The 43,958-nt window shown below is 72.9% G+C and carries 29 protein-coding genes and 1 pseudogene; 13 read left to right on the plus strand and 17 right to left on the minus strand.

Features of this window, described 5'->3' with window-relative positions; genetic code table 11:
* Positions 1-103 precede the first annotated feature (103 nt).
* The 5 genes from AB0F62_RS33565 to AB0F62_RS33585 form a co-directional block, all read right to left on the minus strand.
* Entirely contained in the window at positions 104-1,750 is a 1,647-nt protein-coding gene (locus AB0F62_RS33565) for an alkaline phosphatase D family protein (protein WP_361808160.1), read from the minus strand.
* 866 nt (positions 1,751-2,616) lie between these two features.
* Complete coding sequence (locus tag AB0F62_RS33570) at positions 2,617-4,845, minus strand: hypothetical protein (protein WP_361808163.1); 2,229 nt, start codon at positions 4,843-4,845, stop codon at positions 2,617-2,619.
* Positions 4,846-5,007: 162 nt separating this feature from the next.
* A complete protein-coding gene (locus AB0F62_RS33575) occupies positions 5,008-5,724 on the minus strand; it encodes an NAD(P)-binding domain-containing protein (RefSeq protein WP_361808166.1) in 717 nt (238 codons plus the stop codon).
* Between the two features lie 22 nt (positions 5,725-5,746).
* Entirely contained in the window at positions 5,747-6,775 is a 1,029-nt protein-coding gene (locus tag AB0F62_RS33580) for an LLM class flavin-dependent oxidoreductase (protein ID WP_361808169.1), read from the minus strand.
* The gene (locus AB0F62_RS33585) at positions 6,768-7,817 is read right to left on the minus strand and encodes an LLM class flavin-dependent oxidoreductase (protein WP_361808172.1); all 1,050 of its coding nucleotides are present in this window, start codon (positions 7,815-7,817) and stop codon (positions 6,768-6,770) included. The genes AB0F62_RS33580 and AB0F62_RS33585 overlap by 8 nt, the downstream gene beginning before the upstream one ends.
* A 106-nt stretch (positions 7,818-7,923) precedes the next feature.
* Here AB0F62_RS33585 and AB0F62_RS33590 point away from each other — a divergent pair, with 106 nt between their 5' ends.
* The 4 genes and pseudogenes from AB0F62_RS33590 to AB0F62_RS33605 form a co-directional block, all read left to right on the plus strand.
* Entirely contained in the window at positions 7,924-8,397 is a 474-nt protein-coding gene (locus AB0F62_RS33590; RefSeq protein WP_361808175.1) for a MarR family transcriptional regulator, read from the plus strand.
* A gap of 470 nt (positions 8,398-8,867) precedes the next feature.
* Positions 8,868-10,052: a low temperature requirement protein A gene (locus AB0F62_RS33595; RefSeq protein WP_361808178.1), complete on the plus strand. Its 1,185-nt coding sequence runs from the start codon at positions 8,868-8,870 to the stop codon at positions 10,050-10,052.
* A 281-nt stretch (positions 10,053-10,333) separates the two neighbouring features.
* Positions 10,334-11,623, plus strand: coding sequence for a TDT family transporter (locus AB0F62_RS33600; protein ID WP_361808181.1), 1,290 nt, complete (start codon positions 10,334-10,336; stop codon positions 11,621-11,623).
* A gap of 518 nt (positions 11,624-12,141) precedes the next feature.
* Positions 12,142-14,868 (plus strand): annotated as a pseudogene (locus AB0F62_RS33605) (multifunctional oxoglutarate decarboxylase/oxoglutarate dehydrogenase thiamine pyrophosphate-binding subunit/dihydrolipoyllysine-residue succinyltransferase subunit); the annotation flags it as partial.
* Between the two features lie 288 nt (positions 14,869-15,156).
* Here the strand turns inward: AB0F62_RS33605 and AB0F62_RS33610 are convergent.
* On the minus strand, positions 15,157-16,176 hold the full coding sequence (locus AB0F62_RS33610; RefSeq protein ID WP_361808184.1) for a DJ-1/PfpI family protein: 1,020 nt from the start codon (positions 16,174-16,176) through the stop codon (positions 15,157-15,159).
* 332 nt (positions 16,177-16,508) lie between these two features.
* On the opposite strand from AB0F62_RS33610, the gene AB0F62_RS33615 reads away from it, so the two are divergent.
* Positions 16,509-17,654 carry a hypothetical protein gene (locus AB0F62_RS33615; protein ID WP_361808187.1) on the plus strand — a complete coding sequence of 382 codons (1,146 nt, stop codon included), beginning with the start codon at positions 16,509-16,511 and terminating at the stop codon, positions 17,652-17,654.
* Between the two features lie 85 nt (positions 17,655-17,739).
* Here AB0F62_RS33615 and AB0F62_RS33620 read toward each other — a convergent pair whose 3' ends face one another.
* The 4 genes from AB0F62_RS33620 to AB0F62_RS33635 form a co-directional block, all read right to left on the minus strand.
* Positions 17,740-18,549 carry an SDR family NAD(P)-dependent oxidoreductase gene (locus AB0F62_RS33620; RefSeq protein ID WP_361808190.1) on the minus strand — a complete coding sequence of 270 codons (810 nt, stop codon included), beginning with the start codon at positions 18,547-18,549 and terminating at the stop codon, positions 17,740-17,742.
* A 177-nt stretch (positions 18,550-18,726) separates the two neighbouring features.
* Positions 18,727-19,752 carry an ADP-ribosylglycohydrolase family protein gene (locus AB0F62_RS33625; protein ID WP_361808193.1) on the minus strand — a complete coding sequence of 342 codons (1,026 nt, stop codon included), beginning with the start codon at positions 19,750-19,752 and terminating at the stop codon, positions 18,727-18,729.
* Between the two features lie 408 nt (positions 19,753-20,160).
* Positions 20,161-22,689, minus strand: coding sequence for an ABC transporter permease (locus AB0F62_RS33630; protein ID WP_361808196.1), 2,529 nt, complete (start codon positions 22,687-22,689; stop codon positions 20,161-20,163).
* 38 nt (positions 22,690-22,727) lie between these two features.
* On the minus strand, positions 22,728-23,516 hold the full coding sequence (locus AB0F62_RS33635; RefSeq protein ID WP_361808199.1) for an ABC transporter ATP-binding protein: 789 nt from the start codon (positions 23,514-23,516) through the stop codon (positions 22,728-22,730).
* Between the two features lie 235 nt (positions 23,517-23,751).
* Between AB0F62_RS33635 and AB0F62_RS33640 the strand changes: the two genes are divergently transcribed.
* Positions 23,752-24,948, plus strand: a complete 1,197-nt coding sequence (locus AB0F62_RS33640) for an ATP-binding protein (protein ID WP_361808202.1) — start codon at positions 23,752-23,754, stop codon at positions 24,946-24,948.
* Positions 24,949-24,980: 32 nt separating this feature from the next.
* On the plus strand, positions 24,981-25,703 hold the full coding sequence (locus AB0F62_RS33645) for a response regulator transcription factor (RefSeq protein WP_361808205.1): 723 nt from the start codon (positions 24,981-24,983) through the stop codon (positions 25,701-25,703).
* A gap of 33 nt (positions 25,704-25,736) precedes the next feature.
* On the opposite strand, the gene AB0F62_RS33650 is transcribed toward AB0F62_RS33645, so the two are convergent.
* Positions 25,737-26,672 carry an alpha/beta hydrolase gene (locus AB0F62_RS33650; protein ID WP_361808208.1) on the minus strand — a complete coding sequence of 312 codons (936 nt, stop codon included), beginning with the start codon at positions 26,670-26,672 and terminating at the stop codon, positions 25,737-25,739.
* A 177-nt stretch (positions 26,673-26,849) separates the two neighbouring features.
* Here AB0F62_RS33650 and AB0F62_RS33655 point away from each other — a divergent pair, with 177 nt between their 5' ends.
* Positions 26,850-27,728: a helix-turn-helix transcriptional regulator gene (locus AB0F62_RS33655; RefSeq protein ID WP_361808211.1), complete on the plus strand. Its 879-nt coding sequence runs from the start codon at positions 26,850-26,852 to the stop codon at positions 27,726-27,728.
* A gap of 240 nt (positions 27,729-27,968) precedes the next feature.
* On the opposite strand, the gene AB0F62_RS33660 is transcribed toward AB0F62_RS33655, so the two are convergent.
* The 3 genes from AB0F62_RS33660 to AB0F62_RS33670 all read right to left on the minus strand — a co-directional run bounded on the left by AB0F62_RS33660 (position 27,969) and on the right by AB0F62_RS33670 (position 33,902).
* Positions 27,969-28,997 carry an endonuclease/exonuclease/phosphatase family protein gene (locus tag AB0F62_RS33660; RefSeq protein WP_361808214.1) on the minus strand — a complete coding sequence of 343 codons (1,029 nt, stop codon included), beginning with the start codon at positions 28,995-28,997 and terminating at the stop codon, positions 27,969-27,971.
* A gap of 205 nt (positions 28,998-29,202) precedes the next feature.
* Positions 29,203-31,365 (minus strand): family 16 glycoside hydrolase, encoded by a 2,163-nt coding sequence (locus AB0F62_RS33665; RefSeq protein WP_361808241.1) that lies wholly within the window; start codon positions 31,363-31,365, stop codon positions 29,203-29,205.
* 47 nt (positions 31,366-31,412) lie between these two features.
* Positions 31,413-33,902 (minus strand): ThuA domain-containing protein, encoded by a 2,490-nt coding sequence (locus tag AB0F62_RS33670; RefSeq protein WP_361808217.1) that lies wholly within the window; start codon positions 33,900-33,902, stop codon positions 31,413-31,415.
* A 200-nt stretch (positions 33,903-34,102) separates the two neighbouring features.
* Between AB0F62_RS33670 and AB0F62_RS33675 the strand changes: the two genes are divergently transcribed.
* On the plus strand, positions 34,103-35,158 hold the full coding sequence (locus AB0F62_RS33675) for a multicopper oxidase domain-containing protein (protein ID WP_361808244.1): 1,056 nt from the start codon (positions 34,103-34,105) through the stop codon (positions 35,156-35,158).
* A 206-nt stretch (positions 35,159-35,364) separates the two neighbouring features.
* On the opposite strand, the gene AB0F62_RS33680 is transcribed toward AB0F62_RS33675, so the two are convergent.
* Positions 35,365-35,604, minus strand: coding sequence for a hypothetical protein (locus AB0F62_RS33680; RefSeq protein ID WP_361808220.1), 240 nt, complete (start codon positions 35,602-35,604; stop codon positions 35,365-35,367).
* Positions 35,605-35,765: 161 nt separating this feature from the next.
* Here AB0F62_RS33680 and AB0F62_RS33685 point away from each other — a divergent pair, with 161 nt between their 5' ends.
* A complete protein-coding gene (locus AB0F62_RS33685) occupies positions 35,766-36,278 on the plus strand; it encodes a quercetin 2,3-dioxygenase (RefSeq protein WP_361808223.1) in 513 nt (170 codons plus the stop codon).
* 46 nt (positions 36,279-36,324) lie between these two features.
* On the opposite strand, the gene AB0F62_RS33690 is transcribed toward AB0F62_RS33685, so the two are convergent.
* Both AB0F62_RS33690 and AB0F62_RS33695 read right to left on the minus strand, forming a co-directional pair.
* Positions 36,325-36,891, minus strand: coding sequence for a hypothetical protein (locus tag AB0F62_RS33690; protein WP_361808226.1), 567 nt, complete (start codon positions 36,889-36,891; stop codon positions 36,325-36,327).
* A 191-nt stretch (positions 36,892-37,082) separates the two neighbouring features.
* Positions 37,083-37,877: a lysophospholipid acyltransferase family protein gene (locus tag AB0F62_RS33695; RefSeq protein WP_361808229.1), complete on the minus strand. Its 795-nt coding sequence runs from the start codon at positions 37,875-37,877 to the stop codon at positions 37,083-37,085.
* A 627-nt stretch (positions 37,878-38,504) separates the two neighbouring features.
* Here AB0F62_RS33695 and AB0F62_RS33700 point away from each other — a divergent pair.
* From AB0F62_RS33700 to AB0F62_RS33710, 3 genes are all read left to right on the plus strand, one after another.
* A complete protein-coding gene (locus tag AB0F62_RS33700; RefSeq protein ID WP_361808232.1) occupies positions 38,505-42,251 on the plus strand; it encodes a S8 family serine peptidase in 3,747 nt (1,248 codons plus the stop codon).
* Positions 42,252-42,525: 274 nt separating this feature from the next.
* Entirely contained in the window at positions 42,526-43,014 is a 489-nt protein-coding gene (locus AB0F62_RS33705) for a hypothetical protein (protein ID WP_361808235.1), read from the plus strand.
* Between the two features lie 618 nt (positions 43,015-43,632).
* Positions 43,633-43,958 (plus strand): serine hydrolase (locus AB0F62_RS33710; protein WP_361808238.1); only part of this gene is annotated, 326 nt, incomplete at its 3' end.

Consider the following 43,958-nt stretch of genomic DNA (forward strand, 5'->3'; position numbering starts at 1 on the left):
GTCCCCATCAGGCCCGCGGCCGCGCGGTGGCGGGGGCGGGTCGCGCCCGGGCGGCCGGTCCCCGGCCGGCGCCCGCCCCCCCCCGCCCCGCGGGGTCAGGGGATCAGGCGGGTGTGAGCCCCGGGTTGCCGGCCTCGGTGACGAAGGAGGCGGCCGTGGTGATGGGGGCGCCGGGCGTGGTCACCGCGGACACCGTCTTGAAGTCGGTGCGCGCCGCGTCCTGCGTGAGGGTGACCGTCGCATAGCCGCGGCGGCCGTTGTAGAACTTGAGGTGCGGGTTGGCCTGCATGTACGCGGCCCAGTTGGACGGCTTGTCGGAGCCGTCCTTGCCGCTGGTGATCGAGGTGGTGACGATCTCGGTGCCGAGGGTCTTCGAGGCCGGGTCGTCGAAGTCCTTCTTGATGTCGAAGCCGTAGTGGACGTGGACGTCGCCGGTGAGGACGACGAGGTTGTCCCGGCCGGCGGCCTCCCAGCCGTCGAGGATGCGCTGCCGGGAGGCGGGGTAGCCGTCCCAGGAGTCCATGGACACCTTGAAGTCCGCGGTCGAGCGGTCCTTGCGCTGGGCGAAGGTGACCTGCTGGGGGACGACGTTCCAGGTCGCCCGCGAGGCGCGCCAGCCGTTGACGAGCCAGCGCTCCTGGGTGGCGCCGGTCATCGTGCGGGCCGGGTCCTGGGACTCCGGTCCGGGGACCTGCCAGCCGTCGCCGTACGCCTGGTTCGAGCGGTACTGGCGGGTGTCGAGGACGTCGAACTGGGCGAGCCGCCCGAACTCCAGGCGCCGGTAGAGCTGGGCGTCGGGGCCGTGCGGGAGCTGCCTGCGGCGCAGGGGCTGGTTCTCCCAGTACGCCCGGTAGGCGGAGGCCCGGCGCAGCAGGAACTCCTCCGGGGGCACGTCGTTCTCGGGGATGTCGTCCGCGTAGTTGTTCTCGGTCTCGTGGTCGTCCCAGGTGACGACGAAGGGGTGCGCCGCGTGCGCCGCCATCAGATCGGGGTCGGTCTTGTAGAGGGCGTACCGGAGCCGGTAGTCCTCCAGCGTGACGGTCTCGCGGTTGAAGACCTCCGGCAGCTGCCGGTCGGTGTAGGCGCGGGCGCCGCCGGTCGCGGTCACGGCGTACTCGTAGAGGTAGTCGCCGAGGTGGAAGACCGCGTCGAGGTCCTCGTCCGCGAGGTGGCGGTAGGCGGTGAAGTAGCCGTCGTGGTACGCCTGGCAGGACACCGCCGCGAGGCGCATGCCGGTGATCCGGGCGCCGTGCGCGGGGGCGGTGCGGGTGCGGCCCACGGGGCTGACCCACTGGCCCACGCGGAACCGGTAGTAGTGGACGCGGTCGGAGTCGAGGCCGTCGACCTCGACGTGCACGGCGTGGTTGAACTCCGGGTGGGCGTCCACGGTGCCGCGCCGGGTGACGTGGGCGAAACGCTCGTCGCGGGCCACTTCCCAGCGGACCGTGAAGCGCGCCTGGGGCAGGCCGCTGCCGCTCTCGTACGGGCGGGGGGCGAGGCGGGTCCACAGCAGCACGGAATGGGGCAGCGGGTCGCCGGAGGCGACGCCCAGGGTGAACGGGTTCTCGGCTATCTTCACGGCGCTCGCCTCGGCCGCCGCGGCGGTGCCGCCGAGCGGGACGTTCGCGGCGAAGGCCAGCGCGGCCGCGGCCCCGGTGACGGTCAGGAAGCGGCGTCGGTCGAGGTGGCGTGCGGCGGCGCGCAGCTCGGCGGCGTGCCCGGACGGAGAGGATGAGGCGGAAGGCTGCATGTGCGTGCCCACTCCCTGACATGCGAAGTACGGCCGTGGGGCCCGGACTTTGGTGTTGCCAGGGCATTGCAGTGGTGCAGGGCGGCGGGGAGTTGCCGGATGGTTGGCGTGTGCATGGATGCGAGATGGCCATTGGCCGACCTCGCGGACTTCACCGGACTTCACGGGAGTTCACCGGGCTCCCTGCATCCCGCTTGTCGGTGTTGCGTTGTGGATGCGTCACTCTCGCGGGAATGTCCGTTCGCGGCGGCGTCGGCGACGCGACGGCGCGGACCCCCAGCGGGGGCCCAAGAGCCCGGGTGCGGCAGGGTGGTGATGGTTCCTCAGCATTGCGGCACGCACCGGCCGACGGGACGTTGCGAAGCCTCGTCACGACTGCGGGCCGGACCTGTGGGAAAGCGTCCGGTCCGGGCCCGTGCCGGGGCATGGGACCGTCGCGTCAGGTGCTCTTGCCGATGTCGTCGTGGCGGGAGACGAAGCGTGCCCTGCCGTCCTCCACGTGGTACAGGAACCACCCCCCGTCTTGGACGGACTCCAGGTACTGGGACTGGCTCTCGTAGCTGAGCCGGCGGGTGATGCCCTGCCAGGGCGCGCGCAGGAGTTCCGCCCGCAGGGACGCGCGCCCGTCGACGCCCGGCGAGGCGAGGCCGTGGGCGGCGAAGCGGACCGCGTCGTAGGCCTCCGCGGCCCACGGGCCCGGTGCGCTGCGGTGGCGGGCCCGGTAGGCGGTGGCGAACGCCCGGGCCCGGTGACACTTCGACGGGATCGTGTCGCGCCGTCCCGGACCTGGCCGCGGACGCGTACGGCACGTCGCCGGGGAGCCGCGCGTCCGGTCGGCAGGGTGGGCCGAACCGGACGCGTGGTGGTCAGCGGCTCAGGCCGGCCAGGACCTCTCGGGCGGCGACGCGGAACTCCTCGTCGTTGCGGATGATCTCGGTCTGGTTGCCCGACCCCACGATGCGGCGCTCCCCGTCGGCGAGCAGCCGCACGTGTTCCCGCTGGACCGGGGTGTACGCCGCGGTGCCGAGGGCGGCGAGGGCGGCGAGGGCCTCGAGCGCGGCCAGCGCGGAGTGGAGATGCGCGCCCGGCCCCGCCGCCGGGAGGACACGGTCGACGAGGTCGGTGAGGCCGACACCGGCGGGGCGGTCGCTGCCGGGGAACGCGGCCACCAGTGCCCGCGCGGCGGTCGCCGCCGTGCCCGGGCGGTCGATCATGGGCAGCAGGTGCGGGACCGCCGGCCGCGCGGCGGGGCCGAGGAGCACGGCGACCCGGGCCGCGTGGTTCGCGGCCTGATCGCCCCGGGGTCTGCCGGCCCAGGTCAGGCCCTCCAGGACCATGGGCAGCACGCACTCCTGGTCGTGCGTCAGCTCCCAGACCGCGGCGGCCGCCGTCAGCCCCGCCCGCACCGCCGAAACGGTGCCCCGGGTCTCGGCCGGTTCGGCCAGCAGCGCCAGGAGGCGGGGGAGCAGCGGGCGCGCCTGCCCGCCCAGCGAGGCGGCGGCCTCGACGCAACGGTCGCGTGCCCCGTTCGGCTCACCGAGTGCCGGACCCAGGACGGTGACCAGGGCGGTGGCGTCGCCCGTCAAGGTGTGGAGCGCCGCCGCGGCGGCCTGATGGTCCGGCAGGGAGCCGTCCCCGGCGCGGGCCCGCAGCGCCACGACGGCCTCGGGGTCGCGCTCGGCGTCGGCGACGGCGGCGAGCGCCCGGCCGATCGGGAGGGGGTGATGGGGGAGCGCGGCCAGCAGTTCGGGCAGCGCGGCCCGGGCCGCGGGCCCCCAGGCGGCCAGGAGACCGGTGAGATGGACCGGCCTGTTGGCGGCCGCGAGACCGCCCGGCGCCATCAGGGACCGGCGCTCGCGCGGCGCGGCGGTGTCGGCCGCCAGCCCCGCGCGGACCGCGTCGAGCAGTGCCGGGGTGCACGGGAGGGGCGCCGGCCGCCGTCGCGTGGTGCGCCGGAAGGCGGCGTCCAGGGCGAGAGGCCGGTCCTCCAGGTTCCGTGCGAGGAGATCCGCGGCCTCGGGCGCCCCCAGCGTCACGAGGGCGGCCAGGGCCCGGTCGGCGGACTCACCCTCCCCTTGGGCGAGGCGGACCAGTGGCGCGACCGCGCGCGGAGCGGGCTCGGCCCAGTCGCGCAGCGCGGTGATGACATCGTCGGCGGTGTCCGGGGCGTCGAGCAGCGGCAGCATCGCCGGCAGCAGTCTGCCCGGGGCGGTCCTGGAGCGCAGCGCGAGCGACTCGGCGGCCCAGGTCGCCTCCGCGGCCGACGCCTTGGCATCCGCACCGGCGCGCACGGCCGCCGCCGCGCGGTCCAGCGCCGCGACGACGACCTCGACCGTCGCCTCGGCGTCACCGCGCCCGTGCAGGCCCACCGCAAGGGCCTGCAGCGGTTGGCTCTGCCACTGGCCGCCTTCCGTGTGCCGCGCCAGGGGCGCCAACTCCGCCACGACGGCGGCGAGCTCGCCGGTCCACGGGCGACCGGTGTCCACGGCGGCCAGCAGCGCCGCCACCCGTACGCGCGGGGACTCCGCCGTGCGCAGTGCGGCCGCGCACAGTTCGCCGGCCGCCTCCCGGTCGATCAGGACGCGCGCGGTGAGCACGTCCGCCCGTACCATCGGATCGGTCTCCGACTCCCAGCGCCGCCACAACGCCGCCCGGGCGGCCGAGCCGGCCTCCCGCCCGCACTGGGCCACCGCCCATGCCGCGCACTGCCGTACCTCGGGGACGGCGTCCGCCAGCAGGGGCAGCATCAGCGGCAGCTGCCCGACGACCGCCGTGCGTGCCGCGCCCGGCCGTTCCAGGCCGTGCTCGTCCGTGCTCCCGGCGATGGCGCCCAACACGCCGAGCAGGTTCACCCGGCGCACACCCGCCGCCGCGAGGCGGGCGAGAAAGGGCACGGCCGGCAGCGTGGCCTCGTAGACCGTGCCCTGGTGCACGATGCTGCTCCACAGCTCCTGTTCCGCCTCCTCCGCGACCTCCTCGTCCGCGGCGGTCAACGCGCGCAGCAGGGCGGGGACATCCTCGGCGGGGCCGTAGGCATGGCGCAGTTCCGGCCAGGCGACCCGGTCCAGATCCGCGAACGCGGCGGTGAGATCCATGCCGCGGATCCTGGCACACGGGTCCGACGGGGCCCGGGGCTTCATGGGGAGGAGGCGGCCGGCCCACGGCCGACCGCCTCCTCCCCACCGGCCCGGGGCGACTCCGGACCGTGCTCCCCCGCGGGCTCGGTGGGCGTCACCGTGCCGGCGTGGCCCGCGCGCTCAACCGCCCGTCCGCACTCGCGAGTCCCGCGCCGCCCGTGCTTCTGCGACGACCCGCCCGCGCTCGGTGTCCGGGAAGCGGGCGAGCATGGCGGCCAGTTCACGGCTGTCGACGTTGGCGCCGAACGGCTCGGTCCCCGGTTCGAGGCGGACGCCCTCGGCGAGCGGGCCCGCGACGACGGGGTCGAAGCCCAGGGCGTCCACCAGACCGGCGACCTCCGCGAGGCCGGCGGGATCGTCACCGGCGACGGCGATCGCCTTGCGCCCGTCCGCTCCGGCGGGCCGGGCCCCGTCCTCGAGGTCGTGGTACCCCATGTGGTTGAACGCCTTCACCACGCGCGAATCCGGCAGGAAGGCCTGGACGGTCTCACTGGAGGACGTGCGCGGGTCGGTCAGGTCGTCGCGGACGCCGTCGACCTCCCACCAGTAGTTCATCGCGTCGATCACCAGCTTGCCGCGCAGCGCCTCGGCGGGGATGCCGCGGTACTTGCCCAGCGGCAGCGCGAGGATCGCGATGTCGGACCGGGCCGCGGCCTCGGCGGCGGTGACCGCGACCGCGCCCGGGGTGAGGACCTCCACCGTGAGCGCGATGACGGAGGGGTCGCCCGAGCCCGCCACCAGCACGCGGTGCCCGGCGGCCAGGGCCAGCCGCGCCAGTACCGTCCCGACCTTCCCGGCGCCCAGGATGCCGATGGTGCGCACGCCCTCGGGGTTCATGTCGTCTCCGTTCCTTCGGGCTTCAGCCGGCGAGGATGTCGCGGACCATGGGGATCACCTTGGTGCCGTAGAGCTCGACGGCACGCATGCGGGCGCCGACCGGCTGGGGGCCCACGGTGTAGATGAGGTCGAACCGGCCGACGCCGAGGTCGCCGACGGCTCGGGCGATCTTGCGGGCGACCGTCTCGGGCGATCCGACGTAGAGGGAGCCGTGCTCGATCTCGGCGTCGAACTCCTCGCGGCGGACCGGGGGCCAGCCGCGGAGCTTGCCGATCCGGTCGCGCATCACCTTGTAGCCCGGCCAGAAGCCCTCGCGGGCCTCCTCGTCGGTGTCGGCGATGAACCCGGGGGAGTGCATCCCCACCGGGTGGGCGGTCGTGCCGAACTGCTCCGCCGCGCGCCGGTACAGGTCGATGTACGGCTCGAAGCGCGTGGGGGAGCCGCCGATGATGGCGAGCATGAGCGGGAGGCCGTAGCGCGCGGTGCGGACGACCGACTGCGGCGAGCCGCCGACGCCGACCCAGGTGGTCAGGCCGGACTCGGTCTTCGGGAAGACGTCCGCGTCCTTCAGCGCCGCCCGCGTGGTGCCGCTCCAGGTCACCGGCTTCTCGTCGAGGAGCTTCGCGAAGAGCTCGATCTTCTCCTCGAAGAGCACGTCGTAGTCGCTGAGGTCGTAGCCGAACAGCGGGAAGGACTCGGTGAAGGACCCCCGCCCGAGGATCACCTCGGCGCGGCCGTTGGAGAGCGCGTCGACGGTCGCGAAGCGCTGGAAGACGCGGACGGGGTCGTCGGAGCTGAGGACGGTCACGCCGGAGCCGAGCCGGATCCGCTCGGTGCGGGTGGCGATGCCGGCGAGCACGGTCTCCGGGGTCGACACCGAGTACTCGGGGCGGTGGTGCTCGCCGAGGGCGATGGCGTCGACGCCGATCTGGTCCGCGAGGACGGCCTCGTCGAGGACCTGCCGGATCGAGGCCGCGTGGGAGACGGTGGCGCCGGAGTCGTCCTGTGGGACGTCGCCGAACGTGTCGAGGCCGAAAACGAGATCAGACATCAGCGGGTTCCTTCGTGAGCAGTTCGCGCACCAGCGGCGCCACTTCGCGACCCAGCAGCTCGATGGTGCGGGCGCGGGCCTGGCGGGGCAGGTGCATGATGTCGTACTTGAGGTCGAAGCGGCTCAGGTGCAGGTCGCGGGCCGTTCGGGCGATCTTGCGGGCCACGGTCTCGGGAGAGCCGACGAACAGCGCGCCGTCGCGGATCTCCTCCTCGTAGCGCTTGCGTGTGGGTTTGTAGAAGCCGCGCTCCCGGGCGAGTGCGGTCATCACCGGCTCCCAGTACCGCCACCAGGTGTCGGCCGCCTCCTCGTCGGTGTCCGCGACCAGGCCCAGTGAGTGCTGGCCGATGGGCTGGGCCAGGTGCCCGAACTGCTCGAGGCCCCGCCGGTAGAGGTCCACGTGCCCGGCGAAGCGCGTCGGGCGGCCGCCGATGATGGCCAGCATCAGCGGCAGGCCGTACCGGGCGGCGCGGATCGTGGAGTTGGGGCTGCCGCCCACGCCGATCCAGGTGGGGATGCCGCCCTCGCGCATCCGGGGACGCAGGCGCTGGTCGGCCAGCGGGGTCCGGACGGTGCCGGACCAGGTCACCCGCTCCTCCCGCTGCAGGCGCATGAAGAGGTCGAGCTTCTCGTCGAAGAGCCGGTCGTAGTCGGCGACGTCGTGGCCGAACAGCGCGAAGGACTCGGTGACCGACGCCCGTCCGACGACGAGTTGGGCCCGTCCGTTCGACACCGCGTCCAGCGTGGAGAACGAGTGGTAGAGCCGTACCGGGTCGTTGGTGCTGAGGACGGTCACCGAGGTGCCGAGTTTGATGCGCTCGGTGGCGGTGGCCATCGCGGAGAGCAGGACGGGGGTGGCGGTGTCCATGTGCCCTTCCCGGTAGTGCTCGCCGACGCTGAAGACGTCGAGCCCCGCGGCCTCGGCCAGTGCGGCCTCCTCGACGAGCAGCCGGACGGTCTCGGCGTCGCCGAGCACGCGGCCGTCGTCCGTCGCGATCTCTCCGAACGAGTTCAGGCCCAGTTCGAAGTCCGTGGGTGTCATGGCCCCCTCCTCCCACCTCCGGAACGGCCGACCGTCCTGGCGGTAATGTGATTGACGCGTCAAGCATGCATCGGTATGATTGACGTGTCAAATAGAGGGGGCGGTCATGGAACGCCGGCACGGGCTGCTGCCCACCACTGAAGAACTGCAGATCTGGCGTGACTTCATCGAGACCACGGAGCGGCTCCGCTCGCAGCTGGCATCGCGCCTTCAGGGTGACTCCTCGCTGTCACCGGGTGACTACGCCGTGCTCCTCGCGCTGCAGGAGGCGGAGGGGCACCGCTTGCGGTCCTCGGAACTCGCGGCCGCCGTCGGCTGGGAGCGCAGCCGTCTGTCGCACCACCTCGGACGCATGGAACGGCGCGGGCTGATCCGGCGCGTGGAGTGCGCCACCGACAACCGCGGCGCCGAGGTCCTGCTCACCGACGACGGCGCGCAGTCCTTCCGGCGGGCCACGCTTCCCCACCTGAGCGCCGTCAGGGAACTGTTCGTCGATCCCCTCACGGCCGAGCAGATGGCCGCCGCGGGCGAGATCGCCGCGGCCCTGCGCACCCGGCTGGACGCCTGCGACGCCTCCTGAGGCGTCCCCGCGCCGCGCCCGCCCCGCCGCCGACCGTCCCGTTCGGTGGCGGCCGGGCGGACGAAAGGCAGATTCCTCGTATTTCCGGCATGGCATCGGGTGGCGTGTCACACAAACGCCGGATGCCCGGTCTCAGGGAGAGAAGCAGGGCCCTGTACCGAGGAATTCGAGGAAATGTGTCATGAGCGGACCGATGCTCGACCCTGTCGCGAGGGCGACGGCGGAGGCGGCTGCCCACCCTGTTCCGCCACGAGCCCGCCCCGGAGCGGGCGCGGGACGCGGTACGTACCTCGGTTCATGAGGCGCGCCCCCACGCGTGCCGGGGCATGGGTTCCTCGCGCAGCGGCGGCGGGCCGGGAGCGGTTCGCCACGCCCCTGCCGGTTCGCCCCCGTTCCGGGCGCCGGCCGTGCGCGGCGCCACACCGGCCTCCTCGCAACGCCTCCCACCGCATCGCAGGGACCACACCAACATGAACGAGTCGCAGTCCACCGCCACGGCATGGCGACGGCGGATGGTCGCCCGGGTCGCCGACGAGAGGCACCGCACCGCCACAGCGCTGGAACTCTTCTTCGACCTCTGCTTCGTCGTGGCCGTCGCCCAGACCTCCGCCGCCTTCGAACACGAACTGGCGGGAGGACACGTCGGTCGCGGCATCCTCGGCTATGGGTTCGTGTTCTTCGCGATCTGGTGGGCCTGGATGAACTTCACCTGGTTCGCCTCCGCCTACGACACGGACGACATCCCGTACCGGCTGCTCACCGTCGTGCAGATCACCGGCGCCCTCGTCATGTCCGCGGGTACGGCCGCGGCTCTGCAGCACGGCGACTACACCATCATCACCTGGGGATACGTCCTCATGCGGCTGGCCATGGTCAGCCAGTGGCTGCGGGCGGCCCGCGCCGATCCCGAGCGACGCCGAACCTGTCTGCGGTACGCCTTTGGGATCCTCGCGGTGCAGATCGGCTGGCTGGCGAATCTCGCGCTGCCCGAGGACGTCCGGTTCGGGGCACACTTGGTCCTCGTGCTGGGCGAGCTCTGCGTTCCCGTCTGGGCGGAACGGGCGACCCGCACCACCTGGCACCCCCGGCACATCGCCGAACGCTACGGCCTGTTCACCCTCATCGTCCTGGGCGAGTCCATCACGGCGGCCGCCGGCGCCGTACGCGCCGCTCTGGACACCGATGCGACGTTCGGCGACATCGCCACCCTGGTCCTGGGCGGCACCCTCACGGTCTTCGCCCTGTGGTGGCTGTACTTCGCGCAGAACGCCTCCCGCCGCCTCAACAGCTTCACCACGGCCATGCTGTGGAGCTACGGCCACTACGCGGTGTTCGCCTCCGCCGCCGCGGTGGGGGCCGGGCTCGCCGTCAACGTCGCCCACACCACCGGACACGGCCATCTGACGGACCACGCCGCTGCCGCCACCTACACGATCCCGGTCGCCGCCTTCATCATGTGCGTGTGGCTCCTGCACCGCCGGGCCGTCGAACGGCTCTCCGCGTTCGACGTGGTCCACGCGCTCGCGGTGCTGGCGATCCTCGCCGCCGTGTTCACTCCGGCCCCGGTCCTCGTGTCGGGCGTCGTCGCCGCGCTCCTGATCGCGGCGACGGTCGTCCTGGGCGACCGCGGCCCCGCCGGGGCGCCGGCGCGGTGAGCGGCCCGGGCCGCGCGGCACCCCCTCACTCCCAGCCCCGATGTCCGCGTGGCCGCCCTCCCCGCGGAGCGGGGTACGGCACGGCATGCTCGTCCTGGTCACGGCAAGGGCAGTTGCCCTCGTGCGGTGGGGTGGACGGGGCGTCCCGGTGGCGGTCGCGGTCGGCCGGGTCGGTGCCTCGCGGCCGTCACCGCGGGCGGGTTGCTCGATGTGTGCCAAGGGCCCCTCGCATCAGGACATGATCGACAGTGCCGCCCGAACCCGACCATAGGGTTTGGGACATGAACTCCACCTTGTCCGTCCGCCCTTCGCCGCCCGCGGTGAAAAGGAAAACGCCTCCGTCGCTCGGCCCCAGCTGGTTCGCGGCCGTGATGGGCACCGGGATCGTCGCCAACGCGGCGGTCACCCTGCCCCGGAGCTTCCCCGGGCTGCGGACCGCCGCCTTGGCGGTATGGCTGGGCGCCGTGGTCCTGCTGGTGCTGCTGGCGGTCCGCTACCTCCGGCAGCGGGCGCTGCGCCTGCACGCGGCGGACCCGGTGGTGGCGCAGTTCTTCGGTGCGCCGCCGATGGCGCTGCTCACGGTGGGCGCCGGGGCGCTGCTGCTCGGCCGTCGGCTGATCGGGCTCGAGGCGGCGCTGGCGGTGGACTGGGTGCTCTGGTCGGTCGGCACCGTGCTCGGCCTCGTCACGGCCTGCTCGGTGCCGTACCTGATGGTGACCCGGCACCGCTTCGCGCCGGACGCGGCGTTCGGCGGCTGGCTGATGCCCGTGGTTCCGCCCATGGTCTCCGCCGCGACGGGCGCGCTGCTCGTACCGCACACGCCGGCCGGACAGCCGCGGCTGGCCCTGCTGCTGGGCTGCTACGCGATGCTCGGGCTCGGCCTCATCGCGGCGCTGCTGGTGATCGCCATGATCTACGGCCGTCTGGTGCACCACGAGGCGCCCACCGGAACGGTCGTGCCGACGGTGTGGATCGGCCTGGGGGCACTGGGGCAGGCGGTGACGGCGCTGGGCGCGCTGGCCGTGGTGGCGCCGGGCGTGCTGCCCGCGTCGTACGCGCGGGGCACGGCGGTCTTCGCGCTGCTGGCGGGTCTCGTGGTGTGGGGCTTCGCCATGCTGTGGATGGCGCTGGCCATAGGGCTGACCGTGCGGACGATCCGGGCCGGGCTGCCGTTCGCGCCGACCTGGTGGTCCTTCATCTTCCCGGTCGGCGCCTGCGTGACCGCCACCGGCGCCCTCGCGGTGCGGACCGGATCCGAGCCGTTCATCTGGACCACCGTCGTGCTCTACGCGCTGCTCGTCGCGGCCTGGGTCGTGGTGGCCGGCCGCTCGCTGCGCCACGGCGTCGTGCACCTGTGCCGCCGGTCCGCCGCCGCGCACGCCCGCTCCGGGCCCGCGCAGCCGGACCCCAGGACCGGCGAGGCGACCGTACCGGACGCCGCCGACCGCCCCGATTCCGCGGCCGATGTGCCTCTCGCCGCCCCGTCGGCGGACGCCGTCGGCACCTCACCCGCCCTCCAGGACACCGCCACGCCCGCACCGGTCGCGGGAGCGACCGCCGGACCGTCGTAGCGCCACCTGCCGGCCCCACCGGCCAGGACGACGCCGAGCCGGCGCGGGCCCCGCGCGGGTCCCGTGGATGCACCGGTGCGGCGGACTCCGCCGGGTCGCGGACGAGGCGCCTGCGATGGCCGGGGCCGCAGAGGATCCGGGCCGTGCCGGCGCCGGCCCTCGATTCGGGACGGCCGCCCTCGATTCGGGACGGCTGGCACGGTGACCAGGCGCGACCGCGGCGGCTGCGGGGGTCCGGCGGAGGCGTCGCCCGGCGTGATGTCCTGATGTGACGCATCCATGGCATATCGACCTCTCTTCCCCACTTCTCACGATGTCATAGCGTCGAGGGTGCGACACGGCCGGACAGGTTCGCCTCCACGACGGATGCGAACGGAAAGCGCCTCGGGTACGACGCGGTACGCCGGGCTCTCCGGCCGCGATCCCTCCAATGGTCGTTCTGAATGAGGAAGAAGGCGATCCACATCGTGGCGTCGCGATCACGCACCGGGGTGCCGGTGCTCCAGGGGCTGGAATTCGGCCTCAACGAGTGGCTCGTGGACGAGCAGTACGAGCGATACCTGCGGGACCCCGGCTCGGTCGACCAGAGATGGCGGGATCTCTTCGCCACCCCGGCCCCCGCGGCCGGACGGCAGGCGCGCAACGGCACGGGGACCGCGCAGGGCGGTCCGGACGACGCGGCGGTCAAGGCGGTCCGCGTCGCCGCGCTCATCGACGCGTATCGCGTGCGCGGCCACCTGGTGGCCGACACCGACCCGCTCACGAGGGAGCCGGAGACCGCGCACCCGGAGCTCGACATCACGGCTTTCGGGCTCCATGACGACGACCTGGACCGGGAGTTCGTGGTCGACGGGTTCGCCGGGCGGGCCACCATGACGCTCCGCGAGGTGCTGCACTCCCTGCGGGAGTTCTACTGCCGCACGGTCGGCACCGAGTACATGCACATCCAGACCTCCGGGGAACGCCGCTGGCTCCAGCAGCGCGTCGAAACGCCCCGGCCCCGCCCCGACCGCGCCGAACAACTGCAGATCCTCTACCGGCTGGGCGCGGCCGAGGCCTTCGAGACCTTCCTGCAGACCAAGTACGTCGGCCAGAAGCGCTATTCGCTCGAAGGCGGCGAGTCGGCGATCGTGCTCCTCGACGCCCTGCTGCACCGCTCCATCAGGCAAGGGGTGCCGGAAGCCGTCATCGGCATGGCACACCGGGGCCGGCTCAACGTCCTGGCCAACATCATCGGCAAGTCCTACGCGGAGATCTTCGACGAGTTCGAGGACGCGGTCGACATCCGATCCGCCCAGGGATCCGGCGACGTGAAGTACCACCTCGGCGCGGACGGGACCTACCGCGCCCTGGACGGCGGCACGATCGCCGTCTCCGTCGTGGCCAACCCCTCGCACCTGGAGATCGTCGGACCGGTGGCCCAGGGAGTGGTGCGTGCCAGGCAGGAACTGGCCGCGGACGGGGCCGCGGACGGGGACGGGGAAGGGGACGGGCACCCCGTGCTGCCGATCGTCGTCCACGGCGACGCCGCGTTCGCCGGTCAGGGCGTCGTCTCCGAGACGCTCAACATGTCGCAGCTGCCCGGCTACCGCACCGGCGGGACGGTCCACATCGTCATCGACAACCAGCTCGGCTTCACGACCGCGCCCGCCAGCGGCCGTTCGAGCACCTACGCCACCGATGTGGCGAGGTCGGTCGAGGCGCCGATCTTCCACGTGAACGGCGACGACCCCGAGGCCGTCGTCCGGGTCGCGCGCCTGGCCTTCGACTATCGCCGGACGTTTCACAAGGACGTCGTCATCGACCTGATCTGCTACCGGCGCCACGGGCACAGCGAGGTCGACGACCCCTCCATCACACAGCCGGCGATGTACGACCGTATCGACGCCACTCCCTCGGTGCGCAAGCTGTACGCGCAGGCGCTGGTCCGCCGGGGCGACATCGACGAGCGGCAGGTGGAAGGCGCGCTGCGGGACTACCAGGGGCACCTCGAGCGGGCCTTCACCGAGACCCGGGCGCTGCCGGCCGCGGACGCCGCACGGCACGCCGACCTGGTCGCCGTCGACGCCGAGGACGGGACGGCAGCCCCGGCGGTGCCGACCGCGATCACGGAGGCGACCGCCCGGCGCGTCATCGCCACCCAGACGGGTCTGCCGGAGGGCTTCACCGTGCACTCCCGCGTTCTGCCGCAACTCCAAAGGCGCGCCGCGATGCCGGACGCCGGGTCGATCGACTGGGCCACCGCGGAAACCCTGGCCATCGGCTCCCTGCTGCTGGACGGGACTCCGGTGCGGCTGGCCGGACAGGATTCCCGTCGCGGCACGTTCGGCCAGCGTCACGCCGTGCTGACCGACCGGCGCACGGGCACCGAGCACACACCGCTGAGCTCCCTCGGGCCGCGGGCCGGGAGTTTCGCCCCCTACGACTCGATGCTCTCCGAACTGGCCGCGCTGGCCTTCGAGTACGGCTACTCCCTGGCCCGGCCCGACGCCCTGGTGCTGTGGGAGGCCCAGTTCGGCGACTTCGCCAACGGTGCCCAGACCGTCGTCGACGAGTACATCGCGTCGTCCGAACAGAAGTGGGGCCAGCGCTCCGGGGTGACGCTGCTGCTGCCGCACGGTCTGGAGGGGCAGGGGCCGGACCACTCCTCCGCGAGGATCGAGCGCTTCCTCCAGTTGTGCGCGCAGGGGAACATGACCGTCGCCGTGCCCTCCGTGCCGGCCAACTACTTCCACCTGCTCAGGCAGCAGGCGTTCGGCGAGCACAAGAGGCCGCTGGTCGTCTTCACCCCGAAGTCGATGCTGCGGCTCAAGGCGGCCACCTCCGGACTGTCGGAGTTCACCACGGGTACCTTCCGTTCGGTCATACCGGACGAGTCGGCGGACACCGCCGGGATCAGCCGCGTGCTGGTCTGCTCCGGCAAGGTCTTCTACGACCTCGACGCCCAGCGGCGGAACGCGGGCGTCACGGACACCGCGATCGTCCGGCTGGAGCGCCTCTATCCCTTCCCCGAGGAGGAACTGAGCGCGGAACTCGGGCGCTTCCCCGCGGACGCCCAGGTGCGATGGGTGCAGGAGGAGCCGGAGAACCAAGGGGCCTGGTCCTTCGTGGGGCCGCGTCTGCAGCGCGTGGCGGGCCGCCCCGTCGACCTGGTCAGCCGGCCGCAGGCCCCCGCCCCCGCCGTGGGCTCGGCCCGGCGGCACGCAGGCGAGCAGAAGGACCTCGTGGCGTCGGCCTTCCGCTGACCGCGTCCCGGCGTGCCGTCGGCCGCCCCGGACACCCCTCGGACCCGGTCCGAGGGGTGTCCGGTCGTTTCGGGACCGTACGCCGGCGACGGGGGTCACCCGGTTGGTGTACGGGACCCGGGCCGTCGGCCCGGAGCCGGGTGGAGGGCTGCCGCGACCGCGCGGCAAGGGGATTCCGCGGCTCGTCTCCGGTGTGCCGGTTCGACGAGGCGCGGTGCTGCGGGCGTGCCGCGGGCAGCGATGCGGGCAGGGATGCGTGCGTGTGGCCGCGTGGCCCCGTGGCCCCGGCTACGGCGAGACGGTCCGGGACTCCGCGCTTTCCGCGCCGACGCCGGTCGTCCGGAAACTGGCCCGGAACGCACCGGGCGTCACACCGAGGTGCCGCACGAACGCCCTGCGGAGGGACTCGGGGGAACCGAACCCCGAGCGTCGCGCGACGACCGGCATGGGGTCGTCGCCCGTCTCCAGCAGCACCTGGGCGGCCTCCAGCCTGACCTGTTCGACATAACGGGCCGGGGTGGTTCCCACCTCGTCGTAGAAGAGCCGGGTCACGTGCCGGACGCTGACGCCCGCCCTGCGGGCCATGGCCGAGAGCGTGTGGTTCGCCCCGGGGTCCTCGGCGACCGCCTCCAGGACCCGGCGGAGCATCAACTGGCGGGTGTGCGGGGCGCGGGCGTGCACGCTGAACTGGGACTGGCCTCCCGGTCGCTGCATGAAGACGACCATGTCCTTGGCGATCGCCCGGGCAACCTCGGCACCGTAGTGCTCCTCGACGAGTGCCAAGGACAGGTCGATGCCCGCGGTGACCCCGGCCGAGGTCATCATCCGCCCGTCGCGCACGAAGATGGCGTCGGGTTCGACCCTCACGGACGGGAAGCGCTGGGCCAGTTGCGAGGAGTGCCGCCAGTGCGTGGCGGCGCGACGGCCGTCCAGAAGTCCGGCCGCGGCCAGCAGGAAGGCTCCCGTGCACACCGATGCGGTGCAGCGGGCCTTCTCGTTGAGCTGCCGGACGACGTCGAGGAGCCCGTCGTCCTTGATCAGCGTCTCCCATTCGGGACCGCCCGGGATCACCAGGACGTCGCACGGTTCCTCGATGTCGTCGACGGAGACGTCGGCGCTGAGGCGGGTCCCCGCCGCGGTGACCACGTCCGCTCCGTTCTCGGAGGCGATGCGTATCCGGTAGCGTCCGCCGAACTCGTTCGCCGAGGCGAAGACCTCGATGGGTCCGGTCACATCGAGCAGCCGCACTCCCGGAAAGACGAGGACCGTCACGGCGAGCGGGCCCGTTCCAGGGCACTGGTGGTTCATCGGATGCCTCCGGGCCGTGCCCGGTGCGGACACCGGGCTCGATGGCGTGCCGGCGACAGCGGGTCCACCGGCGCGCCGCCGCGTTCCGCGCCGGGCTCGAGCCGACCGCCCGACGGACACCGGACCTGGGGACGGTTCACGGCCGACGAGGGACCGCCGTTCGTCGCATTGTCTCGTGTTCATCATGCGACCGTGACCAGCGCCGATGCCACGACCGCTTGGCTCCCTTGTGAGAGGCGCAGCCTCCCAGCCCGCTCGTCGGGAGCGGCGCGAACCCGCATGCGGATTCGTTGCCCTGCGGTCCACTCGCCACCGGCCCTACGCTTCGTCCGGTGACAGCGATACATCCCGCCGCGAGCGGCGCGGCCTGGGCCAGATTGACTTCGGCGACCGACATCGCGCGGCGCGTGGGTCTCGCGTGGCACTACATGCTCGGCTTCAATCGTGCGGCACCCGCCGAGGTACTCATCGAGCTCCTGGAGGCCGGTGAGACCGGCTTCCTGGAGCGCGACGACCTGCCGGAGGGCGTCGTGGACGCCGCGGTCGTCCACCGGTCACGGCAGGTGCGCGCCGGTGCCGCGGAAGCCGGCCGGCTCTCCGCGGCCCAATGGGACCGGCTCATCGCCGCCTCGCCCGAGCCGGACCTGCGTGAGCAGTTGACGGAGCTCGCCGAGGAACGACTGGCTGCCCGGCGGCTCTCGCGCGGCGGCCGGGGCGTCGGGCGCGCGCCCCACCCCGATGCCGTGCCGCCGACGACACCGGAGGAGCTCGCCGTGATGGTCTCCGAGGTTCCCGACATCGACCCGGAGGACATGACGACGGGCCTGTGGTGGGTCGGCGCGTTGCACGCGGACCCCGATGCCATGCGCCGGCTCGCGCGTTCCCCCAAACTGCTGGTCCGCCGCAGTGTCGCGAGGGCACCCCGCCTGCCCGCGGACGTGGTGGAGCTCCTCGCTCGCGACGAGGACCGCGTGGTGCGTCTCTTCCTCGCGGAGTCCTGCGACGACGCCCCGCCCGAGATGCTCCTCGAGGTGGCGGGGTGGTGGGACGGGAGCTTCTCGTTCCCCGGCCGGCCGCGCAACCACCCCAACTTCCCCCGTGAGGGCCTGCTGCGCTTCGCGACCGACCCCAATCCGCGCCTGCGGGCCCTCGCGCTCGACGACCCCGCTTCCACCGGCGCGCTCGCCGAGCGGTTCGGCCACGATCCCCACGAGATCGTCCGCAGGGCCGCCGCCGAGGACCGCCGGCTCGCACCCGAGGCCGTGGTCCGTCTTGCGGCCGACGCCGACATGGGGGTGCGTTGGCGTGCGTGGCTGAACCCGGCCATGCCGCCCGAGGAGCTGGTGGGTCTCCTGCTCGATGCGCAGAGCGCGGAGACGGCCGTCCGCAACCCCCTCATCCCCGTCCCCGTCATGCACCACATGATCGCGGTCGGCACTCGGTTGCGGGACGCTCCGCGGCGACGGCAGCGGGGGTGAAGGCCCGTCAGGCATGACGCGCACCCTGATCCGCGCACCTTCGTGGGCGGGCGGGTGGCGGGCGCCTGCCCGCCGGAAGTGCCGGTCAGCCGTCGGCGGGCCGGTGGTAGCGCTCGGCGATGACGCCGCGGAGCCCCGCGGCGTCCCGCAGCCTTTGCTGGCGGGCGGCCGAGTCCTCCCACGCCGCGGTGTCGGGAAGGGTCGGGATGCAGACGAGTTCGCCCAGGTCCAGGCCGGTGAGCGCGGCGCGGACGAAGGCGTCCGCCTCGACGAAGGACTCCTGTGGGAACACCGAGTCGTCCATGCCCGAGGCCTCGAAGAACTCGGTGCGCACGGGGCCGGGCAGTACGACCTGGACGCGGATGCCGCTGCCTTCGACGTCGCGCTGCAGGGCACGGGAGAAGTGCAGGTCGTACGCCTTGGAGGCGCCGTAGGCCGAGCCGTCGGGCGGGGCGTGGAACGCGCCGATGGAGGAGATGTTGATCAGGGTGCCGGAGCCGCGCTCGCCGAAGGCGAGCAGTGCGGCACGGGACAGGCGGGTCAGGGCGAGGACGTTCACCGCCACGAGGCGGTTCAGGTCCGCGGGTTCCACCCGTGTGAGGGGACCCAGAGCGCCCAGCCCTGCCGCGTTCACGACGACGGCGAGGCTGTCGTGGCCGAGGACGGCCTGTTCGACCCGGGCGAGGCCGCCTTCCTCGGCGAGGTCGGCGGCGAGGACCGTGGCTTCGAGGCCGGTGTCGCGGTGGATGGCCTCGGCGAGTTCGGCCAGCCGGTCCGCGCGGCGGGCGACGAGGACCGGTGCGTATCCGCGCAGGGCCAGTTGCTCGGCGTAGGAGCGCCCGATCCCGGAGGACGCTCCGGTGATCAGTGCGGCGGGTGCGTGGTCGGTGGTCATGGGAACCCTCCGAGGGCGGGCCGGTCCCATCCTGGTGAACGGGCCCGGTATCCCCATGGTGGTGGCCCGTCGCCGGCGGCGCTCCGCGAGGCTCGCCGGCCGGGGTCCGGACGTGGCCGGCGCCGGCCAGCCCCGCGGCCCCCTCCCCGCCCGGCGGGGTGGGGGAGCCGCCGTGGGTCAGCCGTCGGTGTCGCCCGTGCCGCCCCGGGCGGTGAGCACGGCCAGCCGGACCAGATCGGGCCCGGTCAGGCCCGGCCAGCCGTGCACGGCCTGCCGCCATTCCCGCGGGATGGCGGAGCAGCCCCAGCGGGCGCCCAGCAGGGCGCCCGCGATCGCCGCGACGGTGTCGGTGTCCGTTCCGGCGCGTACCGCCGCCTCCAGGGCGAGGCGCAGATGCCGGGCGGGGACGGCGCCCTCGACCGGGTCCGGCTCGGGGACCGCCGTACTGGTGACGGCCGACCAGGCCGCCTGCAGCGCTTCGACGACCCAGCGGTTGCCGGAGAAGTGCCGCGGCGGGTGGGCCTCGGCCTCGTCCAGCCGCTTCACCCATCTGTCCCGTCGCTCCGCGGGCAGGAGGTCCAGGCCGGCGCGGACACCGTCGAAGGTGCCGTGCAGCACCGCGGTGCGGATGCCGGAGCACCACAGCACGCAGGCGTCGGCGCACTCGGGGTCGGGGTGGGTGAGCGCGCTGACGGCGGTGGCGGCCGCGGCCATGGCGTCGGCGTCGCCGAGGTGGGCGAGGGCCACGATCCCGGTCCGCATCAACGAGCCGTTCCCCGCGGTGAGCCGGTGCCCGGCGGTGTACTGGCGGGCGGCCTCCAGCAGCGCCTCACCCGGGGATCCGGGCATGCGGCCGGCGGCGTACAGCACGGTGCGGGTCTGGGCGCCGATGTCGCTGGCGCCTTCGCTCCGCCAGCGCCGGAAGTTGACGGCGATCGCGTCCAGCGCCTCCGGAGCGCGCAGATCCGCCCCGGTCGCCGCCACTTCGGCGATGCAGACCTGCATCTGGGTGTCGTCGGAGTACTCGCCCGGCTTGTACGGCCCGAGCCCTCCGCCGGTCATCCGCGGCTGCTGATCCTCGCGGAGCGTCGCCTTGAACTCATACGGCACCCCGAGCGCGTCGCCGACGGCGGCGCCGAGCAGGACCCCGGCGGCCCGGTCGGTGCCCCGGGCGTCCAGGTGCGGGTTCGGTGTGCGCGTCATGGGCGTCTCCCTGTGATGCGGTGGCCTGCGGGCGGGCCGGAAGGGCGGTGTGGTGCGGGCGGTGGCCGTCCCGGGCGGAAGCGATCGCGATGGTGCGGGCGTGGGGGAGAAGGCGATCGGAGGATCTTGGGACGCCGCGTCAGCCTGGCATGGCACGCACTTATCGTCAAGGAGACGTTATGGGGTGGTTGGGCGATCCCGCACGGATACGGACGGCCTGCGGCAGCGGCCGGCGAACTCGGCTCCGCGGAAGCCGATCGGTGCCCCAACCGCGGCCCCGGGCAGCCGGCCTGAGCCCGGCGCACCCCGCGGCGCGCCGGGCTCCGCGCTCGGATCACCGCCTGCCGGGCGGGTGTCCACGCGGCCTCTCGCGGACGACGGCGCCGGTGGCCGCCCCTCGTGGCCCCGTCATGAGGCGTCGGAACCGATGGCCCTCAGCATCGGGATCCGCGCGGCTTGGCGGCCCGGCCAGAGGGAGGCCAGGGCGCCGATCGCGGCGGTGACGAGGAAGAAGAGCGTCGCCCTGCCCCACGGGACGACCAGGGGGACGCCCTCCTGGCCGAGGACGGCTGCCGCACCGATCGCGGTGCCGGCGACGAGACCCAGTGCGGAGCCGAGGAGGCAGATGGTCACGGATTCGATCCGCAGCAGGGAGCCGATGCCCCGCCGGTCCATGCCGAGGGCCCGCAGCACGCCGATCTCCCGCACGCGCTCGAAGACGGCCATGCCCATGGTGTTGACCACTCCGAGGGCCCCGATCAGCACGGTGACGCTGAGCATGGCGTACATGATGTTCAGGAACGGGCGGGTCCTTGCGGACGCGGCCGCCCGGGCGTCGTCGCGGTCCTGGACGAGGAGTGCGGGGTTGTCCAGGGTGCGCCGGATCTCTCGCTGCAGCGCGGCCGTTCGGCCCGGGGCGGCGTCGACCAGCACGGATTCGACGGTCGGCCGCCGTGCGGCGCCGCCGGTGTGCGCCAGTGCCCTGTCGGAGAGGAGGACGGGGGCCAGCGTGTCCGTGCCGTCGTGGATCGCCACGACGGGGAGGCTGATCCTGGTGCCCGTATCGGTGAGGGTGCCCGTGACGCGGGAGCCGAGCCGCCAGTGCCGGCGTTCGGCCGTCCGCCGGGTGACGGCCACGCCGTGGTCGAGCCGGTCCAGCGATCCCTCGCGCACGGAAAGCGGCGCCAGACGCCGTACGGTGGCGGGGTCGACGCCGTTCACCGCCACGGAGTCGCCGCCGGACAGGTCGAGATAGGTGCCGATGACCGGGGTGACGGCCTCGGCGTCCGCGAGCCGTGCGACGCGGGCGGCGGTGTCGTCGCCGATCTCGCCGAAGTCGACGGCGGTGATGCGCAGATCCGAGGTCATGAGGCGGTCGGCGTCCTGCTCGTCCATCCGGATCACCGAGACCACGGCCACGGTGACGGCGGTGATCACCGTGAGACCGACCATGAGGGTGGTCGCGGTGGCCGCCGTACGGCGGGGGTTGCGGCGGGCGTTCTCCACGGCGAGCCTGCCGCGGACGCCCGCCAGCCGGGTGAGCGGGGCGCGCAGCACTCCGGTGACGCCCAGGGCGATCAGGGGGGTGAGGACGATCAGCCCGATCAGGAGGACGGGTGCGGCGCCGAAGAGGAGGTCCTGGCTGCCGACGGCGGCCGCGACCAGCAGGGCACCGAACGCGGTGACCACCAGGCCGACGACGTTGCGGCGGCGCAGCGAGGCGGCTGCGGGCGGTTCACCGCTGCGCAGCGCGGCCACGGGCGGCACGGCCGCCGCCCGGCGGGCCGGGAGGAAGGCCGACAGCACCGTGACGCCGATGCCGACCGCGAACGCCGCGACGAGCGGCGCGACGGACAGGACGCGCAACGGGGCGCCGGTTCCCTCGGTGACGCCGAACAGCGCGTTCAGCAGCGCCGCGACACCGATGCCCAGGCCGTACCCGCCGACCGAGGCGGCCGTTCCGACCAGGGCGGCTTCGGCCAGGACCATCCGCAGCACATGCCGCCGGGTGGCGCCGAGTGCGCGCAGCAAGGCGTGCTCGCGGGCGCGGGCCGCACTGAGCATGGTGAAGGTGTTGGCGACCAGGAGCGTGGAGACGAACAGGGCGATGCCGGCGAAGGTCAGCAGGAGTCGGGTGAGCTTCTGATCGCCGCTGACGGAGGCCGCCACCTCGGCGTCCAGGTCCGCTCGCGTCACGGCCCGCAATCCGGTGGGCAGCAACGGCCGGGCCTCCGCGGCGAGCCGGGCCTGCGACGTGCCGTCGGCCGCGGTCAGGGTGATCGCCGAGTAGCCGCCCCCGGCGGGGGCGAACCGCTCCCGCGCGGTGCGGGTGTCGAAGGCGATGAGCGTGCCGCCGGCCGCCGACCGGGTGTCCCGGGCGGTGAAGACGCCCACCAACCGGGCGGAGCGGGCGGTGCCGTCGACGACGACGCGCACCCGGTCGCCCACCTGGTACCCGGCCCGCTCGGCGGCCCGCCTCTCGACGGCGACCTCCGCGGCGGTCCGGGGGCCGCGGCCCGCGGTGAGCGGGTAGCGCGGGTCCTCGCCCGTACGGCCGCGGACGAAGTTGACGCCCGCGGAGTGGTAGAGATCGCCGGCCAGCGTGCCGTCGGCGCCGGCGAGGAAAGCGCGGCCCTCCACAGTGCCGCGGACCGCGGCCGCGCCGGGCAGCGCGCGCAGCCGCCGGAGCAGCGCGTCGTCGAGCCGGGGGGCACCCGCGGCGGAGCCGGCCGGCGGCGGAGGGGCGGAAGGATCCGCCGCGACCTCGACGGACACATCGGGTTGGGAGTTGGCCCGCGCGCCGGCCAGCGCCGTGGCGACGGAATCGCCGTAGATCAGCGATCCGGTCACGAAGGCCACGCCGAGGAGCACGGCGAGGGCGGGCATCGCGAATCGCAGGCGGTGGGAGCGCAGGGTGCGGACAGCGGCACGGAACATCGACGGCCTCCGGGAGCGGATCGGCGGGTGGTGGGTCGTCACGGTCGGCCGACTCGCCGCGCGACGTCGAACGCCTTCATCTGCTCCAGCACTCCGGCCGCGGTCGGGTCCGGCATCTCGTGGACGAGGCGTCCGTCGGCCAGGAACAGGGCGCGGTCGGCATGGGCGGCGGCGACCGGATCGTGGGTGACCATCACGATCGTCTGGCCCAGTTCGCGGGCGGAGGAGCGCAGGAAGGACAGGATCCCCGCTGCCGAGCGGGAGTCGAGGTTGCCGGTGGGCTCGTCGGCGAAGACGATCGCCGGACGGGTGGCCAGGGCCCGGGCACAGGCCACCCGTTGCTGCTGGCCGCCGGACAGTTGGGCGGGGCGGTGACCGAGCCGGTCCGACAGCCCGAGGAGCCCGACGAGTTCGGTCAGCCACGCCCGGTCGGGGGCGAGCCCGGCGAGGTCGCCCGGCAGGGTGATGTTCTCCCAGGCGGTGAGGGTGGGCAGCAGATTGAAGGCCTGGAAGACAAAGCCGACGCGCTCGCGCCGCATCCGGGTCAGCTGGACGTCGTTCAGCGAACCCAGGTCGGTCTCGCCGATGCGCGCCGTGCCGGAGGTGGGGGTGTCCAGTCCGGCCAGGCAGTGCATGAAGGTGGACTTGCCGGAGCCGGAGGGCCCCATGATCGCGGTGAACTCGCCCCGCAGGAAACGGGCCGTCACCCCGTCCACCGCCGTGACGCGGGTCGCGCCCTCGCCGTGGACCTTGGTCAGACCGTCGGCGGCGGCGACCACCGTGCCCGGCCTGCCGGGGGCCGGGAGGGTGTCCGTCCTCTGGTTCATCGTCTCGCTCCTGCGCGGGTGCTCGTGGAATGGCGGATCGCCCCGCGGGATCGACCGCATGGGATCGACCGCACGGCGGGGAGGACGCGGCCGGCGGTCTCCGGGGCGTCCGTGGCGGTCCGATCCTTCGATGTGGCGGGGGCGCGGCGGATCCACCGGAATGCCGAACCGGCGCCGCCCGCCTCGGTCGAATGGCCGAGGCGGCGGGTGCGGCACGGGCGTAGCGTGACCTGCCATGATCTCCGCATTCCGCGCCTGGTCCCGTATCCGGCAGGCCGTCCTCTGCCTTGTCGGCACCGCACTGGTGGTCCTCGTGACGCTGGAGGGAGCGAACGCGCCCTACGCACCGGTGGCCGTGGCGACGGTGGTCTCCGGGATACTCTGCCTGGCCGCGCTGGTCGTGCCGGAGCACCGTTTCGCGCGGCAGGCCGCCCTCGCCACGGCCGCCTCGTGCGTCCTGACCGCGGTGGAGACGCAGTTGCCCCAGCGCCCGGAGAACACCCCGGGCATGGTGGAGTTGTGCGCGTTGCTGCTGCTGATCACCCGCGCGGTGCGGCGCCGTCCGGCGTCGAGGGCGCTCCTCCACACGGCGGGAGCGGCTCCGGCCGCCGTGGCGCTTCCCCTGCGGATCGCCGAGTGGGACGCCAACCTCGGCACCCTGATCGGCCTGATCGCGGTGTTCGCGGTGCCGTTCGCCGTGGTGCTCGGGCTCTGCCTGCGGTGGTACGACGCGCTGCGCGCTCGGGAACGCGAGGCCATCCGGCAGGCCCAGCGCCTGGAACACGCCCGCGAACTCCACGACTTCGTGGCACACCACGTCACGGCGATCGTCGCCCGGACCAAGGCCGCGCGCTTCGCGGCCGCGGCCGGCCACACCCAGACCCCGGAGGAAATCGACCGGATGCTCGCGGAGATCGAGGGAGTCGGATCGCAGGCGATGGGGTCGATGCGCGCCATGGTCTCCGTCCTGCGGGACGCCGCCGCGCCCGCCGCCACGCGTCCCACGGCCGATCTGAGCACGCTGCGGGACCTCACGGACGAGTTCTCCGTCCTGGGACCGCCCGCCGCCCTGACCATCGATCCGCGGCTCGCCGACCACGGCCTCGCGCCCGAGATCACCACCGCCGTCCACCGCGTCGTACAGGAGTCACTGACCAATGTGCGCAAGCACGCCGCGGCAGCCGGCCGCGTCGAGGTGCGGGTCGCCCTGCTGTCCGGCGCCCCGGACCGGCTGGAGGTGTCCGTGACCGACGACGGCCGAGGGGGTACCGCGGGGGTACGTGAGACGGCGGACGGGCGCGGTTACGGTCTGGTCGGCCTGGCCGAACGCGTCGAGGCGATCGGCGGGCACGCCACGGCCGGTCCGCGGGACGGCGGCGGCTGGTTCGTGCGCGCCGCCCTCCCGCTGAACGCTGCTTCCCCCGCCGGCTGACGGCCGGTGCACCGCCTGCGATCATGTCCGGCATGACGATCCGGGTGCTCATCGCCGACGACCAGGAGATGGTCCGCGCCGCCTTCCGCATGATCCTGGACTCCCAGCCGGACATGCGGGTCGTCGCCGAAGCGGCGGACGGCGCGGCGGCCGTGGAACAGGCCCGACGGATACGGCCCGACGTCTGCCTCCTGGACATCCGCATGCCGGAACTGGACGGGCTGGAAGCCACCCGCCTCCTGGCCGGACCCGGCGTCCCGGACCCCGTGAACGTCCTGATCGCCACCACTTTCGACCTGGACGAGTACGTCTACCGCGCACTGCGCAACGGCGCTTGCGGCTTCCTCCTCAAAGACGGCGCCCCGGGCCTGCTCACCGAAGCGGTACGCGCCGCGGCGGCGGGAAACGCCCTCATCTCCCCTTCGGTGACCGTCCGTCTGCTCGCCCACATGGCGCCCCGCGACCAGCTCCAGCCCCGCGACCGGCGTGCGGCCGCCTCCGAGGCCCGACCGCTCCGGTCCGCGAAAGCCGGTTCCGGCGGAATGGCCGAACCCCTGACGCAGCGTGAGCTCGACGTCGTACGCCTGGTCGCACGCGGCCGTACCAACGAGGAGCTCGCCGCCGAGCTGTACGTCACCCTGTCCACGGTCAAGACCCACCTCGGCAACGTCCAGCGCAAGCTCGCGGCCCGCAACCGGGTCGAGATCGCCGCCTGGGCCTGGGAGAACGGCATCTGCACCGGCGACCGGGGCTGACCGCGGGCGGGGCGGAGCGCGCCGCGGCCCTTGTCAGGCCGCGGCACCCAGGTTCCCGGTGAAGAACCCGGCGAGCTTGTCGACGGCGGGGTCCACGTACTGCTTCCGGTCGTAGAGGTCGACGTGACTGGCGCCGTCGATCCAGTGGATCTCCTTGGGCCCCGTGGCGCGCTGGAACGCCTCGACGCTCATCCAGGAGGTGACGGCGCGGGCGCCGACGATCATCAGCAGCGGCCGCGGGCCGATCAGCGGGACGGCGGCGAAGGCGTCGAAGGCCGCGATCCTGTCGACACTGGCCCACGTGAGGAAGCTCCCCGAGCGGGGGTGCCGGGCGCGCGGGGTGCGGTAGTACTCGAAGCCTTCGACACCGTGGTCCCCGCCGAGCGTACGCGCCTGTTCGGCGGTGTCGGGGAAGAGGGTGAGCACCGCGGGCTCCTCGCCGTGCGCCTCGGCGGTGCGTGCCCGGGCGGCGGCGCCGAGCATGTCCTGGAAGACGGCCGGGTCCTGGGCTCCGTCGGCCCCCAGGCGGAACTGGCGGGCGATGTCCGCGGCGCTCACGGTGCCGACGGCCCTGATGCGCTGATCACCGGCGGCCGCGGCCAGGACATAGCCGCCGGAGGCACAGATCCCGAGGGCTCCGATCCGGCCGCTGTCGACCTCGCCGCGTGTGGTGAGGAAGGACACGGCGGCCTTGACGTCCTCGACGCGTTGGGCCGGATCCTCCAGGCCGCGGGGCTCGCCGCCGCTCGCGCCCTGGTAGGCCGCGTCGAAGGCGAGCGTGACGAAGCCCCGCTCGGCCAGGTGTCGCGCGTACAGCCCGGCGGCCTGTTCCTTCACCCCGCTCCCGGGGTGCCCGACGACGATCGCCGGACGGGGCCCTGCCGCCGGGGCGTCGGGGGTGTGGAGGTGGCCGGCGAGCGTGATGCCGGCGCTGTCGAAGGTGACGGAGGTGACGGAGGTCTCGGCCATGGATCTTTCCGTTCCGTGGTCTTCCCGCAGCCGCTCATCAGGGGCTCCGGGTCCCGGCACCATGCCGGGCATGCATCCACCATCGCCGCAGCTCAGAGGGGGTGGAAGAGGCAGATTCCTGCCTGGGAAAGATCCTGCCCCCTCACTCGGGCCGGTGGGCGGGTCACAATGGAGGGCATGGCTCCGGCATCCGATCCCCGCGCCCTCGGGGCCTTCCTGAAGGCCCGCCGCGCACAGCTGGCACCGGGCGAATGCGGTCTGCCGGAGACGGACGCTCCCCGCAAGGTGGCGGGGCTGCGCCGCGAGGAGGTCGCCCGGCTCGCGGCGATCAGCGTCGACTACTACACGCGACTGGAACAGGGCCGTGTCAGGGCGTCCGCATCCGCGCTCGCCACCCTGGCGGGCGCACTGCGTCTCGACGACGACCAGCAGCGGTACCTCTATGAGCTCGCCGGCAGGACCGACGCGCGCCCCGGCCGTCGACGGCCGGCGCAGCGCGTACGGCCCGCCGTGCGGCGGCTGCTCGACCAGCTCACCGCGACCCCCGCCCTGGTGCTCGGCACCCGCATGGACGTCCTGGCCTGGAACACCGCGGCGGCAGCCCTGTACACCGACTTCTCCTCGATCCCGCCGGGCCGGCGCAACTACGTGTACCTGCTGTTCACGGACCCCGCCGTCCGGGGTCTGCACCGGCAGTGGGAACACGACGCCCGCGACGCCGTCGCCGCGCTGCGGATGGAGGCGGCCGCGGACCCCCACGACCCCGAACTCGCCCGGCTCGTCGGCGAGCTGGCCGTACAGGACGCCGACTTCCGCACCTGGTGGGCCGAACACCGCGTCATCAGCTCCGGTTACGGCACCAAGCACTACCGGCACCGTCTGGTGGGCGACCTCACGCTGGACTGCGACACCTGGAGCAGCCCCGACGGATCGGGGCAGCGCCTCATGGTCCTGACCGCCGAACCCGGCAGCCCGTCGCACGACGCACTGCGGATCCTCACCTCATGGACGGCCGGGCAACCGGGCGCGGCCCGGACGGAAGGACACGGCGAGTAACCGGCCGCGATGCCGGAGGGGACGGAGACGTCGCTCGTCGGAGGCGTCCGCGCGTGCTCATGACCGGGCGGCGATCCGCCCGAACTCCGGGCGGTGGCCGCGGTGTCGGGAGCCTGACGACGGCAGCGGCGCGGCGGCCCGCGACGAGGGCGGACACGGCGGCCACATCACCCCCTTGGCTACCCGGGGCCCGGCGCGCCATCCGGCGCTCCGGGCCCCGTGGTTCGCGCCGCGCTCCGGTCAGCGGGCGCGGCCGCCGCCCGGCAGCAGCGCCAGTCCGGCGACGACGGCGCGGTGGTCCGTGCCCGGGAGGGTCCGCTCGTGGACGGAGGTCGCCGCGATGCCGGATCCGTGCAGGACGTGGTCGAGTGGGATCACCGGCGGGACGAGGGAGTGTCCGACCGGCCAGGTGCGGGCCCCTCCGCGGCCGAGTTCGGCGTGGGTGTCGGTGAGGCCGGCCGCCAGCAGCCTGCGCATCGGGGTGTGGTCGAGGGTGGCGTTGAAGTCGCCGAGGAAGACGGTGTCCGGGCCGGCGTTCCGGGCGAGGGCGGTGAGTGCCGTCATGTCCCGTGTCCAGCGGCGCGCGTCCCCGAGGGGGTAGTAGGTGTGCACGGCCACGAGCCGTACCGTGCGTCCGCCGATGGCGACTTCTGCGGTGGTCTGGGGCCAGGCGGTGTCCAGTCGCGTCGTGCCGGCGTGGGACAGCGGGCGCCGCGAGTAGATCGAGGAGTCGTACTCCGGGTGGAGTTCCCGGTACGGCATCAGCTCGTCCAGCCCCGCCCTGTCGAGCGCGTCCAGCCCGCCCGAGGGGGTCTGTTCCACCGCCAGCACATCGATCCGCTCGGTGCGGACCAGTTCCACCACGGCCCCCGGATCGACGCCCCCGCCCTCCGTGTTGAGGGTGGCGACCCGCAACTCGTGCACGTCCGCGGGGATTTCCCGGCCGTCCGGCACGAACCGCGGCAGCAGCAGCGCCACATGGGCGGCCACGAGAAGTGCGGCGAAGGCCACGGCCCATCGCGACCGCAGGGCGGGAACCGCGACCATCACGCTCAGGGTCAGCACGGCGAGGACGGCCGCATAGGGGAAGAGCACCATCGGTACGGCCAGCGGGGTTCCCGCGTCGAGACCCGTCAGCCGGACGACGAGCAGGGCGGCGGGCACGGCGAGTACGACGCCGCAGCCCACCAGGGCGCCCCTCCGCCCGCGGCGACCGCGTGTCCGCCGCCGGTCCGCGGCACGCTCGGCGCCGGCAACTGTGCCCGTCATCCGTCCCCACCCTGGAGTCCCGCCCGGCGAAGTCGGTGATCACCGGTTTCCGGTACGGGGACGTCGGCGGGGGCACGTACGGTTCCGGCCGACTTCACCAGTGCGCACGGGGCGCGTCCGGCGGACGGCAGTGTGGGCCCTCACCACAGCCGCGGTGAGGGCCCACACTCGCTCCCGGCGCGCCCCGCACGGGGCGCCGCCCGGGCTACAGCTCCTTGATGCGGATGTCGCGGTAGGAGATCACGTCCGTCGTGCTGTGCACCTGGAGGCCGATGTAGCCGGTGGCGTAGCGCCGGCCGTCGGTGCCCGGGTCCCCGGCGCGCGGCGGGGTGAAGACCTGCCCGCCCACGTTGTCGAAGTCATTGATCACGACACCGTTGCGCAGGATGGTGAAATGCTGCCCCTCCGCGCGGATCTCGTAGTCGTTCCAGGTGCCCTTCGGGGTCACCCCCGCAGCGCCCAGGCCCACCCGGTCGAAGCCGTAGACCGAGCCTGTCTTGTACATGTCGCCGTCCGGGCGGTCGAGGATCTGCAGCTCGTGCCCGTAGTTGATGGCGACCCACTCGGGGCGGGACTCCTCGGGGTGGTCGTGGACGTTCGGGAAGCGGATGAAGACCCCGCCGTTGGCGTTGCCCGTGCCCGGGGCGTCGTCGCGGAACCGGAGCTTCAGCGAGAAGTCGCCGTACTTGCGTTCCGGGAACCACAGCATGCCCATGCCCGGCACCGTCGTGCTGCTGGTGATGGCGCCCTCGCCGGAGAGCGTGAACCGGCCGCCGCCGACCTGCTCCCACTTGGCCAGGGACGCCTCCGTGCCATCGAACAGATCGCGGTAGCCCTCCGTCTGGCCGGGCTTGCCGATCTTCGACTGCTTGGCCGCCTTGGTGATCTTGTTGAACTCGCGCTGGTCGATGACGTTGTCCGCGAGCAGCTTGTCGAGGACGCCGTCGACGTGCTTGAGGAACAGCGCGTGCGAGGACCAGTCCTTCTCGTCCTCGATCAGCTCGTTGATCGTGCAGCGGCTGCGGGTGAGCCGGTTCGGCACGCCCGAGTCGACCGCGCCCACGATGACCGTCAGCCGCTCGTCGTACTCGGGGCAGTCGGGCGCCGGAACACCGCCGCCCTGCGCGATGGTGAAGGCCACCTGCCGGGCCGCGGAGGTGTTGCCCGCCATGTCCGTCGCCCGGTACGCCAGCGTGTGGTAGCCGATCCGGTCGACGATGACGGGAGTGGTGTACGCGAGGTACGGGCCGCCGTCCAGGGAGTACTCGGTACGGTCCACACCGGAGCCCTCGTCGGTCGCGGTGAGGGTGACCTTGGCGCTCGTGACGTACGCGCCGCCCGAGTTCTTGGTGCCGGTCACCGTCGCCGAGGTCTCCGGCGCGGTGGTGTCCTGCGTGGGCGGTGCCACGACGGTGAAGGCGACGGACTTCTCGGCCGCCGCGTTCCCCGCCTTGTCGGTCGCGCGGTAGCGGACGGTGTGGTCACCGAGCTGGTGCACCATCACCGGCGCGGTGTACGGCTGCCAGGCGCCGCTCGCCCCGATCGCGTACTCGATGGTGTTGACGCCCGAGCCGGTGTCCGAGGCGGTGACGGTGACCGTGGCCATCGTCAGGTAGTCGCCCGCCTCGTCCTTCTCGCCGCTCACCGTCGCCGAGGTCTCCGGCGGGGTCGTGTCGTCGGTCGGCGGCGCGACCACCTCGAAGGCGACGGTCTTCTCCGCCGCGGTGTTGCCCGCCTGGTCGGCGGCGCGATAGCGGATGGTGTGGGAGCCGACCCGGTCGACGACGACCGGGGTGGTGTAGGCCTGCCAGGGGCCGTCCGCGCCGACCGCGTACTCGACGGTCTTGACGCCGGAGCCGTCGTCGGCGGCCGTCACCGTGACCGTGGCGGAGCCGACGTAGGCGCCGTCGGCGTTCTTCTGACCCGTCACCTCGGCCGCCGTGGTGGGCGCGGTGGTGTCCTGGTTCCCGGGCTCGGTCACCGTCAGGATCCCCTGCATCTGGCCGTGGCCGGGGATGCTGCAGAAGAAGCGGTAGCGGCCCGGGGTGAGGGTCACGTCGACGCTGTGCCTGCCGCCGCTGTCGTCATTGGGGTTGGCCAGGATGTTGATCGGCACGTCGTGGTTGTACTCGGGGTCCGACACGTCGAAGGTCAGCGTGTGCGGCATGCCGATGTCATTGCCGGTCGCCGCGCTGTTCTCGAAGACGAGTGTCGCCGGGCCGGCCACCGCCGTCGTCGGGAAGCCGGTGTACCGGTCGGTGCGCGAGCTCGCCGTCCAGGTGAGCACCTGGGCCGCGGCCGCGGTGCCGTCGGCCGCACGGTCGTCGGAACGCCCGTACGCCGCCGTCGAGGTGAGCCCGAGCACCATCAGGAGCGCGCCCAGCAGGGCGGACCACAGGCGTGGGGGTCGCTGTCTCACTGTTCCGCCTTCCTGGCCAGATCCGTCGCGGCGGGAGTGGCCTCGCCGCCCTTGTACGTCACACGCCACAGCGAGGACTGGGAGTCGGAGGTGAAGAAGCCGCGCCCGTAGTCGAGGACGTAGAGCGAGCCGTCCGGCGCGAACTTCCAGTCCATGAGGTTGCGGATGCCGCCCTGGCCGACCGGGATGATCTTCTTCAGCGACTCGGCCGTGACGGGCAGTCCGCCCTTGCCGACGGTCTTGGGGTCGGTCAGCACCGCGTGGCGCGGGTTGTCCGCGTCGTAGAAGTCGCCGACGAACCACTTGCCGTCCCAGTACCGCGGCCACGCCTCGGCGCCGGCGGTCGCCGCGTCGTAGCGGTAGACCGGGCCGTCCATGGTCGCCTGGCCGCCGCCCTTGAGCCACGGCAGGAGGTATCGGGCCTCCTCGTTCTTGTAGCTGGGAATCCCGTTGGCATCCCGGGGGAAGTCGGGTGCGCCGCCCTGCGGGGAGTACCAGATGGTGTTGCCGGTGATGGGCGGGAGGTTCACCAGGCCGTCGTTGTTGGGCGACTCGTTCTTGGGGGCGTCGCAGTCGTACCAGCCCAGCGGCTTGCCCGGGTCCGGCAGGTTGCGGTCGCGGTAGGGCTGCTTGTTGCCCATGCAGAACGGCCAGCCGTGGTTGCCGGCCTTGGTGATCGCGGCGAACGTGTCGTACTTCGCCGGTCCCCAGGTCGTGCTCGGCGAGCCCGCGTCGGGTCCGACCCAGCCCGCGTAGAGGATGTCGGTCTTCTTGTCGACGGAGATGCGGGCCGGGTTGCGCACGCCCATGACGTAGATCTCGCCGCGGGTCTTGTCGCCGCCCTCGTCCTGCTCCTGGCCCGTGAAGAGGTTGCCCGCGGGCAGGGTGTACGTGCCGTCGGGTTCCGGGTGGATGCGCAGGATCTTGCCGTTGAGGTTGTTGGTGTTGCCGGCCGTACGGCGGGCGTCCGCGAAGGACAGGCCCTTGAAGGCGGGCTCCGGGTTGTTGCCCGAGTAACCGCCGCTGAAGCCGGACGAGTTGTTGTCACCGGTGGCGATGTAGAGATTGCCCTTGGAGTCCCAGGCCATCCCGCCGCCGGCGTGGCAGCAGCTGTGCACCTGGACGGGCCAGGTGAGCAGGACCTTCTCGGAGGCCGGGTCCAGCGTGTTCGAGGCGAGGTCCAGCGTGAAGCGGGAGACGCGCCGCTGCGCGACGTGCTTGTCGCGGTCGAGGCCGGAGTGCGGGGTGTAGTGGAGGTACACCCAGCCGTTGGTCTCGAAGGCGGGGTCCAGTTCGATGCCGAGCAGCCCCTCCTCGACCTTGGTGAGTTCGTCGCCGCCGCCCTTGTTGCCGAAGACGGTCAGCGCGCCCGCGAGCGTCACCTTCTTGGTCGCCGGATCGTAGACGTGGATCTGGCCGAGGCCCTTGCCCATGTCGGGGCTGTTCCAGTCGGTCACGACGGGCGCGCCGTTCGCGCCGCCGCCCCGGCCGATGTACAGCACGCGCCCGTCGGGGGCCACGACCAGGCCGTGCGGCTCGCCGATCTGGTCCTGCTGCCCGGGCTGGTTGGGCTGGGTGACCTTCACCGCGCTGTAGTTGGCGTCGATGGTCGCCTTGCAGTCGGCGCGCGAGAGCCGGGTCGTCCACTGGAGGGCGCCGCGCAGATGGTCGCGGAAGTCGGTCTCGGCGAACGACTCCGCGGTACCGCCCATCCCGGTGTAGAAGGACCGGCCGCCGTCGTAGTCACGGCACCAGGAGACGGGGTGGTCGGCGCCGTTGGCGCCGGCCCCCGGTTGGTAGCTGCTCTCCCGGACCCTGGCGACGGTGTGCACCTTGCCGGTCGGGTTGCTCGACCAGTTGAGCCACTTGTCGGGGCGCTTCCACTCCACCGGCAGATTCCGGGTGGCCGGATTGACCCGGTCGGGGACCTCGACGGTGGCGCGCTGCACCCCGGCCGGGCTGGTCGCCGCGGGCCGCGCGCCGATCAGGCCGGTGAACCAGTCGGAGTACGGTTCGGTCCTGGCCGCGTCGTGGATGCCGAGGAAGCCGCCGCCGGCCTCCAGATACGACTCGAGGCCGGCCTCCTGCTCGGGGTCGAGCACGTCGCCGCCGCCGGTCAGGAAGACGACGGCGTTGAAGGTGCCCAGCCGCTTCGCGTTGGTGAAGACCCCGGCGTCGTCCGTCGCCACGGTCTTGAACCGCTGCGCGGCGGGACCGGACAGGCCGATCGCCTCGATCGCCTCGATACCGGCGTCGACGGTCGGCGACTCCTCGGTCGCGGATGCGTGGAACACCAGGACCTTGACGTTCTTGCCGCCCGGTGGGGACGGTAAGGATAACGTTGTCGGCGCCGTCGACTCCGGCTCCGGATACGGTCTGGCCGAGGCGGCGTTCCCGCCCAGCAGGGATGCCGCCATGGTCCCGGCCACCAGGACCGCGGCCGCGCCTCTCCGGGATCTCGACCGGTGATGTGGTGCGCTCTGCATGGTTCACCCACCCTCGTAGGTCACAGCAACAGCGCCTGAAGCTAGACGGCTTTTGACGGTCCGCCAATAGCTATGGACGGAATCTCACCAACTTTGTCCCGAGTGTGGATAAACAGGGGGTGCTGGTCTACCGTGTGGCCGTCCCCGGGGACTCTCGCGCCCCACCGTCTCCTCACGGCACTGGAGAGACCGGTATGGCATTGGACAGAAGGAGCTTCAACCGGCGGCTGCTGGCGGGTGGCGTGGTAGCCGCCGCCGGGACGACATCGTTGTCGATGGCGTCCGCCCCCGCGGCCTCGTCCGCGGAGCCCTCGCCGCCCACCGCACCCGCCGGCGGCCAGGTCCGCCACCTCAAGCTCTACGCCGAGACCCTGCCGAACGGTCGGATGGGGTACGGCCTGGAGAAGGGCAAGGCCACCGTGCCGGGCCCGCTGATCGAACTGATCGAAGGCGACACGCTGCACATCGAGTTCGAGAACACCGCGGACGTGGACGCCAGCCTCCATGTCCACGGCGTGGACTACGACATCGCCAGCGACGGCACCCGGATGAGCCGCAGCCATGTGGAGCCGGGCGGCACACGGACGTACACCTGGCGCACCCACGCCCCCGGCCGGCGCAAGGACGGCACCTGGCGGGCGGGGAGCGCGGGGTACTGGCACTACCACGACCACGTCGTCGGCACGGACCACGGGACGGGCGGCATCCGCAAGGGCCTCTACGGGCCGGTCGTCGTGCGCAGGAAGGGCGACATCCTGCCGGACAAGCAGTTCACCATCGTCTTCAACGACATGACGATCAACAACAGACCCTCCGCCGACACCCCGAACTTCGAGGCGACGGTGGGCGACCGGGTCGAGATCATCATGATCACGCACGGCGAGTACTACCACACCTTCCACATGCACGGTCATCGCTGGGCCGACAACCGGACGGGCCTGCTGACCGGGCCCGACGACCCCAGCCGGGTGATCGACAACAAGATCACCGGACCGGCGGACTCCTTCGGCTTCCAGATCATCGCGGGCGAACACGTGGGCGCGGGCGCGTGGATGTACCACTGCCACGTCCAGAGCCATTCCGACATGGGAATGGCCGGTCTGTTCCTGGTGGCCAAGCCGGACGGCACGATCCCGGGCCACGAGCCGCACCACCCGGACCACCCGGCGGGCGCGGCGAAGCCCGCCGAGGGCAAGAAGGGCGCGAAGAGCGCGGAGAGCGGCTCCGCGGGGGAGCACGCCCATCACGGAGGCTGACGCCCGACTCGCGGGGGGCGCGGGGCGGGGCCGCCCGCGGGACGGCCTGCCGCGGCCACCCGCGAGCCGACGGGATGCCACGGCCGGCCGGCGTGTTCGCCGGGCACGCCGGCCGACGGCACGCGCACCGCAGGGGTGGTGGCGCGGCCGCTCCCGGGGCTCCGCGGCGGCGGGGCCCCGGGAGTGCCGGTGCGGCCCCCGGGGCGTCACCGGTGGAGGGCGTCGACGATCCCCGCGTACATCTCGGCCATCCGCGAGCGCCGCGTCTTGATCGTCGGCGTCAACTCGTCGCTGTCGGCGACCCGGTCGGCGTCCAGCACCCGCCGGCACCGGACCTGCTCCACCCGGGACGGCCGCTCGTCGGCCGTGGCCACCTCCGCTGCGACGGCCCGCACCAGGTCCTCGTGGCCGACGACCGCCCGGTGGGCGCCGTACTGAGCCGGCACCGCCGCCGGGGGACCGGTCCCCGGTCCACGCCCGCCGGGGGACGCCGGACCTGAGTCCCGGAGTCCTCGTCCGGCACCTTATATGCTTGACTGGTCAAGTATCGAGTTCCGGACGGAGCGCCACGCGGCGTCGCGGCGTCGTACAACGCACTGGAGGCAAGATGAGTTTTCTGCTGAACGACGTAGCCCCCGACGATCCGGCCTGGAACAAGCGCGGCGCGCTCTTCGTGCCGTCCGGCCAGGGCCCGACCGTCTGGGCCGCCGACGACGTCTACACGGTCAAGGCCACGGGCGCCCAGACCAACGGGAGCCTGGGATTCGTCGAGGCCACCGTTCCGGCCGGGGGTGGCCCGATCCCGCATGCGCACACGGAGGAGGACGAGACCTTCTACGTCCTCGACGGTGAACTGGAGTTCATCGACGGCGACCACGAGTTCACCGCCGTGGCGGGAGACTTCATCCATGTCCCCAAGGGGATCCGGCACGGCTTCAGGAACAGGCGCATTCACGCCGCGAGGCTGCTGTTCATCTACACGCCGCCCGGCCTGGAGCAGCTCATGCTGGACCACAGCACGCCCGCCCGCCCCGGTGAGACGCCGCCGCCGATCAGCGACGACATGAAGGCCCGCGCCGAGCAGGTGATCCGGCGGTCCAAAACGATCATGCTTCCCTGAGCGCCGTCCCGCGAAGCGGCCCGGGGCGCCGGCCCCGGCCGCGGTGTCAGCAGCGGATTCGCAGATGTACGACCAGGACGTCCGGCGGCAGGTCGTCGAGGTAGGCGTTGGCGAAGGACAGGTAGTCGTTGCCATAACCGGGCCGAGAGGGATCCGATCCGTCCGTCCAGATGCCGTCCAGGGTGAGCAGGTGCTCCGTGGGTACGGCCCACTTGGCTTCCAACCGGTAGTAGGCGGGCAGGTCGTGCTCGAGTGAGGCGGCGGCGAAGTCGTCGCGCTCGCGCCAGGCGCGCTCGGCCCTCGCTGCGGCGTCGACACGCATGGAGGTGAAGTCGAGCAGGCCGCGGGGGCCGCCGTCGCACAGGGAGGGCTGCCGGCGGCGTGTCTCACCACGGGGGCCGACGGGTTCCCTGATCAGCCGAGGATCGCCCTCGTGCCCGGCGAGCACGGTGAACTCCGCGCCCGGTCCGCCCAGACACCATGTGTCCCACTCGCCCTGGTAGGGCTCCGTGTTGGAGTTCCTGTCGTAGGGCGCCACGGCGGCCGCCACCGCGGCGCGCACGTCCGAACCGGCCGACGCCGGCAGGCAGACGGTGACACGTTCACCCGACAAGGACTCTCCCGGCTGCTGTTGGCGTGCGGACATACTGCCATGGGCCGATGCCGTGATCCTGCCCCCCGCGGGCCCGCGGTCGCGGCGCCGTGCACGCCCCCCATGGAACCCGCGTCGGACGGAGGCGCCGACGTACGGCCACGGACCGCAAGGGCGGAACCGCCCTTGCGGTCCGTGGCCGTATGCGGGCGTCAGCCCGCGGTCTTCTCGCTCTCGGCGGCCGCGCCACTCTGCCGCTGTCGGGCGTTCATCCGCGCGGTGTGGCGCATGTCGTGGCGTTCGGCGGGCGGCTGCTCGCCGCGTATCTCGGCCAGGAGGGCCGTGATGGCGGACATGATGTCCTCGCCGGCTTCCTTGAGCACGGTGGGCGTGAGCTCCTTGCCGAGGTGCCGGCTGAGGTCGACGGGCGGCCCGGCCACCACCTGTACCCGCTGGCGGGGGGCCAGCCAGATGCGGCGGTCGCCGCGGCCCCCGCGCGCGTAGGGCGGCACGACGCGATGCGCGCCCCACTGGGCGACCGGGATGACGGGTGCGCCGGTCGTCAGGGCGATTCGGGCCGCACCGGTCTTGGCGGTCATCGGCCACAGGTGCGGATCGCGGGTCACGGTGCCCTCGGGATAGATCGCGACGCACTCTCCCCTGCCGACCGCCTCCACGGCGTGGCGGAGCGCGTGTGCGGCATCCGCGGTTCCGCGGTGGACGGGGATCTGGCCGGTCTTGCGCAACATCATGCCGACGAAGGGGATGCCGAAGAGCGAGGCCTTGGCGAGCAGCCGGGGCGGCCGGCCGCTGCTGTACTGGAAGTGCCCGTAAGTGAGCGGGTCGAAGGGGGAGATGTGGTTGACGGCGGTGATGAAGCCGCCCTCGCGGGGTATGTGTTCGTGCCCGCGCCACTCGCGTCTGACCAGTATGAACAGCACCGGTCTCACGATGGCCGCGGCCAGTCGGTACCAGAAGCCGTAGCGGATGTTCGAGCTGCCGGGCACCCCGGGTCCTCCTCTGCGTGCGCGGCGCGATCCGGCCGCTGGTTCTGTGTCGTTCCGCCGTTTCACCGTTCCCCGTTCCCGGCGGGCCGGTCGGGCCGGCCGGGTGGTGTCCGCGATCCCTCGGCCCTCCGTCAGGGGACGGCTACGGCCGGGGGCGGGTCCACGCGTGAGTGATCGCACGGTGCGGAACTCGCCGGGTCGGCCACGGCGGGGGAGTGGGGACACCCACGGGCGAGCGTAAGGCTCGCTGCGGCCCGAACCGGGCCTTGCGGAAGGTGTCCATGGACGCTCTCATGTGCGGTGGAACGGGCTCGTGTCCACCGCGACGCGCATCGCGACGGCCGACGATTTGTTTGACTCTGCAACATTCTAGGTCGCCTGCGGTTTGCCGATCAACTTCTTTTGCCGCCCACGGCCGCCCCAGGCCACCCCCGGCCGCCCACGCTTCCGGCCACCCCGGGCCGCCGACGCACCCGGCCGGGTGCGGCCCGTACGGCAATCGCCGCTCGCCTCGGCCCCGTTGGCGGATGTCAAGATCTGTTCGAAATCTTAAGGATGTGATCGTATTCCGCCAAGAAATCGCAAGGAGGAACAGTGTTCTTCTCCACGGCCCGAACATCGGGCTTGGTGGCTCTTGGCGCCGCGACAGCCGTGCTCGCCACCGTCCTGACCCCCGCACCGGCGGGCGCGACCGCGTCCACCGCCCGGCCGGAGGGGCCAACGGCCGCTTCCGCCGCGGGTGCCCCGAAGACCGTGACGCTCATCACCGGGGACAAGGTCACCGTCACCCCGGGCTCCGGCGACGGACGCGACACCCTGAGCGTCGAGCGCCGTGCCGGGGCCACGGGGTCGGTGCGCATCGTTACCGAGGGGCGCGACACCTATGTCTACCCGGACGACGCGCTCGCCTACGTCACCGCGGACCGCCTCGACAAACGCCTGTTCAACGTCACCGGGCTCCTCGCGCAGGGCTACGACGACGCGCACGCCCCGCGGCTGCCCCTGATCCTCACGAGCGGGAACCCTGCTGCTCTGCGCCGGACGGGTACGGCGCTGCCGGGCGTGGGAACCCGCCGGGAACTGCCGTCGGTCGGCGGCCAGGCGGTCACGGCCGACCGCACGGCGGCGGCCGACGCCTGGACCACCCTCACGGACGGCGACTCCTCGGGCCGGCGCACGGCCGGCTCCCGCGAGACCGGCGCGGCCCCGTCCTTCGCGGGCGGCATCGACAAGATCTGGCTGGACGGCAAGACGAAGGCGACGCTCGCCGACACCACGGCCCAGATAGGCGCGCCCGAGGTCTGGGAGTCGGGAGGCACCGGCTCCGGCGTCAAGGTCGCCGTGCTGGACACCGGTGCCGACACCGGGCACCCGGACCTGAAGGACCGGATCGTCGGTACGCGCAGCTTCGTCCCCGACCAGGACGTCCCCGACGGCAGCGGCCATGGGACCCACGTCGCCTCCACCGTCGCCGGGACGGGCGCGGCATCGGACGGCAAGGAGAGGGGCGTGGCCCCCGGCGCCGATCTGTTGGTCGGCAAGGTCCTCGGCAACCGCGGTGAGGGGCAGGAGTCCTGGGTCATCGGCGGCATGGAGTGGGCCGCCCGCACCGAGCACGCGAAGGTCGTCAACATGAGCCTCGGCAACGCCGAGCCGAGTGACGGAAACGACCTGATGAGCCAGAGCCTCAACGCTCTGAGCGCCGAAACGGGCACGCTGTTCGTCGTCGCCGCCGGCAACTCCGGCCGTGGCGCCACCCCGTACACCATCGGATCCCCGGCAGCCGCCGACGCCGCACTGACGGTGGGAGCGGTCGGCTCCTCCGACGAACTGGCGAACTTCTCCAGCGTCGGGCCGCGCATCGGTGACGAGGCGATCAAGCCCGACGTGACCGCGCCCGGCGTGGACGTGCTGGCGGCACGCTCGCAGTACGCGGGCGGCGGAGAGGGCTACTACACCACGATGAGCGGGACGTCGATGGCGTCCCCGCACGTCGCCGGCGCCGCGGTCCTGCTGGCCCAGCGGCATCCCGACTGGTCGGCCGCCCGGTTGAAGGACGCGCTGATGAGCACCAGCAAGCCGACCCCCTACCTCACCGCCTACCAGGGGGGATCGGGGCGTGTCGACGCGGCGGCCGCCGTCCGCGCCGAGGTCACGGCGACCGGCTCGGTCTTCCGCTTCCTGCGCTGGCCCAACGGGAGCGCCGATCCCGTCCGCCAGAAGATCACGTACACCAACTCCGGGGACGAGCCCGTGGCCCTGCGGCTCGCGGTGGAGCCGGGCACGTCCGGCGACGACGCGTTCGCCCTGTCCGCCGACCAGGTCACCGTGCCCGCCCACGGCAGCGCCGGCGTGGAGGTCGGCACCGATCCGGCTGGCCTCGCGCGCGGGAACCACACCGCCAGGATCGTCGCACGCGACGACACCGGGGCCACGGTCGCCCACACGGTCGCCGGCGTCGGCGTCGAACCGGAGCGGTACGACCTCGGCATCACCATGAAGGACCGTACGGGCAAGCCGATGAGCGGCTGGATCCACCTGAAGGGCACCCTCAGCAGGTCCACCACCGCCTATGAGATCCCCGAGAGCGGAGAGCTGACCCTCCGCCTGCCCGCCGACACCTACGCCGTGGTGTCGTACGCGGACGTCCAGGGCACCCACGGCCCCAGCTCCCGGGGCATCGCCCTGCTGGGCGACCCCGAGGTGGAGCTGACCGCCGACCGGCGGATCGCGCTGGACGCCTCGAAGGCCCACCAGGTGCGGGCCGTCACGCCGAAGCCCAGCACCCTGGTCAACACCCGGCTCGACTACTTCCGTTCCTTCACCTCCACCGACCCCAGCCCCGGCGACTACAACGCGCTCAGGGAGAACGTCATCGTCGGGCGGGGTTACGACAGCATCTGGGCCCAGCCGACCGGCGCCAAGGTGCGGCAGGGCAGCTTCGTCTTCGCCACGCGCCTGCGGGCCCAGGAGACCCCGCTCGACCTGTCCTACGACGGCAAGCGGATCGACGACGCGCTCGCCCAGGACGGAAGCGCCGCGCTCCCCGACGGCACGTCGACGCACGACGCGGTCTTCGCCGGCGACGGTTCGCCCGAGGAGCTCGCCAAGGCGCGGGTCCGGGGCAGGGTCGCCGTGGTGCGCCACAACGCCGAAGTACCGCCCTCGGCCCAGGCGTCGGCGGCGAAGGCGGCGGGCGCGCGGCTGCTGCTCGTGGTCAACGACCAAGTGGGCCGCCTGTCCACCTGGTACGGCGAGCCGGACTACTCCGGTACCGCGGACGTTCCCGTCGTGTCGGTGAACAGGGACGAGGGCGAGGCGATCATCGAGAGGATCGCCTCGGCGCACCAGCACCGGATCCGGCTCCGGGTGGAGGCGCACCCGTCTCCCGCGTACCTGTACGACCTGGTCAAGTACCACAACGGCGCCATACCCGAGGACGTGGCCTACCGGGCGGACCCCGACCGGCTGGCGCGCGTCGACCTCACCTTCGCCCAGCCGCAGGGCAAGCAGGCCCTCGAACGCAGGACGGACTTCCCGCCGTACGAGTGGGCCACGGGGTACTCCTTCGGACTGGAGCCCATGGCCGCCGGACGGCGCACCGACTGGGTCTCCGCGGGCGACGACGTCACCTGGCAGCAGACCACCTCGGTCAGCGGCTGGGTGGGCGCCGTCAACAGCCCGGCCTCCTACCGGCCGGGCAGCGTCCAGCAGGAGCGATGGCTCGGCCCCGTCCTGCGGCCGCGCATGTCCGACACCGACTCCCAGCTGCGCGACGAGACCTCGCTCTCGCTGTACGTCCCGGGCTGGAGCGACTCGGGTGCCGCGCACAGCGGCGCCGCGCAGTCCGAGACGATGACCACCCGGAGCTCGCTGCTCCAGGGCGGCACCACGCTGATCACGACCGACAGCCCCTATGTGAACGCCTTCGACCTGCCGGAGGAGTCGCTGCCGTACCGGCTGGTCGTCGACACGGCCGGTGATCCGGGACTGAGCCCGTACTCGTCGAAGACCCGCACCGAGTGGGACTTCGTGTCGGGCAAGGCGCAGTCCGGGACCGTCCCGCTGGTCCAGCTGGACTACGGCACCGAACTCGACGCCGCGGGCAGGGCGCGCCGTACGTCGGAGGTGTCCATCACACCGTCGGTGCTCGGCACCGACGCGAAGGGCGCGGTGTCCTCGGTCCGGCTCGAGGTCTCCTACGACGACGGAGCGACCTGGCACCGGCAGGACCTGAAGGAGCGTCAGGGCGTCTGGCGGACTTCGCTGCACGCTCCTTCCTCGGCCGCGTTCGTGTCGCTGCGGGCCGTCGCCACCGCACGCACGGGGGGATCGGTCTCGCAGACCGTCGTCCGGGCCTTCGGCCTGAAGTGACGGCGGAACCGGGTTGATGCCCCCGGGAGGCCGGTACCGCGATGTCCGCGGTACCGGCCTCCCGGGCGGGGGGCCCGCGGCCGGCGGCCGTTCGCGGATATCCCATTTACTTGTTGCGTCTATATTGTGTGCCTGATCAACCCGTCAACAAGCCGCCGGACCATCCCCGCTTTCGCGAGGGAGCGACGGCTGACGTCGGTCATGCCGAGCGTCGCCGTGTCCGCCCGGGAAAACCAGGTGCACCCGGCCGCGATCCTCTCCTACCGTTTCGGGCATGCGCGTCGTCTTCACCAAGGGCCCGGGTACGAGCTACGACATCGCCGTGCACCGGGATACCGGTGCCGAACTCGCCCCGCGCAACGGGCCCGGAGGGCATCCCTACCTGCCGCACGACCTGGTGCACTTCCTGGTCGAGGTGGAGGCGGGCATCCGGCTCGGGGTCTACGGGCGGCTGGCCGCGGGCGACAACGGCCTGTTCTGGCCCGCCGACCCCGCCGAACGCGCCAAGGCGGCGCGGCGCCGCAAATCGAAGCCGGTGAAGTCGTCCCCCCAGGCGCAGGCGGACATGGCCCGGTCGGAGCAACTGGCCGGCATCGCCGTACCGGTGTGGGAGGTGCGGCACGGGCACGCGCGGGAACTGCCCGCGTATGTCACCGCGGACGGGATCCCCGAGGTGGTCGGCCGGATCGTCTCGCGGTTCGACGACTACGCGGACCGCTGGCACACGCTGCCGGTCGGGGCCTCGCTGACCCTGACCTGGTGAGGCCGGCCCGGTCCGCCCGGCGCCCGTGCGCCGGACGAGTGGGCCGGCCAGAGGTCACCGATCTCTCCCGGGACGCCCGGGCCTTCATGCCGGGGAGGAATGGGTCCTCGGGCAGGAGCTGCCCTTCGCGGTCACGCTGCTGTGCCCGCCGGATCGGATCACCGGCCCGCCCGAGGCGGGTCCGACCCGTGAAGCCGCAAGACAGTGTGAATGAACAGTGGCAGGTCGGTGAGGATGATGCCTGTCCACCGCCCACGCCGAACCGTGCCCTTCGTCACGATGGCACCGTGCCGGCAAGCCCCGACGCGGAGGACGTGGGTCCGGTCGGTCATGCCATATCCCTTGAAAAGCACACGTATTGAGGCCGGGGTCGGCCTCCGCGAGGGGGTGGGGCGGGGTGGAGTCCGCCGTGTCGCGGCGACCGCCGATCGTGACACACGGTGTGACAGTATTACTATGCATCCAGTGTCGTCCTCATGCCGATGCCGCCTCATCGCCCGTCCCGCGTGGCCGCGGGACTCGGCGTGACGGTCACTCTGTTCTCCTCGCGGTGACGGTCGTCGGCGGTTCCACCGGACCTGGGCGGCGCCAAACCGATGTCACACCAGAAAGACCAGGATGCGTATCAAGAACGCGAGCATCGTGCTCGCAGGCTCCGCCGTGCTGGCCACATTGGCCGCCTCCCCGGCCGGTGCCGCCACCTCCTCCCTGCCCAACCCTTCTGTCACGGGCATCCTCAACGTGCAGAAGCAGGCCATGGCGAACGGCGCCCCGGGTGCCCTGACCCGGATCGACTCGGGCAGCTCGAGCTACCGCATCGCGTCCGGCCAGGCGGACACCGCCGCCCGCACGGCGATGGACGCCGACCGCCGGTTCCGGGTCGGCAGCGTCAGCAAGAGCTTCACCACGGTGGTGCTCATGCAGCTGGTCGCCGAGGGGCGGAT

It is taken from the genome of Streptomyces sp. NPDC026673 (assembly GCF_040638135.1).
Taxonomy (GTDB): Bacteria; Actinomycetota; Actinomycetes; order Streptomycetales; family Streptomycetaceae; genus Actinacidiphila.

Excerpts from the sequence above, each read along its gene's own strand:
- AB0F62_RS33575 (WP_361808166.1), bottom strand. The coding sequence starts at position 5,724 with ATGAACCCCGAGGGCGTGCGCACCATCGGCATCCTGGGCGCCGGGAAG.
- AB0F62_RS33670 (WP_361808217.1), bottom strand. The coding sequence starts at position 33,902 with ATGCAGAGCGCACCACATCACCGGTCGAGATCCCGGAGAGGCGCGGCC.
- AB0F62_RS33570 (WP_361808163.1), bottom strand. The coding sequence starts at position 4,845 with ATGGATCTCACCGCCGCGTTCGCGGATCTGGACCGGGTCGCCTGGCCG.
- AB0F62_RS33600 (WP_361808181.1), top strand. The coding sequence starts at position 10,334 with ATGAACTCCACCTTGTCCGTCCGCCCTTCGCCGCCCGCGGTGAAAAGG.
- AB0F62_RS33585 (WP_361808172.1), bottom strand. The coding sequence starts at position 7,817 with ATGACACCCACGGACTTCGAACTGGGCCTGAACTCGTTCGGAGAGATC.
- AB0F62_RS33590 (WP_361808175.1), top strand. The coding sequence starts at position 7,924 with ATGGAACGCCGGCACGGGCTGCTGCCCACCACTGAAGAACTGCAGATC.
- AB0F62_RS33625 (WP_361808193.1), bottom strand. The coding sequence starts at position 19,752 with ATGACGCGCACACCGAACCCGCACCTGGACGCCCGGGGCACCGACCGG.
- AB0F62_RS33655 (WP_361808211.1), top strand. The coding sequence starts at position 26,850 with ATGGCTCCGGCATCCGATCCCCGCGCCCTCGGGGCCTTCCTGAAGGCC.
- AB0F62_RS33565 (WP_361808160.1), bottom strand. The coding sequence starts at position 1,750 with ATGCAGCCTTCCGCCTCATCCTCTCCGTCCGGGCACGCCGCCGAGCTG.
- AB0F62_RS33640 (WP_361808202.1), top strand. The coding sequence starts at position 23,752 with ATGATCTCCGCATTCCGCGCCTGGTCCCGTATCCGGCAGGCCGTCCTC.
- AB0F62_RS33650 (WP_361808208.1), bottom strand. The coding sequence starts at position 26,672 with ATGGCCGAGACCTCCGTCACCTCCGTCACCTTCGACAGCGCCGGCATC.
- AB0F62_RS33620 (WP_361808190.1), bottom strand. The coding sequence starts at position 18,549 with ATGACCACCGACCACGCACCCGCCGCACTGATCACCGGAGCGTCCTCC.
- AB0F62_RS33630 (WP_361808196.1), bottom strand. The coding sequence starts at position 22,689 with ATGTTCCGTGCCGCTGTCCGCACCCTGCGCTCCCACCGCCTGCGATTC.
- AB0F62_RS33705 (WP_361808235.1), top strand. The coding sequence starts at position 42,526 with ATGCGCGTCGTCTTCACCAAGGGCCCGGGTACGAGCTACGACATCGCC.
- AB0F62_RS33635 (WP_361808199.1), bottom strand. The coding sequence starts at position 23,516 with ATGAACCAGAGGACGGACACCCTCCCGGCCCCCGGCAGGCCGGGCACG.
- AB0F62_RS33595 (WP_361808178.1), top strand. The coding sequence starts at position 8,868 with ATGAACGAGTCGCAGTCCACCGCCACGGCATGGCGACGGCGGATGGTC.
- AB0F62_RS33580 (WP_361808169.1), bottom strand. The coding sequence starts at position 6,775 with ATGTCTGATCTCGTTTTCGGCCTCGACACGTTCGGCGACGTCCCACAG.
- AB0F62_RS33685 (WP_361808223.1), top strand. The coding sequence starts at position 35,766 with ATGAGTTTTCTGCTGAACGACGTAGCCCCCGACGATCCGGCCTGGAAC.
- AB0F62_RS33610 (WP_361808184.1), bottom strand. The coding sequence starts at position 16,176 with ATGAACCACCAGTGCCCTGGAACGGGCCCGCTCGCCGTGACGGTCCTC.
- AB0F62_RS33665 (WP_361808241.1), bottom strand. The coding sequence starts at position 31,365 with ATGGTGCTCGGGCTCACCTCGACGGCGGCGTACGGGCGTTCCGACGAC.
- AB0F62_RS33660 (WP_361808214.1), bottom strand. The coding sequence starts at position 28,997 with ATGACGGGCACAGTTGCCGGCGCCGAGCGTGCCGCGGACCGGCGGCGG.
- AB0F62_RS33645 (WP_361808205.1), top strand. The coding sequence starts at position 24,981 with ATGACGATCCGGGTGCTCATCGCCGACGACCAGGAGATGGTCCGCGCC.